Origin of the sequence: Dermabacter sp., from assembly GCF_032550575.1 — a bacterium.
In the GTDB taxonomy this organism is placed as follows: Bacteria; Actinomycetota; Actinomycetes; order Actinomycetales; family Dermabacteraceae; genus Dermabacter; species Dermabacter hominis.
Genome location: NZ_JAWFZC010000005.1, coordinates 114567 through 171633, shown reverse-complemented (window position 1 = coordinate 171633; position 57067 = coordinate 114567). Strand labels below are relative to the sequence as shown.

51 protein-coding genes, 3 tRNA genes and 2 pseudogenes (2 of these 56 only partly in view) are annotated in these 57067 nt (G+C 62.8%); 29 read left to right on the top strand and 27 right to left on the bottom strand.

From position 1 onward, the window contains the following. Positions 1-26, bottom strand: a tRNA-Pro gene (locus E6X30_RS07130); it reaches 48 nt to the left of the window's first position. Positions 27-226: 200 nt separating this feature from the next. On the opposite strand from E6X30_RS07130, the gene E6X30_RS07125 reads away from it, so the two are divergent. The 6 genes from E6X30_RS07125 (at position 227) to trmB (ending at position 6045) form a co-directional block, all read left to right on the top strand. Further along, a tRNA-Gly gene (locus E6X30_RS07125) sits at positions 227-300 on the top strand. A gap of 361 nt (positions 301-661) precedes the next feature. Further along, complete coding sequence (locus tag E6X30_RS07120; protein ID WP_316335963.1) at positions 662-1345, top strand: NAD(P)H-binding protein; 684 nt, start codon at positions 662-664, stop codon at positions 1343-1345. An 80-nt stretch (positions 1346-1425) separates the two neighbouring features. Beyond that, positions 1426-2184 carry a beta-phosphoglucomutase family hydrolase gene (locus E6X30_RS07115; RefSeq protein ID WP_316335962.1) on the top strand — a complete coding sequence of 253 codons (759 nt, stop codon included), beginning with the start codon at positions 1426-1428 and terminating at the stop codon, positions 2182-2184. Continuing rightward, positions 2181-4703 carry a glycoside hydrolase family 65 protein gene (locus tag E6X30_RS07110; protein ID WP_016663098.1) on the top strand — a complete coding sequence of 841 codons (2523 nt, stop codon included), beginning with the start codon at positions 2181-2183 and terminating at the stop codon, positions 4701-4703. The genes E6X30_RS07115 and E6X30_RS07110 overlap by 4 nt, the downstream gene beginning before the upstream one ends. A gap of 75 nt (positions 4704-4778) precedes the next feature. Then, positions 4779-5249 carry a ubiquinol-cytochrome c reductase iron-sulfur subunit gene (locus E6X30_RS07105; protein ID WP_016663099.1) on the top strand — a complete coding sequence of 157 codons (471 nt, stop codon included), beginning with the start codon at positions 4779-4781 and terminating at the stop codon, positions 5247-5249. Further along, complete coding sequence (gene trmB, locus E6X30_RS07100) at positions 5242-6045, top strand: tRNA (guanosine(46)-N7)-methyltransferase TrmB (protein ID WP_034370337.1); 804 nt, start codon at positions 5242-5244, stop codon at positions 6043-6045. Before E6X30_RS07105 ends, trmB begins: the two co-directional genes overlap by 8 nt. A gap of 13 nt (positions 6046-6058) precedes the next feature. Here trmB and E6X30_RS07095 read toward each other — a convergent pair whose 3' ends face one another. After that, positions 6059-6769 (bottom strand): response regulator transcription factor, encoded by a 711-nt coding sequence (locus E6X30_RS07095; protein ID WP_016663101.1) that lies wholly within the window; start codon positions 6767-6769, stop codon positions 6059-6061. 5 nt (positions 6770-6774) lie between these two features. Next, a complete protein-coding gene (locus tag E6X30_RS07090; protein ID WP_016663102.1) occupies positions 6775-8046 on the bottom strand; it encodes a cell wall metabolism sensor histidine kinase WalK in 1272 nt (423 codons plus the stop codon). Positions 8047-8105: 59 nt separating this feature from the next. Here E6X30_RS07090 and phoU point away from each other — a divergent pair, with 59 nt between their 5' ends. Further along, positions 8106-8783 (top strand): phosphate signaling complex protein PhoU, encoded by a 678-nt coding sequence (gene phoU, locus E6X30_RS07085; RefSeq protein ID WP_016663103.1) that lies wholly within the window; start codon positions 8106-8108, stop codon positions 8781-8783. A 135-nt stretch (positions 8784-8918) separates the two neighbouring features. On the opposite strand, the gene E6X30_RS07080 is transcribed toward phoU, so the two are convergent. Continuing rightward, entirely contained in the window at positions 8919-9122 is a 204-nt protein-coding gene (locus tag E6X30_RS07080) for a hypothetical protein (RefSeq protein ID WP_147594859.1), read from the bottom strand. Between the two features lie 127 nt (positions 9123-9249). Here E6X30_RS07080 and E6X30_RS07075 point away from each other — a divergent pair, with 127 nt between their 5' ends. Then, positions 9250-9627, top strand: coding sequence for a DUF4235 domain-containing protein (locus E6X30_RS07075; protein ID WP_016663104.1), 378 nt, complete (start codon positions 9250-9252; stop codon positions 9625-9627). Positions 9628-10143: 516 nt separating this feature from the next. Here E6X30_RS07075 and E6X30_RS07070 read toward each other — a convergent pair. Continuing rightward, positions 10144-10617, bottom strand: coding sequence for a hypothetical protein (locus tag E6X30_RS07070; RefSeq protein WP_016663105.1), 474 nt, complete (start codon positions 10615-10617; stop codon positions 10144-10146). 231 nt (positions 10618-10848) lie between these two features. Here E6X30_RS07070 and E6X30_RS07065 point away from each other — a divergent pair, with 231 nt between their 5' ends. Then, the gene (locus tag E6X30_RS07065; protein WP_016663106.1) at positions 10849-11331 is read left to right on the top strand and encodes a CarD family transcriptional regulator; all 483 of its coding nucleotides are present in this window, start codon (positions 10849-10851) and stop codon (positions 11329-11331) included. After that, positions 11331-11636, top strand: a complete 306-nt coding sequence (locus E6X30_RS07060) for a PTS sugar transporter subunit IIB (RefSeq protein ID WP_016663107.1) — start codon at positions 11331-11333, stop codon at positions 11634-11636. The genes E6X30_RS07065 and E6X30_RS07060 overlap by 1 nt, the downstream gene beginning before the upstream one ends. 204 nt (positions 11637-11840) lie before the next feature. On the opposite strand, the gene galE is transcribed toward E6X30_RS07060, so the two are convergent. After that, a complete protein-coding gene (gene galE, locus E6X30_RS07055) occupies positions 11841-12806 on the bottom strand; it encodes a UDP-glucose 4-epimerase GalE (protein WP_016663109.1) in 966 nt (321 codons plus the stop codon). Between the two features lie 104 nt (positions 12807-12910). Between galE and E6X30_RS07050 the strand changes: the two genes are divergently transcribed. Further along, positions 12911-14875 (top strand): LCP family protein, encoded by a 1965-nt coding sequence (locus E6X30_RS07050; protein ID WP_051120589.1) that lies wholly within the window; start codon positions 12911-12913, stop codon positions 14873-14875. A gap of 35 nt (positions 14876-14910) precedes the next feature. Here E6X30_RS07050 and E6X30_RS07045 read toward each other — a convergent pair whose 3' ends face one another. Next, complete coding sequence (locus E6X30_RS07045) at positions 14911-16371, bottom strand: mycothione reductase (RefSeq protein ID WP_016663111.1); 1461 nt, start codon at positions 16369-16371, stop codon at positions 14911-14913. A gap of 58 nt (positions 16372-16429) precedes the next feature. On the opposite strand from E6X30_RS07045, the gene E6X30_RS07040 reads away from it, so the two are divergent. Continuing rightward, complete coding sequence (locus tag E6X30_RS07040) at positions 16430-17128, top strand: YigZ family protein (protein WP_246816542.1); 699 nt, start codon at positions 16430-16432, stop codon at positions 17126-17128. Positions 17129-17226: 98 nt separating this feature from the next. After that, a complete protein-coding gene (locus E6X30_RS07035) occupies positions 17227-18471 on the top strand; it encodes a dicarboxylate/amino acid:cation symporter (RefSeq protein WP_016663113.1) in 1245 nt (414 codons plus the stop codon). A 381-nt stretch (positions 18472-18852) separates the two neighbouring features. Here E6X30_RS07035 and pabB read toward each other — a convergent pair whose 3' ends face one another. From pabB to E6X30_RS07020, 3 genes are all read right to left on the bottom strand, one after another. Continuing rightward, on the bottom strand, positions 18853-21057 hold the full coding sequence (gene pabB / locus E6X30_RS07030; RefSeq protein WP_016663114.1) for an aminodeoxychorismate synthase component I: 2205 nt from the start codon (positions 21055-21057) through the stop codon (positions 18853-18855). Further along, on the bottom strand, positions 21054-21893 hold the full coding sequence (locus E6X30_RS07025) for an aminotransferase class IV (protein WP_016663115.1): 840 nt from the start codon (positions 21891-21893) through the stop codon (positions 21054-21056). The genes pabB and E6X30_RS07025 overlap by 4 nt, the downstream gene beginning before the upstream one ends. A 326-nt stretch (positions 21894-22219) precedes the next feature. Beyond that, positions 22220-22292: transfer RNA gene (locus E6X30_RS07020), tRNA-Lys, on the bottom strand. A 381-nt stretch (positions 22293-22673) separates the two neighbouring features. On the opposite strand from E6X30_RS07020, the gene E6X30_RS07015 reads away from it, so the two are divergent. The 6 genes from E6X30_RS07015 (at position 22674) to E6X30_RS06990 (ending at position 30410) form a co-directional block, all read left to right on the top strand. Then, complete coding sequence (locus E6X30_RS07015) at positions 22674-22766, top strand: potassium-transporting ATPase subunit F (RefSeq protein ID WP_161970209.1); 93 nt, start codon at positions 22674-22676, stop codon at positions 22764-22766. Positions 22767-22768: 2 nt separating this feature from the next. Continuing rightward, positions 22769-24406, top strand: coding sequence for a potassium-transporting ATPase subunit KdpA (gene kdpA, locus E6X30_RS07010; protein ID WP_016663116.1), 1638 nt, complete (start codon positions 22769-22771; stop codon positions 24404-24406). Beyond that, the gene (gene kdpB / locus E6X30_RS07005) at positions 24403-26490 is read left to right on the top strand and encodes a potassium-transporting ATPase subunit KdpB (RefSeq protein WP_316335961.1); all 2088 of its coding nucleotides are present in this window, start codon (positions 24403-24405) and stop codon (positions 26488-26490) included. The genes kdpA and kdpB overlap by 4 nt, the downstream gene beginning before the upstream one ends. A gap of 92 nt (positions 26491-26582) precedes the next feature. Next, a complete protein-coding gene (locus tag E6X30_RS07000) occupies positions 26583-27170 on the top strand; it encodes a potassium-transporting ATPase subunit C (protein ID WP_016663118.1) in 588 nt (195 codons plus the stop codon). A gap of 1 nt (position 27171) precedes the next feature. Next, on the top strand, positions 27172-29733 hold the full coding sequence (locus tag E6X30_RS06995) for a DUF4118 domain-containing protein (RefSeq protein ID WP_316335960.1): 2562 nt from the start codon (positions 27172-27174) through the stop codon (positions 29731-29733). Continuing rightward, positions 29730-30410 (top strand): response regulator transcription factor, encoded by a 681-nt coding sequence (locus E6X30_RS06990; RefSeq protein ID WP_316335959.1) that lies wholly within the window; start codon positions 29730-29732, stop codon positions 30408-30410. The genes E6X30_RS06995 and E6X30_RS06990 overlap by 4 nt, the downstream gene beginning before the upstream one ends. A gap of 36 nt (positions 30411-30446) precedes the next feature. Here the strand turns inward: E6X30_RS06990 and E6X30_RS06985 are convergent, their stop codons facing one another. The 5 genes and pseudogenes from E6X30_RS06985 to E6X30_RS06970 all read right to left on the bottom strand — a co-directional run bounded on the left by E6X30_RS06985 (position 30447) and on the right by E6X30_RS06970 (position 34433). Continuing rightward, positions 30447-32693, bottom strand: coding sequence for a hypothetical protein (locus E6X30_RS06985; protein ID WP_316335958.1), 2247 nt, complete (start codon positions 32691-32693; stop codon positions 30447-30449). Between the two features lie 14 nt (positions 32694-32707). Next, positions 32708-32866, bottom strand: a pseudogene (locus E6X30_RS10350) (hypothetical protein); the annotation flags it as partial. A gap of 15 nt (positions 32867-32881) precedes the next feature. Continuing rightward, entirely contained in the window at positions 32882-33025 is a 144-nt protein-coding gene (locus E6X30_RS06980; RefSeq protein WP_316335957.1) for a hypothetical protein, read from the bottom strand. Beyond that, positions 33025-33345 carry a hypothetical protein gene (locus E6X30_RS06975; protein ID WP_316335956.1) on the bottom strand — a complete coding sequence of 107 codons (321 nt, stop codon included), beginning with the start codon at positions 33343-33345 and terminating at the stop codon, positions 33025-33027. The genes E6X30_RS06980 and E6X30_RS06975 overlap by 1 nt, the downstream gene beginning before the upstream one ends. Continuing rightward, on the bottom strand, positions 33345-34433 hold the full coding sequence (locus tag E6X30_RS06970) for a DNA methyltransferase (protein ID WP_316335994.1): 1089 nt from the start codon (positions 34431-34433) through the stop codon (positions 33345-33347). Before E6X30_RS06970 ends, E6X30_RS06975 begins: the two co-directional genes overlap by 1 nt. A gap of 169 nt (positions 34434-34602) precedes the next feature. On the opposite strand from E6X30_RS06970, the gene E6X30_RS06965 reads away from it, so the two are divergent. Continuing rightward, a complete protein-coding gene (locus E6X30_RS06965; protein ID WP_316335955.1) occupies positions 34603-34824 on the top strand; it encodes a hypothetical protein in 222 nt (73 codons plus the stop codon). Here the strand turns inward: E6X30_RS06965 and E6X30_RS10345 are convergent. The 10 genes and pseudogenes from E6X30_RS10345 to E6X30_RS06920 all read right to left on the bottom strand — a co-directional run bounded on the left by E6X30_RS10345 (position 34771) and on the right by E6X30_RS06920 (position 45660). After that, positions 34771-34944 carry an HNH endonuclease gene (locus E6X30_RS10345; RefSeq protein WP_396334971.1) on the bottom strand — a complete coding sequence of 58 codons (174 nt, stop codon included), beginning with the start codon at positions 34942-34944 and terminating at the stop codon, positions 34771-34773. The two genes, E6X30_RS06965 and E6X30_RS10345, sit on opposite strands and share 54 nt — an antisense overlap. Positions 34945-35037: 93 nt before the next feature. After that, complete coding sequence (locus E6X30_RS10340; protein ID WP_396334970.1) at positions 35038-35172, bottom strand: hypothetical protein; 135 nt, start codon at positions 35170-35172, stop codon at positions 35038-35040. 422 nt (positions 35173-35594) lie between these two features. Next, positions 35595-36167, bottom strand: a pseudogene (locus E6X30_RS06955) (IS3 family transposase); the annotation flags it as partial. A 249-nt stretch (positions 36168-36416) separates the two neighbouring features. Next, a complete protein-coding gene (locus E6X30_RS06950; protein WP_316335954.1) occupies positions 36417-38954 on the bottom strand; it encodes a TIM-barrel domain-containing protein in 2538 nt (845 codons plus the stop codon). 179 nt (positions 38955-39133) lie between these two features. Then, the gene (locus E6X30_RS06945) at positions 39134-39451 is read right to left on the bottom strand and encodes a type II toxin-antitoxin system PemK/MazF family toxin (RefSeq protein ID WP_316335953.1); all 318 of its coding nucleotides are present in this window, start codon (positions 39449-39451) and stop codon (positions 39134-39136) included. Beyond that, positions 39444-39686, bottom strand: coding sequence for a ribbon-helix-helix domain-containing protein (locus E6X30_RS06940; protein WP_316335952.1), 243 nt, complete (start codon positions 39684-39686; stop codon positions 39444-39446). Before E6X30_RS06940 ends, E6X30_RS06945 begins: the two co-directional genes overlap by 8 nt. Before the next feature lie 282 nt (positions 39687-39968). Then, positions 39969-42407, bottom strand: a complete 2439-nt coding sequence (locus tag E6X30_RS06935; RefSeq protein WP_316335951.1) for a glycoside hydrolase family 3 C-terminal domain-containing protein — start codon at positions 42405-42407, stop codon at positions 39969-39971. 95 nt (positions 42408-42502) lie between these two features. Continuing rightward, entirely contained in the window at positions 42503-43441 is a 939-nt protein-coding gene (locus tag E6X30_RS06930) for a carbohydrate ABC transporter permease (RefSeq protein WP_316335950.1), read from the bottom strand. A 2-nt stretch (positions 43442-43443) separates the two neighbouring features. Further along, on the bottom strand, positions 43444-44325 hold the full coding sequence (locus E6X30_RS06925; RefSeq protein ID WP_316335949.1) for a sugar ABC transporter permease: 882 nt from the start codon (positions 44323-44325) through the stop codon (positions 43444-43446). A 12-nt stretch (positions 44326-44337) separates the two neighbouring features. After that, positions 44338-45660 carry an extracellular solute-binding protein gene (locus E6X30_RS06920; RefSeq protein WP_316335948.1) on the bottom strand — a complete coding sequence of 441 codons (1323 nt, stop codon included), beginning with the start codon at positions 45658-45660 and terminating at the stop codon, positions 44338-44340. A 204-nt stretch (positions 45661-45864) separates the two neighbouring features. Between E6X30_RS06920 and E6X30_RS06915 the strand changes: the two genes are divergently transcribed. Together E6X30_RS06915 and E6X30_RS06910 are read left to right on the top strand one after the other, a co-directional pair. Then, positions 45865-46938 (top strand): LacI family DNA-binding transcriptional regulator, encoded by a 1074-nt coding sequence (locus E6X30_RS06915; protein WP_316335947.1) that lies wholly within the window; start codon positions 45865-45867, stop codon positions 46936-46938. A gap of 87 nt (positions 46939-47025) precedes the next feature. Next, the gene (locus E6X30_RS06910) at positions 47026-48981 is read left to right on the top strand and encodes a sugar-binding domain-containing protein (protein WP_316335946.1); all 1956 of its coding nucleotides are present in this window, start codon (positions 47026-47028) and stop codon (positions 48979-48981) included. Between the two features lie 493 nt (positions 48982-49474). Here E6X30_RS06910 and E6X30_RS06905 read toward each other — a convergent pair whose 3' ends face one another. After that, positions 49475-49759, bottom strand: a complete 285-nt coding sequence (locus E6X30_RS06905) for a GlsB/YeaQ/YmgE family stress response membrane protein (protein WP_096882564.1) — start codon at positions 49757-49759, stop codon at positions 49475-49477. 307 nt (positions 49760-50066) lie between these two features. Next, positions 50067-51038 carry a class 1b ribonucleoside-diphosphate reductase subunit beta gene (gene nrdF / locus E6X30_RS06900; RefSeq protein ID WP_016663133.1) on the bottom strand — a complete coding sequence of 324 codons (972 nt, stop codon included), beginning with the start codon at positions 51036-51038 and terminating at the stop codon, positions 50067-50069. Between the two features lie 229 nt (positions 51039-51267). On the opposite strand from nrdF, the gene E6X30_RS06895 reads away from it, so the two are divergent. The 7 genes from E6X30_RS06895 to E6X30_RS06865 form a co-directional block, all read left to right on the top strand. After that, the gene (locus E6X30_RS06895) at positions 51268-51489 is read left to right on the top strand and encodes a DUF6199 family natural product biosynthesis protein (protein ID WP_316335945.1); all 222 of its coding nucleotides are present in this window, start codon (positions 51268-51270) and stop codon (positions 51487-51489) included. A gap of 147 nt (positions 51490-51636) precedes the next feature. Continuing rightward, positions 51637-51939 (top strand): DUF6199 family natural product biosynthesis protein, encoded by a 303-nt coding sequence (locus E6X30_RS06890; RefSeq protein ID WP_259893527.1) that lies wholly within the window; start codon positions 51637-51639, stop codon positions 51937-51939. Between the two features lie 202 nt (positions 51940-52141). Further along, positions 52142-53119, top strand: coding sequence for a LacI family DNA-binding transcriptional regulator (locus E6X30_RS06885; RefSeq protein WP_168161695.1), 978 nt, complete (start codon positions 52142-52144; stop codon positions 53117-53119). A gap of 35 nt (positions 53120-53154) precedes the next feature. Continuing rightward, entirely contained in the window at positions 53155-54459 is a 1305-nt protein-coding gene (locus E6X30_RS06880) for an ABC transporter substrate-binding protein (RefSeq protein WP_316335944.1), read from the top strand. 34 nt (positions 54460-54493) lie between these two features. Beyond that, the gene (locus E6X30_RS06875) at positions 54494-55384 is read left to right on the top strand and encodes a carbohydrate ABC transporter permease (protein WP_257876771.1); all 891 of its coding nucleotides are present in this window, start codon (positions 54494-54496) and stop codon (positions 55382-55384) included. Between the two features lies 1 nt (position 55385). After that, the gene (locus E6X30_RS06870) at positions 55386-56255 is read left to right on the top strand and encodes a carbohydrate ABC transporter permease (RefSeq protein WP_101687104.1); all 870 of its coding nucleotides are present in this window, start codon (positions 55386-55388) and stop codon (positions 56253-56255) included. A gap of 32 nt (positions 56256-56287) precedes the next feature. Beyond that, positions 56288-57067, top strand: the 5' end (the start) of a protein-coding gene (locus tag E6X30_RS06865; RefSeq protein ID WP_316335943.1) for a glycoside hydrolase family 2 TIM barrel-domain containing protein. 2397 nt of this gene lie beyond the right edge of the window; the window shows 780 of its 3177 coding nt (coding positions 1-780); the start codon lies at positions 56288-56290; the stop codon falls past the right edge of the window.

Genomic DNA, 57067 nt, shown 5'->3' with positions numbered 1-57067 from the left:
GCTCTACCAAGCTGAGCTACATCCCGGTCCACCACACCAGCCAACGTTCCTTCGAACCGCAAAAGCCGTTATGGCAACCCAGCCAAGTTTACCCGCCGCCACCTGAGGGCGCTGCGACATCACTCGCGCGATGTGACGAGATACATTCCTCACGCCGCACGTCCACGCCTTGGGCAAGGGCGCGGCATGTGGCAATATAGATCCCTGAAGCGCTCGGGCGCTTCTCGCGGGTGTAGCTCAATGGTAGAGCCTCAGTCTTCCAAACTGATTACGCGGGTTCGATTCCCGTCACCCGCTCCATCTCCCCCTTCCCCCTCGGATTGCATAGACCTTGTGGGGGTTTCGACCCCGCTCAGCGCGCGCACGGCTCTCGCCCGACAGCTAACCTCGAATGCAACGCGGGACTCATCGCGAATGCCGCCCCACGATTCTCTGCGCTCTCACGCAGACCCCTCCTTAGTGCATTAGCGCTATGACAGCATCGCTCACTCTCCATGAGTAGGCTGATGATGTCGCTTAACTATCTCGATATGGGGAAGTGATGCGGCTCCAAGAAGGGGGTCGGGCGCCAAAGAGATCCATGGGCTCGCCGCGGGACAACCCCCGCTCCCGCATTCCGGCGCCTCCCCTCGCGCCTCTACCGCGAAGAAAGGTTCCGCCCATGAGCACACCCCAGCCCCGCGAAGCACTCGCGATCGTTGACGCCGCGAGCCCCCTCGGCGACGCTCTCGTGAGCGAGGCCTACCTCGCCCTTCGAAACGGCGGCGATGTAGTGGCGCTGAGCGCCCAGCCCGAACGCCTCACGCATTTTTCGCGCGCGATCACCTACGCGGCGATCCCGGACGACCTCGAGGAGTACGCCGCTCGACTCCACGGCGCAACAGCGGTCTTCCTCGTTCTCGAGGCCCACGAGGATGCCGAAAAGCTCGCCGCCAGCACTGTTCGCGCGATGCGGCGCGCTGGAATTCGCCGGCTCATCGCAACGGCGCCACTCGATGCCCTCCGCTGCACCGTGCACGGCACGCGCGAGGCCGAAGCTCCGCGCCGCGAACGCTCCTTCGCCGAAAGAGCAACGCGAGCGTGGGCAACCGTCGGAACACCAGACCCATCCCTGCTGGCTGCCCGCCGTGCCCTCGAGCTCGTGCGGCTCTCGGGTCTGGACACGACGCTTCTCCTGCACCCGCCGATACTCGTGGCACCCGGGCCCGCGTCCGTCCAGCGCACGCCCGCCGCGTACGCGCCGAACGCGAGCGCCGACATCACTGCCGCCAACGCTGCCCGCGCCATCCTCGCCTCCCGCTACGAGGATGGAATCGGCCGAGAAGACGTGCTCAGCGAGGGGTAGCGGGAGAGAAAACTCAAAAACCCCACACCACTCGACGAAACTGTGCGACACCGTTCAGCCCCGCCACCTACAGTTATTCCGTGACTGAGAACGCGACGAACGCTCCCCAAGATCCCACGCCCGCCGCTTCCTTCAACGCGGCTAGCTTTGACGCCTACCTTTTCGACCTCGACGGGGTCGTCACCCCCACCGCCGACGTCCACATGCGAGCCTGGAGTCGTATGTTCAACCAGGTGCTCGTGGACTACGAGGGGCAGGCCAAATACACCGACATGGACTACTTCACGTACGTGGATGGCAAGCCGCGCTACGACGGCGTGAGGAGTTTCCTCGCCTCCCGCGGGATTAACCTGCCCGAAGGAAATCCCGACGACGCCCCCGCCGCCATGACCGTCTGCGGCCTCGGTAACCGCAAGAACGCCCTCGTGCTCGACATCCTCGAGCAGGAAGGGGTCGAGCCGTATCCCGGCACGCTCGCGTTCCTTGACTCGCTGCCCGAAACTGCGAAAATCGCGATCGTCTCGAGCTCGAAGAATGCCCGCACCGTGCTGAAGGCCACTGGACTGCTCGAACGCTTCGAGGTGATCGTGGACGGCAACGTCGCAGCCGAACACTCGATCCAGGGCAAACCCGCCCCCGACACCTACCTTTATGGCGCGAAGCTCGTGGGCGTGCCCGCCGAGAAAGCCGTCGTGCTTGAAGACGCTACGAGCGGCGTGCAGGCCGGGGCCGCGGGCAACTTCGGTGCCGTCATCGGCGTTAACCGCGGCGTGGGCCAAGAGGCGCTCGCCGAAGCCGGCGCCACCATCGTTGTTGACGACCTCAAGGAGCTGGCATGAGCATCCATAAAGTCTCCGCCGACCCCATGGACAGGGTCCACCTGCCCGTGGATGAATGGCAGCTCGTCGAGTCGCGCCCCGGCGCACAGCTCGGTTTCCTCGAAACGATTTTCGCGACCGCCAACGGCTATCTCGGCATGCGCGGCACGCCCGAGGAGGGCCGCGACGTCGCAAGTCACGGCACGTTCCTCAACGGGTTCCACGAAACCTGGCCCATCAAGCATGCCGAGAACGCGTTCGGCTTCGCGAAGACCGGGCAGACCATCGTGAACGCACCCGATTCGACCGTCATCAAGCTTTACGTCGACGATGAACCGCTCAACGTCTCCACGAGCGACCTCCTCGAATACAAGCGCTGGATCGACTTCCGCGAAGGCGTTCTGCGCCGCGATCTTCTGTGGCGCACCCCGAGCGGTGCCCAGGTGCGCGTGCGCTCTAGCCGCATGGTGAGCTTCACCGACCGCCACCTCGCGCTCATGTCCCTCGAGGTCGAAATGGTCAAGGGAAGCGCCCCGATCGCGATCTCTTCCCAAATCATCAACCGCCAGGACCTCAACGTCGATGCCGCGCCCGCGACGGCCCCGCGTGCCGGCGAGAACAAGTACGATCCGCGGCAAACCACGTCGTTTGACACGCGCGTGCTGATCCCGGAAGACAATCACGCCTCCGGCGACCGCGTGCTCATGGGCTATCGCACCGCCCACTCTGGAATCGGCGTTGGCGTTGCCGCCGACCACACAGTCGAGACGGAAATCGACTTCCAGAGCCTCGTCAAAATCGACGACGACATGGGTCGATTCATCATGCGTGGCGAACTGCCCGAGGGCGAGAAATTCCTCGTCAAGAAGGCCGTTGCCTACCACTTTGCACCGGGTGTGCCGGTGCGCGAGCTCCAGGATCGATGCCGCCGCACGCTCGACCGCGTACACAAGCACAAGCTTGAGAACTACCACGACGCACAGCGGGAATTCCTCAAACGCTTCTGGGAACGCTCGGACATCCGCATCGAGGGCCAAAGTGCCGTGCAGCAGGCGGCCCGCTGGTGCATCTACCAGCTCGCACAAGCCGCCGCTCGTGCCGACCAAGCGGGAGTCCCCGCGAAAGGCATGACAGGCTCCGGCTACGAAGGCCACTACTTCTGGGATACCGACATCTATGTCGTCCCGTTCCTCACCTTCACCTCGCCGGAATGGGCACGCAATGCCCTGCGCTTCCGCGTGAACCTTCTCGATGCGGCCCGCGAGAGAGCCCGTGAGCTCAACCAGCGGGGCGCCCTCTTCCCGTGGCGCACCATTAACGGCGACGAGGCGAGTGCCTACTACGCGGCCGGAACCGCGCAGTACCACATCGACGCGGACATCGCGTGGGCGTTCGCCACCTACAACGACATCACGGGCGATACGAGCTTCCTCGACCTCCAAGGCGCCGAAGTCCTCGCGGAGACCGCGCGCATGTGGGCCGATCTTGGCTTCTGGCGTACCAATGGCGAGCGGACGTTCCATATTCACGGCGTGACCGGGCCCGACGAATACACGACGGTCGTGAACAACAACCTGTTCACGAACGTCATGGCGAAATACAACCTCGAGCGGGCCGCTCGCACACTGCTCGATCTGCGCGAACGCCTCCCCGAGGCCTACCGCGCGCTCGTGCAAAAAATTGACCTCGACGAGCGCGAGATCGACGAGTGGCAGGCCTGCGCCGAAGGCATGTACATCGAGTTCGACGAAACGATGGGCATCCATCCCCAGGACGACCGCTTCCTCGATCGCGAGGTGTGGGACATCAAGTCCACCCCGGCCGACCGTTTCCCGCTTTTGCTCAACTACCACCCGCTCGTGATCTACCGCTTCCAAGTCATCAAGCAGGCGGACGTCGTCCTCGCGACCTACCTGCGCGGTGCCGAATTCACGACCGAGCACAAGAAGGCGAACTTCGAGTACTACGACCCGATCACGACCGGCGACTCGACCCTGTCCGCAGTCGTCCAGTCGATCATGGCTGCAGAGGTGGGCCACCAGGATCTCGCCCTCGATTACTTCCTCACGGGCCTCTACGTTGACCTCGCCGACCTGCACAAAAACACGAAGGATGGCGTTCATATCGCCTCCGCGGGCGGCGTGTGGAACGGCCTCGTCGCAGGCTTTGGCGGCATGCGCTTCAACGACGGCGACATCAGCTTCGACCCGCGCCTGCCCGATGAATGGCCCGCCCTTGAGTTCCCTCTCACCGTGCGCGGCAGCCGCTTCACCGTGCGGATCACGAAGGGCGACATCACCTTCACGCTCGACGAGGGCGAGGAGCTCGAGGTCAGCGTGCGCGGCGAAACGGTCCGCATCACGAACGAGAGCGTGAGGGTTCCTCTCCATGGCCAGGGCCCCATCCTCCAGGACGGCGACATCGAGGCGCACTACGTTGGCGATTCACGCGCCGACGGCACCCTCATCACCTCGACCGTGCCCGACCCGAACTCGCCGTGGGAGTACCCGGAGGCGGCGTGTGAGGAGCACGAAGGCTAGGGTCCGGGGGATAAAATTGGGGTCCGACGCTTGCCCGGCAGGCGTCGGACCCTGTTTTTTCATCGAAAGAGAGCCATGAAACCGCGCATCGTCCGTGCTGATCTTCCCGCCGAGCCCACCAGTGAGCTGCCACCGTGCGTGAAGCGACGTGATCTCGGCGCGCTCGGTCTGACCGGTGCTGCCGCGCTTGCCCTCGCCGGCTGTGGCCCGGATCGCGGTGGCCTCAAGGCAAAGGAAGTCCAGGTCGATGACTCGGGCGCCGTTTCCCTCGAGGACCTTCCCGAAAACCAGACGACCATCGTGAACTTCGGCGGGCAAAAGGCATTCGTCGCCGTCGTCCGTGGAAGCGGCGATGACCTCCACGGCTTCGAGGCATACTGCACGCACCAGGGCTGCGCCCTCAACCCCGAGGGGCCCGTGCTTCACTGCCCGTGCCACGATTCGACGTTTGATTCTCAAACGGGAGACGTCAAGGGCGGTCCCGCCGAGAAGCCCCTAACCGAAGTGGCCCTTAAGGTCGCCGACGGCAAGGTTACCCGTGCCTGAGGCCTCGAATCTCACGAGCGACGGGCGAGTTCGGCGCGAGGTCGTCAGCTTCGTGCGTCGCGGCTCCCGTCTGAACGCCGCCCAGGAGCGCGCGTGGCAGGCGCATGCCGCTCAGTACGTCGTGGACGTTCCGCGCGGGGCCCGCTCGACTCTCGCCGACCCTTCCGTGCGACTGTCCGTTTCGGAACTGTACGGGAATGCGAACCCGCTCATCGTGGAGATCGGCTCCGGGCAGGGCGATTGCATCGCCGCCGCGGCGGCCTCGCGCCCGAGCGAAAACTTCCTCGCCCTCGAGGTGTACAAGCCGGGCCTTGCCCAAACGATGCTCCACCTCGAGCGCCTGTGCCTGCCCCGCAACGTGAAAATGCTCGAGGTCGACGCCGAGAACTCCCTGCCCACGCTTCTCGGGCCCGAATCGATCCGTGAAGTGTGGATCTTCTTTGCAGACCCGTGGCACAAAACAAAACACCACAAGCGTCGGCTGGTCTCTCCCGAGTTCCTGCGGGCCCTCACGACGCTCCTCGAGCCGGGCGGAATTATTCGCACCGCGACCGACTGGGCTGACTACGCCGAGCACCAGCACGCCGCTTTCGAGACCGTCGCGGCCGAGGGGCTGCTCGTGAACCTCCACCCGTCAGGGCCGAGGCCCGAGGGCACCGCGTCTGACTCGGTGAGCGACGCAATGCCGAACGAGGGGTTTGCGCCGCGGTTCGACGGGCGCGTGCGCACAGCCTTCGAGAAGAAGGCAACGGCGGCTGGGCGCCTCGTGTGGGAATTCGCCTACCAAAAAGCGTAAGCGCTCCGACGGGTTAGGCCTCGGCGGGCGACTCGAACTTGTAGCCGAGGCCGCGCACCGTCACGATGAGCTCCGGGCTCTTCGGATTGACCTCGATCTTCGCGCGCAAGCGCTTGATGTGCACGTCGAGGGTCTTCGTGTCGCCCACGTAGTTTGAGCCCCACACGCGATCGATGAGCTGGCCGCGCGTGAGAACACGATCGGCGTTGCGCAGCAGAATCTCGAGAAGCTCGAACTCCTTGAGCGGAAGCGGCGTGTCCACGCCACGCACCCGCACCACGTGCCGATCGACGTTCATCTCGATTCCGCCGGCCGTCAGCACGGCCTCGTCTTCAACGCTGTCCTGGCCGGGTGCCTTCTGCTGCTCTCCGCGGCGAAGAACGGCTTTGATGCGAGCGAGAAGTTCGCGCGACGAATACGGCTTCGTCACGTAGTCGTCGGCACCAAGCTCGAGACCGAGAACCTTATCGAACTCGTCATCTTTCGCAGTGAGCATGATGACGGGCACGCTCGACGTCTTGCGGATCTCGCGGCACACATCAGTGCCGCTCATACCGGGAAGCATGAGGTCGAGAAGCACGAGGTCAGCCCCATGCACCTGGAACACCGCGAGCCCTCGGTCGCCGGTATTTGCCACCGCGACCTCATATCCCTCCTTGCGCAGCGAGTAGCTGAGCGCGTCCGAGAAACTCTCCTCGTCTTCAACAATGAGGATGCGTGCCATGTTTCCTATTCTCCTGTGTGAATGGGCAGATCCCGTGGTGAATCGTCGGCGAGCTCGGGGATTCGAAGCGTGAACGTCGAACCTGAGCCCTCCTTCGACCATACTGTGACTTCGCCCCCGTGGTTGCTCGCAATGTGCTTCACGATCGACAGGCCAAGGCCGGTGCCGCCGGTCGCACGGGAGCGTGCCTTATCCACGCGGTAGAAACGCTCAAAAATGCGTTCCATATTTTCGGGCGAGATGCCGATCCCCTCGTCCTTCACGGAGATTTCGACCATGCCGTTATGGCGGCGGGTCGATACGCCGATGAGGGTGTTCGGCGGTGAATACGTAATCGCGTTCATGATTAGGTTCGACAGTGCCGTGGTCAGCATCGTCGAGCTTCCGAAAACCTCAAGGTTTTGCGTGCCACCGGACTGGATCGTCATGCCGTGGCCCGAGGCGAGGTTCTGGTTGAGGGCAACAGCTTCGGCAACCACGGAGTCGACGTCGACCGTGGAGGCGTCGGCAAAAGATTGCGCCCCCTGCACGCGCGACAGCTCGATGATTTCCTGGACGAGGAGCGAGAGGCGCCGCGATTCAGTTTGCATGCGGCTCGCGAAGCGGCGCACGGCTTCGGGGTCATCTGCGGCGTCCTCCATCGTTTCCGCGAGGAGCGTTAAGGCGCCGACGGGGGTTTTCAGTTCGTGCGAGACGTTCGCGACGAAGTCACGACGCGTTTCTTCGACGCGGGACTGCTTCGTGAGGTCATCGGCAAGCACGAGGATTCGCCGTGAGCTGCTGAGCGCGCCCACGCGCACGCTCACAACAGTGGGCGTGTTGAGATCTGAGCGGGTGGTTTTCTCGTTCGTCAGCATCTGCTCGCGGAAGCCACCTTGGCGCGAGACCTGGGTGACGATGTCGATGAGATCACGGTGCGCGAGCCGCGGGTAGTCTCCGCCGGTGGTGCGCACGAGGCCATAGCTATAGGCAAGGGGTGAGGCGCGCAGGACGTCGCCGCTCGAATCGAGCAGTACGTACGCGCTCGAGAGGATCGACAGCACTTCGGAGGTGGGCTCCGGGATAACCGGCTTCGCCGGTTCCGGCACAGGCCGGCTCCCACGCAGCGCCGCGTAGGTCGCCACAACTCCCGCCACAAGGCCGCACGCGGCAGCGACAAAGAGGAGAGCAACGGAATTCACCCCACCAGGGTACTCGGTCTCGGGGTCCGACGGCTCCCCGCGCCCCATCGAACCCAATTTCGTTTCCTGGTTATTCACCTTGGGGTTTGCCAACATTCACTTCCCACCGGGAAAATGGGAGGTGCATTACTGCCCCTAGAGAAAAGGACGATCCGATGCGTGCAGCATTCCAGAATGAACTTCAGGTCCTGCGCGATGGCCTGATGGAGATGAACTCCCTCGTCGCCACCGCACTCGAGGACGCCTCGAAGGCGCTGCTCACCGGCGACCTCGCGCTCGCCGAGAAGGTCATCGTCCGCGACCAGGAGATCGACGATCTCCAGGCGGAGCTCGACGAGAAGGCCATTGACGTCCTCGCGACGCAGTCCCCCGTCGCTACGGACCTCCGCACGGTCGTTGCCACACTCCGCATGAGCGCGTCGCTTGAGCGCATGGGCGATCTCGCCGCTCACATCGCGCTCGTGCTGCGCCGCCGCCACCCGAACGAGGTCATCCCGGCTGATCTCAAGCCGACCGTCGAGACGCTCGCCGATCTCAGCCTCAACGCCGTCCACGATGCCGGGAAGGTCCTCGAGAGCTACGACATAGCCCTCGCCGCCGTCATCGAGGAGCGCGACAACAACGTGGATCGCGCCATGGACGAGGTTTACGCCGCGCTCTCCGCCGACGACGCCTCCTACTCCGTCAAGGAGTCCGTTGACCTTGCGCTGCTCGCTCGCTTCTACGAGCGCCTTGGCGACCACGCCGTATCGATTGCGCGCCGCGTGGTGTTCCTCGTGACAGGCGATTCGCTCGACTCGCACAACCCACACACGGACGTCGACGAGTTCTGATCCGCTAGGCGATTCCTTAGCAGCGCCGCACTCCTGGGCGCTCAGTCTTTCAGTAAAAAGCGGGGTTCCGGCTTCTGGCCGGGGCCCCGCTTTTGCTACCCGCTTACTCCACACCCCCACCAGCCGCGCCCCCACTCACCGTTTTTCCTTCTCATGCCTCCCCCTCTTCCCCTCTTCCCCTCTTCCCCACCCGCTGTCTTTCCTCCTCACCCGCCCCTCCTCCCCCGCTCTCCTTCCTCCTCCCCTGCTTTCCTTCCTCCTCACCTCTTCTTTTTCAAAGTGGTGAAAAACGGTGTTTATCCCCTCGATATCGCACGTGAGGTGGCTAAAAATCACCACTTGGAAACTTGCGAGGGGTACAAAGCGAGAATTGACCGGGGGCTGGGCAACCGTCGGAACCCTAACTCGTTCCAGATTCTCCCGGTAACCTGTGGCGGTACCCGCATCAACAGCGACAGGAGTTCCTATGCCCTCGAAGCCCAGCAATCCCCTGGTCGGCGCTATCGTGACGGTTGCCGGGATTGGAACGTCGATCCTCGCGAAGAAGGCGCTCGAGGCCGGCTGGCATCGCGCTTTCGACGAGGAAGTTCCTGACTCGAAGTTCGAGAAGCAGGCAAAGAAAGACCTCAAGGCTCGCCAGAAGCAGGCAAAGAAGGATGGCGCCTCGAAGGCCGAGATCAAGGCCATGACGAGCGAGTACGACGACGTCGATGCTTGGAAGGTCGCCCTTTTCACGATCCTGTCCGGCGTTGTCATCTCGGGTCTGCAGCAGGTGGCGAAGAAGGGCGCACAGTCGGGGGCGGAGCGTCTCGTGGCGCGTCGCCCGCGCGCGAACCGCGGCTAAATAGCGACTACTCAAATGGAAGCCCGGCCTCATGGGGGCCGGGCTTTTGCCATCTTCACTCCCCAGCTGCTTCCTTGCCCTCCTGATTCGTCGCTGCTTGCCTGATTCGTCGCCGGTCCTGGCCTGATTCCTCGCTGCTTCCAGCGCTCACCTCCATTTTTGACTCTCGGCACCTGTTGCCTCAGCCTCTGCCTCTTTTCTTCGCCTCTGCCTTTTCCGTTCCCGCCACTCGCGCACAGATCCAAAGTGGTGAAAAACAGCCACTTGAAGCCAAAAAAGAGGGCAGTTGACGCCGTTTTTCACCACTTTCAAAAAGAACGCGAGGCATACAGTGCCAGCGCGGAGTCAAAAACACAGGGCCAGGATGCACCCAAAGCAAAAACGCAGGGCAAGCGGGCACCCAAGGCAAAAACGCGGGGCCAGTAGGAACCTAGGTCAAACCGCGGGACCAGGATGCACTCGAATTAAAAGTGAGCGGCCCCGCGATGCGGGGCCGCCACATGAATTCAGCGTCGACTACTTTTCAGGCGCGAGGTATTCGAGGGATTCGTCGAGCAGCTGCACGGTGAGGCGCTGCGTCTCGTTGCCAACGGTGATATCGACGAAAAGGTTGTCACCCGGCTTCTTCGAGGTCGTGACCTGGATGGGGTCGACGCCCTCGCCGCCAATCTTGATGGTTTCGCCGGCGGGCACGTTGATGCTCGCGCCGCCGTTAGCACCCTCGACGAAGGCGAGGCTGACGGTGAAATCCTCGGTCGATTGATTCACGATTGCGCCGGTGACCTGTACGCCGTTCGCCCCTTTGACAGCGAGGAGATTGCGGACGCCGACGGGCTTCGAGGCACCTTCGGGCGTGAAGTTGAGGAGGGCGCCCTCTGCCGGCTGGTAGAAGTGGTGGGTTTGCGTCGGGTTGAAATAGGCACAACCGCTGAGGCTGAAGGCGGCGATGCCCATGAGCGCGGCAGCGCGGGAGAGGGGACGAAGTTTCACTCTGACTCCTGCGATTTTGAGGTCACGTAGTTGTCGATGACGTAATGGTTTGCGTCGCGAAGCGGGACTTCCCGGCCGGGACTAAGAGCCCACCCGGAGGGGGAACCGCCGCGCTAGCAGCACCCTCACAGACTACCCCACACTCGGGCGTCACCGCCCAATGATGTGGCGGCGAAATATAGCACACACGTGGATGTTAGAATGGATGCTGGACGAAAGGGACCTGAACTCATGAATTTTAATGTCGGCGAAACAGTCGTCTACCCGCACCACGGTGCGGCGCTCATCGAAGAAGTCAACGAGCGCACCATCAAGGGCAAGGTCAAGAAGTACCTGAAGCTCAAGGTTGCGCAGGGTGATCTCACCATTGAGGTGCCCGCGGAGAATGTTGACATGGTGGGCGTGCGCGATGTCGTCGACCAAAAGGGCCTCGAAGAGGTTTTCGAGGTGCTTCGCCAGCCTTATGTTGAGGAGCCCACGAACTGGTCGCGCCGTTATAAGGCGAATGTGGAGAAGCTTGCCTCGGGTGACATCAAGAAGGTTGCCGAGGTCGTTCGTGACCTGTGGCGCCGCGATCAGGACCGCGGTTTGAGCGCGGGTGAGAAGCGAATGCTCTCGAAGGCTCGCCAGATTCTCACCTCCGAGCTTGCGCTTGCAGAGGATTGCTCGCCTGAGCGAGCCGAGGAAATTCTCGACGAGGTTCTCGCGTCCTGATGAAACATGTCGCGGTTGTGTGCGGCGCCGGGGTGGCGACCTCCTCGGTGATCCGCAAGCGCATCGAGGCGCATTACGACGTTCGCAAGATTGACGTGAACGTTACGCAGGCAACCGTGATGGATTTGCTGTCGCCGCAGTTTTCCGCCGATGCGATTGTCACGACGGTCACGATTCCCACGTCAATTGGGATCCCTCAGTTGAGTGGGATGCCGCTTCTACTCGGCACAGATTCGAGAGTGACATTCGAGGCGCTCGACCAATTGCTCGGCTTCACCTCGCGCCGCGAGGATCCGCAGGCCTAGCTCCGTGCCGCGCGGGCCGGTGGCCGCGCGCTTTTCAGCGCTCTCCCCGCTTCTTGAACCCCGAACTGCACCGCGAGGCCGGGCGGTTCCGGTGGGTTCAAGTGCGCGCCTTGGCAAAGGCTTCGCGGTCCGACGGCTGCTCCGCCGTCATCGTGTCGCGTTCGGTAAACACTCGCCGCCCTCAACAATCAGCAATCAGCCGGCTCAGTGGCAGGTCGTCGCCTCGACCGCCGAACGCACAATGTCGTCGAGGTCCTTCGAGCTCTTCCAGCCAAGTGCCTTCTCGATGCGCTCGGTCGAACACACGAGTCGGGCCGGGTCGCCAGCGCGGCGCGGGGCAATCTCGGGCGTGATCTCGATGCCCTTGGCGCGGCCGATAGCGTCAATTACTTCGAGAACGCTCGAGCCCTTTCCGGTGCCGACGTTGAATACGCGGTATTCGCGCTCGTCGTTTTCGAGGTAGCCGAGGGCGGCGACGTGCGCGTCGGCGAGATCCTCGACGTGGACGTAGTCGCGGATGCAGGTGCCGTCGGGGGTGTCGTAATCGTTACCAAAAACCTTCGGGTTCTTCCCGCATTCGAGGGTGTCGAGCACGATCGGCACGAGGTTCATGACGAGACTGTCAGCGAGCTCTGGGGAACCGGCGCCGGCTACGTTGAAGTAGCGCAGGGCGACGGTGCGCATGCCGTGAGCGCGCTCGGCGTCGGCAAGCATCCATTCGCCCACGTACTTGGTCGCGCCGTAGGGGTTGATGGGTCGGCACTCGAGTTCCTCATCGACGAGGTCAACATCGGGCGTGCCGTACACGGCCGCGGAGGAGCTAAAAACGAAGTCGCGGACGCCTGCACGCGCCGCTGCTTCGAGCACGTTGGCGAGGCCGCCGATGTTGTCGTGCCAGTACATTTCGGGCTTTTCGACGGATTCGCCCACCTGCTTGTGGGCAGCGAAATGGATCACGGCCTTCACCCCGCGCTCGCGCATCTCGCGCTCGAGAACCTCAACGGCGCCATCGGCGGTGACGTCCTGCTCAATGAGCGGAGCATCGCCGATGCGGTTGCGAAAGCCAGTCGAGAGATCATCGACAACGGCGACGGACTCGCCGCGCTCGAGAAGAAGCTGCACAACGTGTGCGCCAATGTAACCTGCACCACCAATAACCAAAGTTGTCATGGCCTCAGTCTAAACGCCCCACCCTCTGGAACCTCCCCGGAATCTCCACGCAAATCACACGCCGCAACCACGAAATAGATATTTCGCGCCGTAAACTGACGGGCATGACCGTGCCAGAATCGTCCGAACCCACACTGCCCAAGCGCAGCGCGGGTCGACATCGATACGTGAGGCCCACCAAGGCCGATTCGATCGCACAAAAAAACGCCCGGGAACGCCATGAGGCGGCGCAGCGGGAGCATGGTTTCGACCTCTCCCGCAGGCAAGCTTCTCAATTCCCGAAGCCCGGCAGCACGAGGGCTGAGGCAGCCGTCGGAACCGCCACCGAAACGGAGAAGCCTGGGACTGTTGCCCGCCTCGCCGAGGGCGCGGCCGTGACTCCACTTCCCGAGGGCGTGATGCGCACCGAGCCGCTTCCGAACGTGCGCCCACGCGGCCACGAGGGCGCTGCTGCGCGCGACGATGACGATTCGATTCCCACGGGCGCACCCACGAGCATCGGCATTGGCCGTCGAACGAGTCTTGAGGAAGGCTCGCTCGCGCGAGCGTCGGTGTGGACGACAAGCGGCAGCGTGTTCCCCGGATTCGGCCTCATTCCCACAATGTGGCGCAAGCTCGGTATCGCGCTCATGGTGCTCGCCGTGCTCATCGTGGGGGCCGGCGCCGCGCTCCTTGCGTTTGGTGATCCAGCCACCCTCGTGTTCCACTACGGCACGCGCCGCCCCGTTGTGATCGCCGCACTCATCGCCGTGATCGTGGGCACTCTCGCGTGGGTCTCGACGATTTTCTTCACGAACCAGCTACACAACGTGCGCGAGAAGCTGCGCGGGCCCGCCCGCACTGCGTCGCGGTCCCTCGCCTACATGCTTGCACTCGTCGTAGCAATTCCGGGTGTGTACACCGCCCATAGCCTCTACGCCACCCAAGCGCTGCTTGGTAACTCGAAGGTTTTTGCGGGCTCGGACAAACACAAGCTCGCCCCCGGCGTCGATCCGTGGGCGAACCGCGAACGCGTCAACATCATGCTGCTCGGCCAGGATGCCGGTCCCGACCGCACGGGCACTCGCCCCGACACCATCATGGTCGCCTCGATCGACACGAAGACGGGCCGCACGGCGCTCTTCTCGATCCCTCGCAACCTTCAGTACGTGCGCTTCCCGAAGGGTTCGGCTCCTGCGGAAGAGTTCCCGGACGGCTTCACGTATTTCGGCAAGGACCAGAACCTCATTAACGCGGTCTGGTCGTGGGCCGAGGGCGTGCGGCCCGATCTATTCCCGGGCGACAACAACCCGGGTCTGACTGCGACCACAATGGCCGTCGAGGAAACGCTTGGCCTCAAGGTCGACTACTACGCGATGGTGAACCTCCAGGGCTTCGCCGACCTCGTCGATGCGATCGGCGGCGTCGATATCGAAGTGGAGCGTGACATCCCGATCGGCGGCGGCGCGTCGAAGGTCGAGGGTTACGTCAAGAAGGGCTGGCAGCACCTCGATGGCTTCCACGCCCTGTGGTACGCCCGCTCGCGCCACGGCTCGAGCGACTTCGACCGCAACTGCCGCCAGCAGCGCATCGTGCGTACCGTCGCGGAAGAAGCGAACGTGTCCTCGCTCGCGCTCAATATCCCGAAGCTGATCGGTGCGACCGAACGCAATATCGAGACGGACATCCCGCGCAGCCAGGTCGAGGCGTTTGCGGACCTTGCGCAGCGCATCCAAAAGGGTGGCTTCAAGTCGTACCCGATCAACCCGACCGTGACGCATTCGGGCAACCCCGACTACCCGTACATCAAGAAGTGGGTGCAGGCGTCGATTGCCGATTCGATGGTCGGCTACGGCGAGGTGCCCGTGAGCGGCAAGCCCTCAAGCGGCGCCGCGGGTGGCACGCCCTCGGGTGCTGGTGCTCGCAATTCGGCGCCGCAGCGGATCCGGATCGTTCTTCCGCTTGAGCCGACCACCGATGGCGACTCGAACGACGGTGACTCGACAGACTCGGGCGAGACCAAGACCCCGACGGTCAATCAGGACCCGCTCGCACCGTGCATGCCGGGCAACGAAGACCCGATGGGCTAACCCCTCACCGCGAATAGCGCCCTGGTGCGGCTCGCTTAGGCGAGCTGCAGCAGGGCGTTTTCGATAACTTCGGGCATGGCGGGGTGAATCCAGTACTGCTTGGTCGCGACGTCGCGCGCGTTCAGGCCGAAGCTCATCGCCTGGATAGGCACTTGAATGAGCGTCGCAGCCTCGGGGCCGATGATGTGCGCACCGAGGATCCTCCCGGTCTCAGCCTCGGCGACGATCTTCACGAAGTCACCCGGTGCCTCGAGCTCCATCGCCCACCCGTAGGCGACGTCGGCAAATTCCTGGCGTGCCACCCGGATCTCCCGCCCGGTCGTTTCTGCCCACTCGCGCGCCTCGCGCTCGGTCATGCCCACCTGCGCAATGTGCGGGTCGGTAAAGACAGCGGCGGGGATCGGCATGTCGTCGCTTCGGCGCAAATCGTGCGGGTGGAGGATGTTGTGGCGCGCAACCTTCAGCTCGTAGTTCGCGACGTGCTTGAGTTGCGCCGGCGAACTGAGGTCGCCGATCGAGTAGACCCCGTCGAGCACCTGGCCGCTCGGGTCGAGGGCTCGCTGGTAGGCATCGACCATGACACGGCCGCCATCATCGACGCCGATGCCCCCGGCCGCGGCTTCCAGGAGGTCACTGTTGGGCGTGCGGCCGGTCGCCACGAGAATGTCGGCGACGGTGAGGGTTCGGGCCACCTCGCCTGTGGGGTCCGACGGTTCCAGGTCAATCTCGACCCCGTTTGCTGTGCGCCGCACCCGAGTGGTCGAGGCATTGAGGTGCACGTGATAACGCGCGGAAGCGACCTCGGTGATGCGGTGCGCGATGTCCTCATCGAAGGCGCGAAGAAGAGTTCCGGAACGAGCGATGAGGTGCACGTCCACGCCGAAAGCGTCGAGAATGTGCGCAAACTCGAGGGCGATCACGCCCGAGCCGAGGATCGCGATTGACTCGGGAAGCTCCTCAAGCCGCATGATCGTGTCGCTCGTGAGCGGTTTCGCCTCTTTGAGCCCGGGAATACCGGGAATCGCGGGACGCGAGCCGGCGGCAAGAAGGACAGTATCGGCGGTAATGTCGCGCGTTCCGCCGTCGGTCTCGACCGCGAGGCGTTTAGGGCCCGTAAACCGCGCCGTACCGCGAATGAGCGTGAGGTTAGCGTTGTCCGGGTGGGAGGCGCGGTACTCCTCACCCCCGTGGGAGATCGGGTCAATCCGGTTGAAAATCCGCTCGCGCACCGCCGGGAATCCGACGCCGCCCAGCCTCGAGTCGACCCCGAACTTCTCCGCGTGCTCCTCTTTCGCGTTTTCAGCGACGGTGGCCGTGTGGACGAACATCTTCGTGGGAATGCACCCGACGTTGAGGCAGGTCCCGCCGAAGATGTGCGCGGGTCCCACGCCACGATCGATATAGACGATGGATTTGTCGGCGAATTCGGGGCCCGGGAAGGAGTTGCCTGAACCGGAGCCGATGAGGGCGATATCGAAATGTTCTGGGGCGCTCATGGTCTCAAGGATACGGGCCGCCCGCCGCGAGCTTCGAGACCGTGAAACAATGTCCACCATGCGCGAAATTCTCGACACTATGCCAGAAGCCAGCGAGCGAATGCTGCTGCTCACGGCCCCTATCGAGAATGAACTCGTGATCACGAAATCCCGATTCCTCGCCTACCTCGCGCCCGTCGAAACCGTCGAGGAAGCCGACCATCTGATCCGCGAACGCCGCGCGCTCCACCCGAACGCGCGTCACCACTGCACGGCCCTCACGCTCGGCACACCGGTACACCTACAGCGCTCCAACGACGACGGCGAGCCAAGCTCCACGGCCGGGATGCCCATGGCGCAGGCCCTTAGAGGGCGGCACATGACGAACATCCTCGCCGTTGTCACGCGCTATTTCGGCGGGATCAAGCTCGGCGCAGGCGGCCTCGTACGTGCCTACGGCAGCGCCGTGACCGACGCCCTCGATGCCGCAAGCGCAAAGAAGCTCGTGCGCGAGCGCGTCGTTCGCCAGGTCACGGACCTGAGCGTCGGCTACGACCTCGCGGGGACATTCGAGGCATCGATCCGCGCATGGGCAGACAGCGCCGAAGGCGTGAGCATCGGCGGAGCCGATTACACCGCGCACGGGCTCACCCTGCGCCTCATCCACCGCGTGGACGCTGCTCCTGACCTGGAGCGGGCTACGGCGGAACTATCGAGCGGCGCTGTGAACGCGGCAACCGTCGGATATACCTACGCCGATGTGCCCGCCGGATTTTAACCCCCGCGAAACACCGCGAGTGTGCGAAAAGTCCCGCAGAGGCCTATAGTGCTTGGAGGCCGCGGAACCGCGCGCCTAACGCTGACAATGGAGTCTTGATGAAAAAGATCCTGAATTCACTGCTGACGAAGATCGTCATCGCGATTGTGCTTGGCATTCTCGTGGGGCTTGTTGCGCCGGACTGGCTGTCGCGGGGGACGGCAACGTTTTCGAAGCTTTTCGGCAACTTCCTGAGCTTCATCATTCCGCTCATCATCATCGGCCTGATTACGCCCGCCATTTCCGAATTCGGTAAAGGCGCTGGCAAGTGGCTCGGGGTGACTGCTGCGCTCGCGTACGCCTCGACGCTCGTCGCTGGCACCTACGCAATCGCCGCCGGCTACCTCACCTTCCCCACGCTCCTCGGGGAGAGCACGAAACTCGGCGGGGTAAGCGAGCCAGAAACGAGCTTCGAGCCATTCTTCGAGATCGCCATGGATCCCATCTTTGGCGTGATGACGGCACTCATTACGAGCTTCGTGATCGGCCTTGGCATCGTGGCTGTGCGCGCCGCCACCATTCACGAGGGTTTCCTCGAGCTGCGCAAGATCGTGAACACCACGATTTCGAAGATCATCGTGCCGCTTCTGCCGCTCTACATTTTCGCCATTTTCGAAAACATGACGGCGAAGAAAGAAGTGTGGGACATCATCATGAAGATGCTCCCGATCGTGGTGCTCGCCTTCGTGCTCACGGCGATCATGCTCGTTCTTCAATTCACTGCGGCCGGTGTTGCCAAGGGCAGGAACCCGTTGGTCATGCTCGGCAAGATGCTTCCCGCCTACGCCACCGCGCTTGGCACAAGCTCGAGTGCCGCGACGATTCCCGTGACGACTCGCTGCGCTGAGGATGCCGGCGTGTCGAAGCCCGTAGCCAACTTCGTGATTCCGCTGTGCGCCACGATCCACCTCGCCGGCTCGACCGTGAAGATCACCCTGTTCGCCTTCGCGATCCTGTGGACCACCCACGGCGACTACAGTTTCGCGAGCCTACTCGGCTTCGTGGCAATGCTCGGCGTGTCGATGATCGCTGCTCCCGGCGTGCCCGGCGGCGCGATCGTGACGGCTTCGGCGCTTCTCGCGGAGCAGCTCGCGTTCAATGAATCGCAGGTGGGCCTCATGGTGGCCCTCTACGTGGCGCTCGACTCGTTCGGCACCGCCACGAACGTCACGGGCGACGGTGCGATCGCGGCGATCGTGGATCGCCTCTCGGGCGGCAAGGTCAGCGACGATGACGACGAGGAAGTCGCCACCGCCGAGAACGCTGCTTCGCCGACCACTGCTGAGGGACCTGCTGCGGCCTAAGCGCTGCACACTGCATCACCGCTGAACATAGCAGCATCGCTGCACCGCACAGCACCACTGCAGTGAGCAATTGGAAAGGCGTGGCTTCGGCCGCGCCTTTCCTTCGCCTCGGGCCCACCCCAGATTCCCGTAGCTAGCCCCATTGCCGTCGCTCTCCATAAAGAAACTGGCCTCCACACCCCCACCCAAGCCAGCAACCCCGCACTTTCTTCACCATCCGCGACGGAAAAGCTTCAGATCGCGACGCGAGACACCGGCACAGCCTTAGATCGCGACGGCTCAGCCTTGGACCGCGGCGCAGCCCCCACCCGCAACACCTCAGCCGGCGCGCCCGAAGCCACGTCTCCTAGGTCGCAGCGCTCAGCCGATAGGTCGCAGCGCTCAGCCGAGGGCAGCCCTCACCGTGCGGGCCTTCGTGAATGTTTCCTCGATCTCGGCGCCGGCATCGCTCAGGCGCGTGATCGCACCGCCAACGCCGAAGCGAGCGCCGGCCTCATCGAGCACCGCCGTGCGGATCACAATGCTGAGCGATGCCGCCCCGTTCGGCGAGATCCACCCGATCGCGCCGGAGTAGACGCCACGCGGCCCTCCCTCCAAGTCGCGAAGAAGCTGCACCGTGCGAAGTTTCGGCGCACCTGTCATCGAGCCGCCGGGGAAGGCCGCCTCGATGGCGTCGAGGGCGGTGCGGCCGGGCGCGAGCCTGCCGGTAATGGTGGAGATCATCTGGTGCACCGTTGGGAAGGACTCCACCTGGTAGATGTGCGGCACCTTCACGCTGCCAGCCTCGCACACGCGCGAGAGGTCGTGCCGCACGAGGTCGACGATCATGAGGTTTTCGGCTCGGTCTTTGCGGCTTGCGGCGAGCTCGGCGCGCAGTCTCGCATCCTCCTCCGGATCTGCGGAGCGCGGTGCCGTTCCCTTGATCGGGCGCGATTCAACCTCACCTGCGGCGCTCACCTCGAGAAACCTCTCGGGCGACGCGCTCGCGACGCTCCACTTTCCACACTGAAGAAACGCTCCGTAGGGAACGCGCGCCACGCGGCGCAGCTGCGCGTACACGTCGAGGGGGTCGTACTTCCCCGGCACCTGCGCCTCGTTCGTGAGGCACAGCTCGTAGCTTTCGCCTTCGTTAATGAGTTCCTGGCAGCGGTCAATCAATTTCGCGTATTCCGCCACGGTGTGCCGGTAGGTGGACGCGGGTGAGGGTCCGACGCCAGCTTCCGCCTCACCGCCCTGATCTTCCCCGTGCGCTTCTCCCGCCCCCGTGAGCACGCTGACCAGATTCCGAGTCGTTTCAACGATCCACGAATGCTGTTCCCCCATCGTTCCGGGATGATCCGCATCGGCGTCGAGCTCCGCGAGCGCCACGGCCCTCGCCGTGCCGCGATCATGGTCGATCACGAGTGCGCGCGTGAGAAACACCAGGTGAGCATCGGGTTCCATGTCCTCGCGAGACTCTCGCTCGAGCCCGAGGGTTTCGGCACCGAGCCCGTAGCCGAGGTAGCCCACGTATCCGAGGGCGAAGCCGCCAAGGGCCTGCGACGCGCGCCGCCCCTCTTCATCGAGCCGCACCGCGTTCAGCCTCATCCGCATCGCGCTGAAGAACCCGTCCTTTGCGGGAACGCCCTCGACGCGTTCGTCCTCCGGAACTCGATACTCGAAAAGGTGCGCCCCTGGGCCATCGCACGCGCCCATGATCGAGAAGCGCGAACGGTGATCCTCGCTTGCCGAGTCGAGCCACACCGCCCGTTCGTGCGCTGAAAAAAGGTTGCGGTAAAGCGCTTCAGCCTCTGTGAAAACATTCGTCAACGTCACCTCGCTGCCGAGCAGCAACGTGTGGGTCGCGGGCGCTGAATCGGGTGCGGAGGCGAGCGTCGGCGCTGAAAACTCTGGGCCGACGCTCGCCGCGCCAACGTCGGAGCCCACCGCCGAGGGCCGGGCCGAGCCCGCCCCTGCACTGTTTTCACACTGCGCGGTCGTGGGGCGAGGACATGGTGCGGCCCCGCCGCCGACGGCGAGAAAGGCGCGCATGAGGTCGAATCCGCCTTCGGTGCGAATCGACTCAGGGTGGAATTGCACGCCCCACGCGTTGCGCCCGCGCAAGCGTGCTGCTTGGATGACGCCGTCGGCGGTAGTACCAAGAACTTCCAGTTCAGGCGGGCAATCGTCGATCGCGAGAGAGTGGTAGCGCACGACCCGCAGCACTTTCGGCAGGCGCGCGAACACCGGATCGTTTGCCACTGTGTCGGCGAAATGCACCTCATCCTCGAGACCGTGCATGGGGGTGGGCGCACGGTCCACGCGCCCGCCGTGGGCGACGGCCATGAGCTGCAGGCCAAGGCAAATACCGAGCACGGGGATGCCCCGTTCGAGTGCTTCTCGATAAACGTCCGGGGAGCAACCGAGGTCACCGGGGTTGTGCGGTGTTCCGGGGCCCGGGCCGATGATCACGTGGCTAATGCCATCGAGGCTCGGGCGTGGCCCGCTCGCGAGCACCACCTGCGGCATCTCGCCCGAGGCTTCGGCGACGAGGTGCGCGATGTTGAACGTGAACGAGTCGTGGTTGTCGATGATCAGCACGCTCATGCGGCAAGCTCCCCGATCGGTTCGGCGCGCTCCCACAGCGCGGCCTGGAAGTCCCGCGCAGCGGGAGCGAAGGGGCCGCGGGGAGGGGCGTAGGTGTCGGCAATGTGCGGGGCGGGCAGGTCCGTGAGTCCGACGGTTGCCTCGCGCACCCCGTGCAGAGAACTGAGCAGCCATACGGCGTCGGCCTCGAGAAGGCGCTGCTTGGTGAGGGGCGCCGCGAGGGTTTCGTGGCCGCGCTCGCACGCGATCTTCACGATCAGGCGTTCGGTGACGCTCGGCAGGCGGTCGGTATCGATGCTCGTGACGAGCACGCCGTTCGTCCACAGGACGACGCTCCCGTATGCGGTTTCGCTGTAGTGGATTTGAGGGGCGAGGGGGTGCGAGGTGCCGTCGGGCTTTCCGGCGCTGCTCACCTCCGCTGAGCGTGTGCGCAGAAGGGCGTCGCTCGCGCCGTTGTTCACGGCCCACGCGCGCACCCGTTCCTGCCAGGCGAAATCGGGGCCCTTGAGGCGCGGGTGGGTGCGCTCATCGCTGCCGGGATAGGCGATCAGGTGCGCGTTGGTCTCCAGGCGCTCCTCCGCGATGGAACGCGGATCAAAGGTGTAGCTGAGCTCGCCGCCAACATGCTCGAGGGTGAGTTTTGGGAAGAACAGGTCTGACTCTCCCCCGAGTGCGTGCGCGGCTTGTTCGTAGAGCGCCGTGACGGCGTCGTCGATCGCGCCCGGGGCCACCTCGGCGCCCCATAACTCGTGCGCCGACTCGCACATACGCTCCCGGTGTGCGCTCGGGGCTACCGCGCGGCCGTCTCGCACGAGGAAGGAATCAACGAGTGGCACGGCAGGGCTCCTTCACAGTGATCGCGCGGGCAGGTGGGCGGGGCGTTGCAGGCGACATTGTTGCTGGCTGCAGTGATAAAGGTACACCGGCTTGAGCTTGCGCAGCGAGGGGCAAGAAGAACTACAGCAGCCCAGGCCCGGTTGCTCTTTATGAAGAAACCAGCCAACCCAAGCAGCGGCAGGGCCGGGATGAGACAGATTCTTCATAAACAGAGACAGGAAGAGCGGGGCGCGGACGACGGCTCAAAACGGGCGACCACGACCTGGCGGGCACAGAAAACGGGCGGCCCGGTCATGATGACCAAGCCGCCCGTTCACATGTCGAGTGGGCCCTGCGGGGATCGAACCCGCGACCCGCGGATTAAAAGTCCGATGCTCTGCCAACTGAGCTAAAGGCCCCTGTTACTCGAACTACAACAGCATAGCGGGCCCGCGCCCCGCCTCCAAGTTCGCGGGGCGCACCTCACGCATGCGCACGGCGAGAAACAGGTCAAAAATGTGAGCCCTGACCAGGCGGTGTCAAGAATGTGTCAGGAAAAATCGGCGCCGCGTCAAGAACGCGTCAGTTTTCATTCGGGCCTGGGCGACCTCGACGTTCGATAGCAGTGCCGCTCAACCGAGCGACTTCGCACACCGGGTACCCCGGTTGCGGATCCGCCACGCCGGAGGGTTTCCGGCAGCACCATTCAGGAGCCATACCGTGCTCGACATTGTGTTTGTCGTATTGACGACCGTGTTCTTCGGAGGATGCCTGGGCCTCGCATCGGCGGTGAGCCTGCTGTGACCATCCTCGATATCGCCTGGCTGCTCATCTGCGCAGCCGCAATCGTGTACGTGACCTATGCACTCATTCGACCGGAAAGGTTCGGGTAGTCATGGCGTTCGTTCAAATCCTCGTTCTCATCGCGGCACTCGTCGCGGTGCATCGACCGCTCGGCGCGTACATGGCGCGCACCTTTACCTCTGAGCGCCACCTGTGGCCGGAGCGGCTCGTGTACCGCTTCGCGGGGATCCGAACAGACCGCGAGCACTCGTGGCGAATTTACCTTCGCAACATTCTCGCCGTCTCCCTCCTGAGTGTGCTCGGCCTCTACATCCTGCAGCGTGTTCAGCAGTGGCTGCCCATGGCACACGGCCTCGGCCCTGTCGAAGAGACGCAGGCGTGGAACACGGCAACCTCGTTCGTGACCAACACGAACTGGCAGTCGTACGGCGGTGAAACGACGATGTCCCATCTCACGCAGATGTTGGGCATGTCGTTCCAGAACTTCATTTCGGCCGCCGTCGGAATCTGCGTGGCTATCGTGATCATTCGCGGTATTGCCCGCCATGACACGGATAAGCTCGGCAACTTCTGGGTTGACCTCGTGCGCTGTAACTTCCGCATCCTTCTGCCGATCGCGTTCATCGGCGCGATCCTCCTGATCGCCGGCGGCGCCATCCAGAACTTCAACGCGGCCCAGCACGTGCACACTCTCACCGGTGGAACACAGATCATTCCCGGCGGGCCCGTCGCGAGCCAGGAAGCGATCAAGGAGCTCGGCACGAACGGTGGCGGTTTCTTCAACGCGAACTCCGCGCACCCGTTCGAGAATCCGAACGGTCTCACGAACCTCATCGAGATCTTCCTGATCCTGCTTATCCCGTTCGCCCTCCCCCGCACCTACGGAATCATGGTGGGCGACAAGCGTCAGGGCTGGGCTGTTCTCGGCGCGATGGCTGTTCTCGCGATCGGTTCGCTGGCCGCCACGACCGCCCTCCAGCTTCACTTCGCGGGCGATCACCTCGCCGCGATGGAAGGCAAGGAGGCGCGCTTCGGGATCGTCGGTTCGAGCTTGTTTGCGACCGCGACGACGCTCACCTCAACGGGCGCCGTGGACTCGATGCATTCGTCTTACGAACCGATCTCCGGCAGTTTGTTGATCTTCAACATGCTTCTCGGTGAAATTGCGCCGGGCGGCGTCGGTTCCGGCCTGTACGGCATGCTCGTCATCGCGATCATGAGCGTGTTCATCAGCGGGCTCATGGTGGGCCGCACGCCCGTCTACATGGGCAAACGTATCGGCCCGACCGAGGTCAAGCTTCTGAGCCTGTACATCCTCGTCGTGCCCGTGCTCGTGCTCGTGGGCTCGGCGGTCGCCATCGCCCTGCCGTCGACGGCGGCGTCGCTCGCCAACGGCGGCCCCCACGGCTTCAGCGAGGTGCTGTACGCGTTCACGTCGGCGTCCAACAACAACGGTTCCGCCTTCGCGGGCCTCAATGCGAACACGCCGTTCTTCAACGTGGCGCTCGGCCTCGCCATGCTGCTTGGCCGCTTCCTGCCGATGCTGTTCGTGGTGGCGCTCGCGGGCAAGCTCGCCGCCAAGGAGGTTGTCGCGACTAACCGCGGCACCCTGCGCACTCACACACCTCTCTTTGCAGGCGTCATGGCCGGCATCGCGCTCATCGTGACCGGCTTGTCCTTCCTTCCGACGCTCGCTCTTGGACCACTTGCTGAAGGACTCATGAAATGACTCAGGTACAGGTGACCGACCGCGTTTCTTCGCAGCCTCACGAGGAGAAGACCGCGAATTCCGGATCAGGCTTCACGCCGCGCTCTCTTACCAAGGCGCTCCCGCAGGCGCTGCGCAAGTTGAACCCTGCGCACATGGTGCGCACGCCCGTCATGTTTATCGTCGAGATGGGCGCGCTCATCACGATCATCGTGGGCTTTTTCAAGCCGAGCGTGTTCGTGTTCTCGCTCGCGATCTGGCTGTTCCTCACGGTCGTGTTCGCGAACCTCGCCGAGGCTGTGGCCGAGGGTCGAGGTAAGGCGCAGGCCGATGCGCTCCGTTCCGCGAAGACAGCGGCCGTGGGCCGCGTGCGCCGCGAGGATGGAAGCATCGAGGAGGTGCCCGCTGCGGATCTTCGCCCCGGCGACATCGTCGTGGTGTGTGCCGGCGAGACGATCCCGGGCGATGGCGACGTCGTCAAGGGTGCCGCGACGGTCGATGAGTCTGCGATTACGGGCGAATCCGCTCCCGTGATCCGTGAAAGCGGCGGCGACCGTTCGGCGGTCACGGGCGGCACGCGCGTCCTTTCGGACGAGATCGAGGTGCGCATCACCTCGGAGCCGGGCAACACGTTCGTGGACCGCATGATCGACCTCGTCGAGGGCGCGCAGCGGCAGAAGACCCCGAACGAGATCGCCCTTTCGGCGTTCCTTTCGGTGCTCACGCTCATCTTCCTGTTCGTCGTCGCGACTCTCGTCCCCATGGCCAATTACGCGGGTGCGAAGCAGCCGATCGAGGTCCTCATTGCTCTGCTCGTGTGCCTGATCCCCACGACGATCGGCGCGCTCCTTTCGGCGATCGGTATCGCCGGCATGGATAGGCTCATGCGCCGCAACATCATGGCGACGTCGGGCCGCGCGGTCGAGGCCGCTGGCGACGTGACGACTCTGCTGTTGGACAAGACCGGCACGATCACGGTGGGTGATCGCCAGGCGAGCGCGTTCATTCCCGCGAGCGGCGTGAGCGATGACGAAATCGCGTACGGCGCGCTCCTGTCTTCACTTGCGGACGAGACCCCCGAGGGTCGCTCGATCGTGGAGTTCGCGACGACGACCATGGGCGTTGGCCCGATTCCCGAAAGCGAATATCGAAACGCTGAGTTCATTCCGTTCAGCGCGGAAACGCGCATGAGTGGCGTGCAGCGCACTCCCGAGCACTGCATCGTCAAGGGCGCGGCCTCCGAGATCCTCAAGTGGGTCGCTGCGAAGGGCGGGGCCGTCACGGAGGATGTCAATGAGGCCGTACGGGCGATTTCTTCCGACGGTGGCACCGCCCTCGTCGTCGCCGAAGAAAAGGCCGGCGAGCGCCGCGTTCTGGGGAGCCTGCACCTCAAGGACGTCATCAAAGAGGGGATGACGGAGCGGTTCGCGCACCTTCGCAAGATGGGCATCCGCACCGTCATGATCACCGGTGACAACGAGCTGACCGCTCGCGCGATCGCGAAGGAAGCCGGGGTTGATGACTATCTCGCGGGGGCGAAGCCCGAGGACAAGCTCGCGCTCATTCGCAGTGAGCAGCGCGGTGGGAACATGGTCGCGATGACGGGTGATGGCACGAACGATGCCCCTGCGCTTGCGCAGGCCGACGTCGGCGTGGCCATGAATACCGGCACGCAGGCCGCGAAGGAAGCCAGCAACATGGTGGACCTCGATTCGGATCCGACGAAGCTCATCGAGATTGTGGAGATCGGCAAGCAACTGCTCATTACGCGCGGTGCTCTCACGACCTTCTCGATTGCGAACGACGTGGCGAAGTACTTCGCGATCGTCCCCGCGATGTTCGTGAGTGTTTTCCCGGGTCTCGACGCGCTCAACGTCATGCGCCTGAGTTCACCCGAGTCGGCGATCCTTTCGGCCGTGATCTTCAACGCGCTCATCATCGTTGCGCTCATTCCTCTCGCACTCAAGGGCGTGAAGTATCGGCCGGGTTCTGCGAACCAGCTCCTCGGCCGCAACCTGCTCATCTATGGCCTTGGCGGATTCATCGTTCCGTTCATCGGGATCAAGCTCATCGACCTTGTCGTGAGCATCATTCCCGGGCTCTAACCATGAGGGCCGAGCCGCGAGGGCGCCGCTTCTCGTGACCTCTCCGGCTCGGCCCCACCACCACTGTCGTTTTTCTCTCGATTGGAAAACTCATGAACTCGACACTCTCGGGCCTCGTCTCCGCCGTGTGGCGCTCCACGCGCGTTCTTCTTGCCCTTCTCGTTGTGCTTGGCCTGTTTTATCCGGCGGCCGTGTGGGTCGCGGGCCGGGCGTTCGCTCACAATGCCGACGGTTCCATGATGAGCCTCGATGGCCGCACCGTTGGATCGTCCCTGATCGCTCAGGACACGTCGAAGGACCCCGCTCTGTTCCACCCCCGGATGTCGGCGGGCAACTACGACGGTTTGGCTTCGGGCGGCTCGAACTTGAGCCCCGTAGGTGAGGAGATCACCGCGCAGGTCGCTGAGCAGCGCGCCCTTATCGCCCGCGAGAACGGCGTGGATGAGGCCGTTGTCCCCGCGGATGCGGTGACCGCGAGCAGTTCCGGTCTCGATCCACACATCAGCCCGGAGTATGCTCGCATCCAGATCGAACGAGTGGCGAAGAACTCGGGGCTTTCGCGGTCAGCTGTTGCACAGCTCGTCAAGAAGCACACCCAGGGGCGAACCCTCGGCTTTGCAGGCGAAGAGGTCGTCAACGTCAATGACCTGAACCTCGACCTGCTTGCGGCGAAGGACTGACATGAACACGGTGCGCGGTGTACTCAAGGTGTATCTGGGGGCTGCCCCCGGCGTAGGTAAAACCTGCGCGATGCTCGAGGAGGCCCATGACCGCCTGAAGGGCGGGGAGGACGTCGTCGTGGGCGTCGTTGAAACCCACGGGCGTTCGGGGACCGCCGCGAGGCTTGAGGGGCTGCCGGTGATTCCGCCTCGGCGGGTGAGCTATCGCGGCTCGACGTATGACGAACTTGATGTTCCGGCGATTATCGAGCGTAAGCCCGACGTCGTTCTCGTGGACGAGCTCGCTCATACCGTGCACGGTGAGGATACGACGGCGAAGCGCTGGCAGGATGTTCACCGTTTGCTCGATGCAGGCATCAACGTCATCTCGACCGTGAACATTCAGCACCTTGAGTCCCTCAACGACGTGGTCACGAACATTACGGGCCACGTGCAAAACGAGACGATTCCCGATCCGGTCCTGCGCGAAGCGGAAGAGGTCGAGCTGATCGACTTGAGCCCCGATGCGCTGCGCGTGCGGCTGCGGCAGGGGCAGGTGTACGGGCCCGCCACCGTGGATGCGGCGCTCAGCAAGTTCTTCCGCAAGGGGAACCTCACGGCGCTTCGCGAGCTCGCGCTTTTGTGGCTCGCCGATCAGGTCGACGATGGTCTCGAGAAGTACCGCAGCGAGGAGGGCATCAAGGAGCCGTGGGCGGCGCGCGAGAGGATCCTCGTGGCCGTGGGCGGCGGCCCGAAGACTGCCGCGCTCATTCGACGTGGCCGCCGCATCGCCGGGCGCATCGCCGGGCGCGAGCTCCTCGTCGTTCACGTCCTCGCGGCGGATGGCCCACCGCGCATGTCGCCCGAGCAGATGAGCGAGGCGCGCTCCCTCACCGAATCTCTCGGCGGCTCATGGCACGTGCTTTCGGGCGATGATGTCCCGCGCACGCTCCTCGATTTCGCCTCGACCGTGAACGCGAGCCAACTCGTCGTGGGCGCGTCGCGTCAGGGCTTCGCGCAACGGCTGCTCATGAGGTCCACGAGCGCCGCGATCATCGACGGTGCCGGCGACATCGACGTGCACATCGTCGCCGTGGACCCGCCCGCCACGCACTGGTCGGCTCCCGCGCCGCCCACGAGCCTCTCCCCCGCGCGGCTCGCGACGGGCTGGGCACTCGCGACCGTCCTCACGATCGTCGTCACCCTCGCGAACCTCGCGCTCGGCGATCCCACGGCGCACCTGTCCACGGCGATTATGAGCTTCGTGCTCGCGTCCGTCGTCGTCGCCCTCGTGGGGGGCCTGTGGCCGGCCCTCGCGACCGCCATCGGCGGCGCGCTCTTGCTCAACTGGTTTTTCACCGCGCCCACGCACACGCTGTCCATCACGGAACCGAAGAACATCTTCCTGCTCATCGTGTTCGTGCTCGTCGCGGTCCTCGTCGCCCAGGTTGTCGATGGCGCTGTGCGTCGCCAGCGCGAGTCCCAGGAGGCCCGTCGGCACGCGCAGCTCATGACAGAGCTTGCCCGCTCCGTCATCCGCGACGGGATCGGCATTCAGGAGATCCTTGAACAGATCGCCACGACGTTCGGCCAGGATGGCGTCGCCCTCGCCACCGTCGAGGGCACGGCGCTCGTGCCCGAGTACAAAGTAGGCATCCCGATCGAATCGGTCACGCTCGCCGACGAAGCCTTTTCGCTCGACGACCAGCATGTTCTCGCCCTCGTTGGCCGTCCGCTCACGTCGAGCGAGCAGCAGCTCCTCGAGGCCTATTCGGGCCGGCTCGTGAGTCTCATGACGCAGGCGCAGCTCAACCGGGCCCGCACGCAAGCCCGGCAGCTCGAGGCCGCGAACTCCGTGCGCACAGCGCTTTTGACGGCCGTCTCGCACGACCTGCGCACCCCGCTCGCGACGATTAAAACGGCCGTCTCGGGTCTCCTCCTCGACGACGTTGACCTTCCCCGCGAAGCACAGGTGGAGCTTCTGCGCACGATCGAATCGTCCTCGGACAGGCTGGATCGGATCGTCGCGGACCTCCTGGACATGTCGCGCATCCACACGAATAAGCTCGAGGTTAAGGCAGTCACCGTCGGACCCGCCGAGCTGGTTGCCCAAACCCTCCACCACATGGACCCCTCCCTCGTGCCGCCTTCGCTCGAGGTGCGCGTTTCGCGCGAACTGCCGGCGATCACGACGGATGCGGCGCTCATGGAGCGCGTGCTCGAGAACCTCATCAGCAACGCCGCCAAACACACCGACTCGGGGGTCACGATCGACGCGACACAGGATGGCGAGCGTATCCTCATTCGCGTGATCGATTACGGACCCGGCCTCACCGAGGAGAGCAAGGCGCGCCTGTTCACGCCCTTCACGCGCTTCGGTGACACGACGAACAGCCACGGGCTTGGCCTCGGCGCCGCGGTCGCGCGCGGGCTCGCGGAAGGCGTGGGCGGCACGCTCACCGCCGACGACACTCCGGGAGGTGGGCTCACAATGGTGCTGTCACTGCCGCTCACGATCGCTCCAGCCACTGCCGACAGTGCGCCCACCCCCGCACACGAAACCACCGTTGGGAGCGCGTCATGATTCTCATCGTCGAGGACGATCCGGCACTGGCGAGGGCCATGACCGTGAACCTCACGGCCCGCAAATACCAGGTGCTCACGGCAACGACCGGGGAGCAGGCGCTCGTCATGGCCGCCGACAACCCGATCGAGGCCGTTCTCCTCGACCTCGGGCTACCCCACATGAGCGGTCTCGACGTGATCGACGGGATCCGCGGCTGGTCAGACGTCCCGATCATCGTCGTCACCGCTCGCCATGAGACTCAATCGAAGATCGAGGCGCTCGATCGCGGCGCCGATGACTACGTGACGAAGCCCTTCGCGCTCGGGGAGCTCCTTGCGCGTTTGCGCGCTAACCTCCGGCGGCGAACGTCGGGCTCCCCCTCCCCCGTCGTAACCACCGCCGACGGGCGCCTCACGATCGACCTCGCCGCGAAAACGGTGACCGTCAGCGGTACCCCCGCGCGCCTCACTCCGCACGAGTGGGGCATCGTGAGTTACCTCGTGAGCCACCCGAACCAGCTCGTGCGCAAAGACGAGCTGCTCACGAACGTGTGGGGCCCCGAGTACACGAACGAGGCCGGCTACGTGCGCGTGTACATGTCGCAGATCCGCCAGAAACTCGAGGAGGATTCCTCCGCCCCGCGTTACTTCCTCACCGAGCCGGGCCTCGGGCATCGGTTCGTGCTTGGGGACTAGCGGCAGCACAGCAGGTCGCTACTCGAAAAGGCACGCCTACAAAGCGTTGCTCACAGGTTGACTTCGAGCCTTGAGGTCTTCCCACGAGTCGGATTGTGCAATGTCATCCTCGTAGGCGATGAGATAGCCCCATTGCTGCCCTGCGTAGGCCTCCTCGGCAACCAATCGACGGACGAGCGATTCCGCAGCCTTGCGCTTGGCCTGCACAACCGCATCTTCTCGCCCCTTCGCAGACTTGCCCTCGATGATCCAGTGGACACCATTAACGTCGAGGGCGACGAAGTCAGGGAAGTAGCGGTCCTTCGCGTTGTAGTACACGAATGCACCTGCGTTTGGGTGCAGGCGATGCCACCACTCGATACTTGGTGAGGTGTTCGAAAGCTTCGCCAGCACGTACTCCCCGCTGTAAGAGTCGAATGATTCAGACTCCATCAGGGACTTGAACCAGCCACCGTAGGTGCGGCGCACCACGAAATCGTCGCGGCCCTCAACCTGATCGTGGATTGTTTCTCCGATCGGCAGGCTGTGGTCCTCGATCCGCATCATCTTTGGATAGACCTTAGGCACCTCGCGAGTAGACCGCAGAACCTGGTGCACGTACCCCTGAATGAGCTGTTGAAGTTGGCTTTGTGCCGAGTCCAATGACTTCACGGTCCAGCCTGTGAAGGTGACCTTCGACATGAATTTCGGTACGAGAAAAGTCTCGACGTAGCGTGCCGTGCCGTCGGTTTTCGGTACCAAGCTCATGTTCATTACGAGCCGCACCAGGGTGTCCTTGGCATCGACATCGTCTACGTATACCGAGTCGACCTCGGCGCTCTCACGGTCTTCCGTTCGGAGCTTCTTACCCAGGGCCGCGATGATCTCCTTGCGGAACAGCACGTCACCGGTTGAGGTGACCTTGCGGGCTGCATTCTCCAGTTCAAAGTCATCGATCTCAGACAGGTCAATGGGTGGTTGCTCAGTCTCGATCACGCTGGTTGGAAAAGCGTACTCGACGTCCGAAAAAGCCGGGTTACGCTTCGCGATCACAATCTCGAATGCTGGTGCCTCACCTTCCGTTGGAAGCTCGCTATCGATCGCGCGGACGCCAACCCCGGCCAAGGTCGAAGCATCTAGAGCGTCGCCTTGATCAGTCGGCGAGCCTGGCGAAAGTTCACCGTTGCTCAGGCTGGGCTGAATAGCGGGGTTTTGTTCGCTTGGTATTACAGGAGTAGTGATGGAGCCTGCGACAGTGGAAGTGTGCTCTGCGGCGGCGCGAATGGCAGCTTCCACCTGCTTCTTGTCCGCGCCTTTGGCGGCTTCCTCAAGACCGAACTGCTGGAGCACGTTTTCGGCTGCAAGCAACTCGGTGAAGGACTGGTGGGCAATGATATCGAGCTGATCAATCTGCCCAATCCCGGTGTACTTCCCGAACGGCAAACGAAGACCACGGCCCATCGTCTGCTGTGTGAGAACCTCGGAAGCCATAGCTCGCAGTGTCACGACGACTGCGATGTTCTTGACGTCCCAGCCTTCCTTGAGCTTGTTCACACTCACCACAGCAAGCATGGGTGAATCAGGTTGGTCGAGGTGTTCAAGTAGCTTCTGTGTTGCATCGTCCTCATGCTTGGAGTCCACTTGCAGCACTGCGGAATCTCGACCGAAGAACTCCGGCGTCCGTAGGAGCGCGGTTACCTGGGTCGCGTGGTCGACGTCAGAGCAGACCACGAACAACACGGCGTTTACGCGGGTACGGTTATTGGTTGCAGCAAAAGAGTCGTAGTACGCCTGTTTGTTCTCCCGCAGCCGCAACGCGTCTCGTAGCTGCTGCTCTTCAGGGGCCGTGTCGGTCCCGTAGCCACCCTTACGAAACGCCAGCACTGGAGCCTTCACGAATTTGTCTTGAATTGCGCGATAAAGCGGGTACTCGTAGATCACATGATCGGTCTTCTTATCAACAGACGCCGTTAGACCGACTGTCGCCGCTGGATCAAGTTCTCGAAGTGCCGCATTGAACGCCACGGCGCTGGAGCCATATAGGTGGGACTCATCAGCAATCACCACTAGGTCATCCAACTCCTTGAGGTAGTCGAACAGCACCCCGGCGTTCTCATCAAAACGACGCGGCTTACGACGAATCGCATCCTGGGTAGCGCCGTGGGTGTCTCCCTCATCAGACTTTGGGGCAATCAGCTGTTGGATGTTGAAAATGAACGCCAGCATCGGGGTTTCCCGCCCAACTGCGAGCTGGGCCGGGCCATTCTGGCGGGCGATCCATGCCGAGTAGTCCTGTGGAGTCACCACCTCCGGTGGCACTATCGAACCGGCGATGTAGCGTGGCGAGCCAGGCGTGAAGTTTTGAACCGTTTTCCCTGCACTGTCTTACCCGGGGTCACGATCACAACGTTGCCCACGCCTTGGCGGCGCAGATACTCCACAAAAGCTGCCATCAGGTAGGTCTTGCCTACACCGGTAGCGAGGTTGAGAACCTACTGCACCTGCGGGTCGTAATCGCCATCGAGCGTGAAGACGAGCTGACGGAGTGCTTCTTTGTTGGGGGCTCGCAGGTCGAAATCAGAGCTGATCGCCTCTAGCAAGTCCGAATCGAAGCTGATGCTCAAACGCTTGGCCATCAGAGTTCACCACCTTGCGAGTAGCGGAAAATATCGTCCGGGATCGCTACCACCCGTGACCCCTTGCGAGCTCGACGCAAATGCTCTCGCACCCCATCCAGTACCACGGTTACCGCCAGCACGATCGTTTCACCTGGCTGAATCTGCTCCACCAGTCGATCGACCTCTTCAATGGTTGCAACGCCTTCAACGACCTTGAGCAGGGAGTTGCCACGGCGCCCGTCAAACACCATGTCATCGTCGGGGTGCAGCAGCGAGAACTCGAGGTTCGCAGCCACCGAGGCGACAAGCACCTCACCAGTGGCTTCCGGAGTCAGCATCACCCGATCCAGCGCTGATCGTAGTCAAAGCATGCTGGCGACAAGTGAGCGACGTGGAAACCACCACCGCCGCGCCAGTTCACGACTTCCTTGGTGCGCTTCGTTTTCGCTGCAGCCTTGAGTGCCTTCACTCGAGGATCCTTCTTCGCCTCGGGATCATCCGCTATCAGCTTGTTCAGCACCGAGGTGAACTTCGCGGCGTCCTCCGGGGAGACTCCCGCTGGCAGCTCGATATCTTCAGCCGCGACCCGCTCACCCTTGGGCCGGGTAATTCCACCCGGATCCTGGTTATTAACAACCTTCTCGAGACGTGGCCGGGTGAACCGGTCGAATGTATCCTCAACCAACTCACACGTCACCCACCGCCGCCCCATTTTCTGCGCAACTGCCGCTGTCGTTCCCGACCCAGCGAAAACGTCGAGGACGATATCGCCCGGGTTAGAACCGATGTGGATTATGCGTTCGAGAAGGCGCTCAGGCTTAGGAGTAGAGAACGGCTGCTGCCCTGTAAAGAGAGTCTGGATCTCTTTCTTCCCCAAGTCGTTGTGGCCAACCTCTGCATGAGTCCAAAGTGTCTTGGGAACGAGTCCATCCTGAAGTTCTGAAAGGAAACGCTTGAGCCGAGGGATGTTGTTCCCTTCCTCGCCAAACCAAACACGATTATCAGCAACCAACTCCTCGTAGCGGTCCTTGGTGTGCAGCCAGCACCGCCCCGGAGGGGGATCAAAACTTCTGCCTTCTGGCGTTATCAAAGTGTAGCGCTGGGAGTCCCGCGGATTCTCGGCAGGGTTGAATTGCGCGGTGAAGTCTCCCGAAGTCCACGGCCCTCTGGTATCTCCATCAGGATTCGCATAGGCGGACGCAGTCGCCACAGCATCACGAGGAAGTAGGTTACGTGAATTCTTGAACCTGAGCGACGAACTAGAGTAGACCAGAACAAAATCGCAGGTCTTAGACATCACCGAACGGATATCTCGACCTGCAACTTTCTCCCAGGCGAGCATCGAGACAAAATTTCTAGCCCCGAAGACCTCATCCAGAAGGACGCGCATCCGATGCCTTTCCATGTCGTCAAGGTGAACCCAAATGGAAACCCTTCGTCAGACAACAGCTTCTTCAGATGCAGCAGTCGGTCGTGCACCATAGTGAGCCACACCGAGTGCTCGAGGTTGTCCTCGTAGTTGGCAAAGGTTTGTGCAGTGTTGAAGGACGGGTCGCGTTACACTGTTGTCGTGGTGAAAAAAGAAAAGAGTACCCATGGCAACGATCTACACCACCAATGAGTGGAAGGGCTACGGCAAGCAAAACTACTACTGGAACGAATATCGGCTCGAGGGCGGCACTGTCTACAAGTACAAGTGCAACCGATTCAAGTTCTTCGACGGGCATGAGAACAACTGGGAACACGACGAAGAACTTATCGAGTCATGGGACGTTGACGATCCGAGCATGCCCGAGTGGCTCAAGGGCTACCTGTAACGATATGTTCCCCGATCCCGCCAGATCCCCATCGAGAGCAGAGATTCGTGAGTGGCGGGGCTTGCACAAGGCCATGAGGTTGGTGAAATCATGGCTTCCTCCGCGTGAGAGTGGGAGCACGTGGTGGACTTTCTGGGTCGGGGTGAGCCGTCCTTCTTTCTGACACTGCTCGCATACTGGATGGAGTGCTACGTAGCGGGCACGTATCTTGCGTCACTGACGTCCATAGCGGCGGTTGATTTTCAGGTCGCGCTGGTACTTGCGGTAGCGGGTGTCCTCGGCACGGGCGTGCTCGGGACAGAACCTGGCGTCAGTCAGCCGGGACAGCCGGGCGAAGAGCAGGGACATTTTCGTTTGCTTGACACCAGCCTCACCGTCCCTTGCTAGGCAAGACGAAACCCTCCGGGAAGTGATAACTGTCTGCCGGAGGACTCGTTCCTATATTTTCAACCACTTACAGTATTTCAGGGTTAAATAACGATTTCCATAGCAGGGCTCGAATACTTGCTAACGCATGGGTGCAAGTTAGCGTCTGCCATATAGAGCTACTGCCAGGCGATCTAATGCTCGGTTCTTTCGCCGGTAGACACTGTCTCGTTCAATATAGAAGTGGTCACCGATCATTTGGACTCGTTCGTCGTGATTGCCTTGGCCGAGGAAGAAGTTTCCCAACACGAACTGGTCATCTGCGTTGAGTGCTTGCCAGGCTGGCAGGAACCAGTCTAGGTACTCTTGGTGAACTAGCCCCCGAAAGTTGGACTGGTTTAACTCTAGGCGGTTAGGAGTTCAAGGGTCTGATTCCGATATTGCATCGGGGTTAGGCCCTTGAGTCGCTGTTGGGTGCGTTCATGGTTGTACCAGTGAATGTAGTCATCGATCGCTTGGTAGAACGCCTCCAGACTGGTGAATGTTTCGCCGTGGTGCATCTCCGTTTTCAGGTGCCCGAAGAAGTTTTCCATGACGGCATTGTCGTAGCAATTGCCTTTCCTGGAAATTGACTGCACACCACCGATGCTTTTGATCAGGTCACGCCAGCTGGAATGCTGGTATTGGATCCCTTGATCCGTGTGTACAAGCAAGCCTTGACCTGGTGATTGTTGCTCAATGGCATTTCGCAACGACTGCGAGGTCAACGCCATGCTCGGTGAAGTAGACACGCTGTACGACACGACCGAACGATCATAGAGATCCATCATCGGCGACAAGTAGACCTTGGTGCCAGCAATCCGAAACTCCGTCACATCACTTACCCACACCCTGTTGTGTGCCTCCGGGGGGAAACATCGGTCGAGCACGTTGGTTGCGATGTGGCTGACAGTGCCTTTGTACGAGTTGTACTTCTTCACCCTGACCACGAGGTTCACCGCGAAACTCACACCCGAGGGCGCCAGCCTCGTTGGCCCCGACCCGAATCCCGCGGTGGTGCTCCCCGAGCTGCTCGAGCTGTACCGCGCGCACGGCCTTCAAAGTTCTCTGTAAACAGGTTCGCCGAAACTCGTTTCACGGCACGTAAGAGCCCTCCCCGCACCACCTCGTGGCGGCGCGGAAGGGAGGGCTCGTTATGTTTCGGGAGTGGTGCAACCGGGTGCGGTTTAGCCCCAGATCTCCGCGACAGCCGCGATGAGCTCGGGGCTCGCCTGCTCGTAATCGAAGGTGCGCGGCAAGTGGCCCGACGGCGCCTTGCCAAACGCCGAAATCTCACGCATGAGCGACTCAGGGCGCTTCGCGGCAACGCCGGCGATGGCCTGCTTGAGCGTGAAGCCAATCTCGGCGTCGTTCACGAGGGAACGCAGGCGCGCGTAACGCACCTCGCGGCCCTTCTCGGTGTCGTCGAGAACGGTGCCGAATCCAGCGCTCGTGAGCGTTGCCTCCTCGCCGACCTTGAGGCCGGTGACGGTGATCGTCGCGGCATGCGGCGCGGGCCGGTCAGCCGGGCTGAGCTTGCGAATGCGGAGCTCATCAGCAAGTTTTTCAGCGCCGGGGGCGAAGGTGGCGTCGGAGCTTTGCGCCTCCAGATCCCCAAAGGCAGCCGGGTCATGCCCGAGCAGCCGCACGCGCCACTCGCGCTGCTCAAGCGCCTCGCGCGCCACCTCGGGGGTGTCGGCGGGGATCGTGATGCTGAGCGTGTTTTCCGACGCCTGCACGGCCACGCGCACGTGGCTCCACACGAGGTCGTCGCCCGACTTCCACTCTTCGTGAAGCGTGAACTCGCCATCGCCGCCCGCGGCAACGATCAGCTCGAGCACCTCGGGGTTGTCCTCGATTTTCTCGGGAACCTCACCTGCCGGCGTGAGCGGGAGGATGCCGCCGGCGCGCACGAGAACGGGAATCGAGCCGAGTGGGCGGAACATTTCCTGCGTGAACGCACCAGAATCGGGTGTGCCGTAACGCTGCTCGGTGAATAGATCGAACCACATGCCACCGGGCAGGATCGGCTCAACACTGCCGCGGCCCACATCCTTCGCGGCGGGGCGCGTAATCGGCGCGACGAGAAGCTCGGAGCCGAACAGGTATCCCTGGTCGTTGCGATACGTGGGATATTGCGGCGCCTCGAAATACACGGGCTCGACGATCGAACGACCTTCGTGGTGGGCGCGGTAATTCATCGAGTGCAGGTACGGCACGAGGCGGAGACGAAGGCGCAAATGCGCCGCCTGAATCTCGCCGTGCGGGGCCGGGAAATTCCACGGCTCCTTCACGGCGAACGGAGAATTCGAGGAGTGCAGGCGGTTGATCGGCGAGAACACGCCGAACTGCACCCAGCGGGTCGCGAGCTCGTTATCGCGAAAGCCTTCCATGTGCCCGCCGATGTCGTGGCTCCACCAGCCGTAGCCGATGTTCGCCGCAGCCGCCGTGAAGCCAGGCTGGAACGCGAGCGACTCCCACGTCACGATCGCATCGCCCGAAAAACCCACGGGGTAACGGTGCGAGCCGGGGCCCGCAAACCGCGAGAACGTGAGCGGGCGCTCGATCGACCGCACACTGCGGGTGAAATGCTCGTGATTGAGCACCCACAGCGGGTCCACGCCCTCGACGCTCGAATACGGGCCCGACTGCCAATCGATCCACCAAAAATCCGTGCCCTCATCCTCGAGGCGCTTGTGCAACACATCGAAATAGGCGTCCATGAACTCATCGTTGTTCACGTCGAACGGGATGGCGGTGCCATCGGCGGGCTTGCCGAGCGCCTCGCACATCGCCTCATACGCATCCTCGAAAGCGCGCACACCATCGGCCGGGTGAATGTTGAGGGTCACGCGAAGGCCGCGCTTGTGCAGCTCTTCGAGGAACCGCTCCGGATCCGGGAACAGGTCACGATTCCACGTGTACCCCGTCCAGCCCGAACCGTACTTCGGGTCCACGTCGGTGAGGTGCCAATCCATGTCGATCACCGACACCGAGAACGGAATATCCTCCGCCCGGAACGCATCCATAAGCTCGAGGTAGCTCTCCTCGCTATAGCGGTGATAGCGCGACCACCAATTGCCAAGCGCGAACTTCGGCACGATCGGCTGAGGGCCACTAATCGCGAAATAATCCCTCACCGCGGCGACGTGGTCGCGACCCGCCGCAAACACGAAGAGGTCGATGCTGCCTTCCTCGGCAGCGCGGGCACGCAGGCGACCGTCGGCATCAAACACCATCGAGCTCGAATCATCGATCACCGCATACCCCACCGCCGAGTTCACGCCCGGCTCGAGCGGGATCTTGCCGTCGGCGACATCGAGCGTACGGGCCGCGCCACCGAGGTTCCCGTCAAGCGCGCGCTGCGTCTCCCCGTTCAACGCAAGCTGACGATCCGCGGGAAGCGACAGATCCTGCCCGTACCGCCACACCGAGTGATACGCCGAAACCCCACCCTTGACCTCGACCTTCAGGCCATTCGCTGAAAACGGGCCGCGATCATACTCGAGGTAAAAGTTCTCCGTCTCAACCGTGAGGCGGCCCTGGTACTCGCCAATCGAGTACTCGGAAGGATCAAGCACTACGTCGCGGTTGATCGCGAAGGTTGAGGGACGATCCTCAAACGTGCCGCTCGGCGAATACTCGAGACGCACCACGCGCGGCGTGACCGGCGTGATCCGGAAATGCTCGCCGACGAGCTCAGCGGGAAGGGCAATATCAGTCATGAAGTCTCCTCATCTCGCGCGGGCCCCGCGTGGGCCCACACACTCAGCCTACGTGCGGGACTTGAGCCGAGGCCGTGCGAGTTTATGAAAAAACCAGAGCGTGCAGCCCCTAAGAGGGGGCCGCAGCCCTGGAATTTTCATCGAGGGTGACGCAAGGAGTGTGCCACCGGCGCTTCTGCTTAGCTCTCGAGGGGCCTCGCGTCGAGGTCGAAAGCCATGATCGCGGCAATCGCTAACGCATGCTCCTGATCGGGCTGAAGGAAGCCAATCGTTCGACCGAGGAGCGAGGAAGGAATCGTGACCGTGTTGTCGAGAGAGGCGGCAGAGCGGTGGTCGAGGCCATTACGCTCCCCTAGCTCCACTTCGCTCGAGAGCCCTTTGACCGTCGAGGTTATGGGCGCGACTGTCACCTTGGTCATCGCACTTCGAGCGGCCTCTCGCGTCAGCACAAGAACCGGTCGGGTCTTGTCGAGCTTTGCAAGGCAGATTTCACGCACGCCAGTCCTCTAATGCGGCGTGGTGCGCGGTCCACTCCACGAGAGAGTCGAGATCATCCTGCGGGCCTTTCGCTTTCACGAGTGCAGCGTCCACAAGAGCCGCTTGCCGCCTTTTCTCACGTTCGAGAGCGACGCTCACGAGATCAGCTCGGCTACCGGCAGCCCCTGCAGACACGCTCTGGTCAAGGAACTCCACGAGGTCGTCGGGAAGACGCAACGAAATTTGCACCGTCATGCCTTCAGCCTACCAAGGCGAATCCCAATGTGGGATTCACTGTCAACCTCGACGTGACGGCAACAAAATAGGCCCAGCACGCCGGTGAAATGCTGGGTTGGAGCCAAAGTAGTGCCGGGCTTGCGTCGTTCTAGAACCAGGTCGGCGGCATTACCGTGCGAGTTCATGAAAAAACCAGAGCGTGCGGCCCCGAAACAGGAGCTACAGCCCTGGAATTTTCATGAAGAGTGACGCCCCGGCGCCAAGACGCTGCGACACCCCGGCTCCGCGACGCTCCGGCGCCTACATCAAGTTGCGGCGGCCTTTCTCGGCGCTCGTCGCATGACCCTGCGGGTTGGCCTCGAGGATGAATCGCAGCACGTGAAGCGCCGTGCGCTGAAGCTCGCCGAGGGTGAGGCCACCGTCGGACCCAAGTGAATCCCGTACCCCGGTATCGCACGTATCGCCGCCGTGAACCTTGCTCCCGGGCATGAGCACGTCAATGCCGCCGCGCACGCGATACGCGCTATCGCGAAGGGCCGGGAAGTGGGGATCGTCGACCATGCGCATCCACCAGTCGGTCATCACGAGGCCGTCGAAGCCGAACTCGCCGCGCAGGATCGTGGTCACGAGGTCGTAGCTGTAGTGGCCCCACACCCCGTTGATCTTGTTGTACGAGGTCATGATGGTGCGCGGCTTCGATTCTTCGACCATGATCTGGAAACCGCGCAGGTAGATCTCGCGAAGGGCGCGTTCGCTTACGCGCGAATCGGAGTAGATGCGGTTGTGCTCCTGATTGTTCGCGGCGTAGTGCTTGGGGCACGCGGCAACGCCCTTCGACTGCACGCCGCTCACGACGGCTGCGCCCATGAGGCCCGTGAGCAGCGGATCCTCCGAGAAATACTCGAAGTTGCGGCCACACAGCGGGTCGCGCTGAATGTTCATGCCGGGGCTGAGAAGAATGTCGGAGCCCTTGGCGAGCATCTCCTCCGCGTGAAGCTCGGCAAGCTCGCGCACCCCCTCGGGGTTCCACGTGGAAGCGAGCGCGGTGCCGCACGGCAGAAGCGACGCAAACGCGGAAATGCGCAGGCCAGAGGGGCCGTCGGTCGTGATCGCGGGCGCCACGCCACGCGCGCGCAAAGACTCGGTCACGCCGCCGAGCGCTCCCGCGTTGCCACGCACGCCCAGCGGGCTATCCATGGTGGTATCGCCGTAGGCGAGGGCAATGAGATCTTCCGTTCCGACGGTTGCCACGAACTCCTCGAGGCTCACCTTTCCGGCTCGCACGTCGTCAAAGGAGGACGAGCTGCCGCCTTCAGCCGGCGCGGGAAGCTCCTCGGGGAGTCGCTCGAGAATGCGACTTGCAAGATCTCGCTGCTCCTCGGGCGCCTTCTCATATCCGACGGTTGCCCGGCCCTCACCGTCGCGCTTAAGAATCATGCGGTCGAAGCCGCAGCCCTTCTGGATCGAGGAGGCCTCTTCAACCTCGCGCACGACGATGAGCTCGTCGATCTCGATGCCACCCGCGACCTCGGTGTCCTTGACGCTCTGCCCCACGTGGAGGCGGTAGGTTCCGGGCTCGAGCACGTAGGCGCTGCGGTGGCCGGTCGCGCCGGAGTCGTCGTAGGAAGCGAAATCGCGAAGGTCCACCTCGAGCCTCACCGCGGCGCTTTCGCCTGCCGCAACGCGGCCCGTGCGGGAGAAGGCCGCGAGGCGACGCGCGGGCTGGGAAAGCTTCCCGTCTGGGGTTTCGATGTAGGCCTGCACAACCGTATCGCCGTCGCGCTCGCCCGTGTTTTTTGCCGTGACGTCGATGCGGGCGCGGGTGGCGTCGGAACTGAACTCTCCGAAGCCGAACGAGAACGACGTGTAGCCGAGACCCTCGCCGAAGTGGAATTGGGCGGCCTCGGGAGCGAAGGTTTCGTAGTAGCGGTAGCCCACGAAGACGTCCTCGACATAGGTGGTGACGTCGGGGTCCCCGAAGTTCTTCGCAGTGGGGGCATCCTCGTAGCGGCGGGCGATCGAAGCGGTGAGGCGACCACCCGGCTCGCGCACGCCCGTGAGAACGTCGGCGAGGACGTTACCGGATTCCATGCCGCCCGCCCATGCGATGAGGAGCGCCGAAATGCTGTAGCGCTCGGCCCACGAGAGGTCCATGACGTTGCCCGCGTCGACCACGACGACCGTACGGTCGAACGCCTTCGTGACTCGCGCGAGCAGGGATTCTTCTTGCTCGGTGAGGTAGTAGGAGCCGGGTACGAGCTCAGCATCGCGGTCTTCGCCAGCGGCGCGGCCGATCACGAGGATGGCCAGGTCGTTGCGCTTCGCCGCTTCGGTGATCTGTTCATCCGCAAGCTCGAGCTCGGGATAATGCGTGGGCCACTTGCCCCACACCGTGCCCGGGTCCGCGGGCTGCTCCTCGCTGAAGCGGTCGTAGGCCGCAGCGAGTTCTTCGTCGACGTCAACGGCTTCCGACTCGCGCAGCGCGTCCGTGAGGTTCGTGATGTAGGGCGGGTTCACGTCGCCGCCCGAACCGTAGCCAACGGCGAGCCAGTCCTTCGCCGTGCGGCCAAAGAGTGCGATGCGGCTTTGCGGGGCGAGAGGCAGCACGCCGTCATTGCGCAAGAGCACCGTGCCCTGCGCGGCGAGCTCGCGGGCCTTGTGCGCGAGCCGCGGGTCGAGGTGGCGATCCGCCGAATCGTCGGCGGCGGTCGAATGCTGGGACATCGTTTCGTGACTCATCGTGCTCCTCGTTGATGCTCGAGTCGAGGCGCCGAGTGGCCCCGGCGCCTCGCGGTTGTTCCAGTCTACTGGCCACCCATGCCGGTCATCGGAAATTACTGACCGCCCATTCCCGTCGTGGCGAAGCCCCGCACGATGTGACGCTGGAAGAGCACGAACACGATGAGCAGGGGCAACGCACCGATCACGGCGCTCGCCATCCCCTGCGCGTACTGCACGCCGTAGGCGTTCTTAACGGTGCCGAGGCCCACGGGGATCGTCATGAGCTCGGGCGAGTTCGTGATGATGAACGGCCACAGGAAGTTGTTCCATGAACCGATGAACACGAAGATGCCCACGGCAACGATGATCGAGCGCGAAAGCGGAAGGATCACCGACGTGAGGGTGCGCAGCATCGATGCACCATCGAGCTTCGCAGCTTCTTCGAGTTCGATCGGGAGCTGATCAAAGAAGTTCTTGAGCACGATCACCATGAGAGGTGCGACGACCTGCGGGAGAATCACGCCCCCGAGGGTGTCCGACAGCCGCATGAATTTCATCTGCTCAAACAGCGGAACGATGAGGATCTGCGGTGGCACCATGATCGCGGCGATCGTGAGCGCGAAACACAGCTTCTTGAAACGGAAGTTGTAGCGCGAGAACACGTACGCGGCGGGTACGGAGGTCACGAGGGTGATGATCGTGACGATCGCAGAAACGAGGATAGAATTCCAGATCCACAGCGGGATGTCGCCCGCGGCGATCACGTTTGCGTAGTTCTCGAAAGTCCACCCCTCGGATGGCCAGAACGTGAGTGGCGCAGCGGAGGCATCGCTTTCCGTTTTCAACGAAAGTTGAAGGGCGAACAGGATGGGAATCGCCCAGCACAGAGCGAGGAACGCGAGCGCAACGAACGCGATCACGCGTGACGCTTTTGAGGAGCCTAGGGTCAGGGAGCGCTGGCGCGCGTTCTCGTCACGCTTCTGGCTCACACGCGTCTTCAGGCTGCGCCTGTCCCCGGCCGGGGTTTCGAGGGTGGTTGCTGCGGTACTCATGTCTAACGCTCCTTTGCGTTACGGTTCGTGATCGCTACCTGGATGAGTGAGACGACAACGATCATCGCGAAGAAGATGTAGGACACGGCCGAGGCGTATCCGACGCGGTAGCCGGAGAAGCCCTGGTCGTAGATGTACTGAATGATTGAGCGAGTGGCGCCGTCGGGGCCGCCCGCCGTCATGAGGAAGATCTGGTCGAAGACCTTGAGCGAGGCGAGGATCTGCAGAAGAACGATCAGCACGGTCGTGGGCCGCATCATCGGCAGCGTCACTGACCTCAGGCGGCGCCACGCGTCTGCACCATCCACCTGCGCGGCTTCGTACACCGTGTCGGGGATGTTCTGGAGGGCCGAGAGATACAGCAGGAAGTTGAAGCCAATCGTCCACCACACGGTCGTGATGGCAATCGCCCACATCGCGATCTGTTTGTCGCTCAGCCACCCGATCTGGTCGAACCCCAAGTGCACGAGAAGACCGTTGATGAGACCGAAGTCGTTCGAGAACATCATTCCCCACATCGCAGTCACGACCGAGACGGGGAGCAAATACGGGGCGAAAAACGTGAGGCGCCAGAGCCACTGACCCGGAAGGCCCGTCACAACGAGGTAGGCGAGCACGAACGAGAGGATGACGAGCGGAACTGACGAAATCAGCGTAAAGAACAGTGTGTTCAAGAGGCTCGAGTACATATCGGGGCTCGTGAAAGCCTCGAGGTAGTTATCGATCCCCACGAAACCACTGTTCGTCGACGCAAGCGACTGGTCGGTGAAACTCATCCACAGGCCCCACACGATGGGGACGATGAGGAAGAGGATGAAAAGGATCATGTAGGGAAGGGCGAACCATCCCGCACCGCGGGAGGTGAAGCGTGCGCGTTCATTCATGGCATGACCTCCTTATTCGGTGGGGTTGGGTTGCATAGCGATGCCGCTGATGACGTCGAGCATTCCCTCGATCGCCCGCTGCGGTTCAACGCTTCCGCGAAAGCCCTCGATAAGCCGCTGGCACACGCGGTTTTGGAAATCGGAACCAGCACCCGCGAACCACACCTTCGGGTCCACGACGACGGTCTCGGCAGCATCCTTGTACTGGTTTTGAATCTCGAGCTTGCGGTAGGCGGGCTCCCCCTGTGACGGGAGGTAACCGGGAATGTGCCCGGCGGCGCCCCACTGGTCACCTTTCTTGAGCATCGACGACACGAAAAGGTAAGTGCTGCGCCTGAGCTCGTCGGTCATGCGGCGGTTCTTTGGAAACACGTAGGTGTGGGAGTCGGCGTAGTTCGCGGGAGTGCCGAACATCGTCGGCATCGGTGCACCCGCAAGCGACTTGACGCTTTCCTTGAAACCGTTGAGCTCCCATACGCCGGAGAAGATCATGGCGTTACGCCCTCCGTTGAAGGCGGAAAGCGCGCCCGGGTAGTCCTGCGAGGACGCCATGCACTTGTCGTCCATCCACGAGTTGACCGCAGCGACCACGCGCGCGGCCGCGTCGATATCCATATCGGCCTTTTCGCCGGGCTCGAAGCTGTACTCGCCACCGGTCTGGTGGAACAGGCCCCAAAAGAGGCGCCAGGCTTGCGCGGTATCGAGCTGATAGCCGAACGCGATTCCAGGCCCGCCAGTCACTTCGCCGAGCTTGGTGCCGACTTCCTGGAGCGCTTCGGGCGAGTCGATCGCGAGGGTGCCGTCGGACTCGAGTACCCCGGCTTTTTCCGCAACGTCCCGATCAAAGAAGCTGATGAAGGGGTGTGTGTCGAGCGGCACTGCGTACTGTTTGCCGTCGTACTGGCACGCCTCCAAAAGGGCCTTGGTGAACGTGTCGGTCGAGACGTCAAATTCTTCGAACAGGCTCATGTCCCACGGCTCGATGAGGCCGCCCGGCGCGAAGCCGGCGACGCGACTCACGTGCATAATCGCCGTGCTCGGCGGTGCACTCGATGCAGCAGCCATCGCGAGCTTCGTGTAGTACGGGTTGCCCCAGCTGAGGGTCGTGGGCTCGACATTCAGGCCCGGGTTTTCCTCGACGACCTCGGCGATCATCCCGCGAGTTTTTTCACCGTCGGCACCGCTGAAGAGATCCCACACGGCAACCTTCGACGGGTCCGCTTGCGCGGCTCCACACCCGGCAAGCCCAAGCCCGAGTGCGCCGGCGCCAAAACCCGCAAGGAGCGACCGGCGACTGAGCCCCGGCGGGGTGTGATTGTTGTACGCGCTTGGCATGGCGCTTCACCTTCCTCGTCATCGTTGACAGGTGTGCGGTGTAACTCACCTTTGATTCTCACGTGAGATTCTGCCACCGCGATCGAGTTCACGTCAACTCCCGAACGCGGGCCCCTCGCACTGCACGGGAGGGCCACACACGCGGTCCGACGCCTACTGGCCCTAGACTGAAACCACTTCTCACGTCCAGAAAGGGGGCGCACCATGAACGAGCCTGAGCCGTACAAACGCGCAAGCATCAAGGACGTCGCCGCTCGCGCTGGCGTGTCGTGGAAGACCGTTTCCAACGTCGTCAACAACCGCCCCGTTGTGAAGCCCGCGACGCGCGACAAGGTTCTCGCGGCGATCGACGAACTCGGCTACGTGCCAAACGAGTCGGCGCGAGAGATCCGCGGTAAGGCCACCCGCACGGTAGCGCTCGTGATCCCCCACCTGCTCAATCCGTATTTTGCGCGCCTCGCGGAGACGTTCCACAACGTCGCGGCACGTGCTGGCTACAGCGTGAGCATCGAGCTCACGGGCGAGCACGCCGACATTGAACGCCGATACGCGCGCGGCCTCGCTAAACGTTCTTTCGGTGCGCTCATCATGGCCCCACTTCTTCCCGAGACTGTTCGCGAACTCGCCGAGCATTCGCCGCTTCCCACGGTCGTCCTGGGAGAAGCGGTTGCCGACCACGGCAGCATTCACCACGTGAGCATCGACAACACCGCGAGCGCGGTCGACGTCGTGCGACACATAACCGAGCGTGGCGCCACGCGCCCCCTGTTTCTCGGCGCCCAGGAAGGCGTTGCTTCCACGGGAACAGAGCGCCTCACGGGCTTTCGTGCAGCTTGCCGGTTCGCGGGAATCTCCCCCGGCGATCAGCTTTTGATCCACACCACCGAATGGACGCGGCGCGAAGGGTATGCGCAGGTAAAGTCCCTCATTTCAGGTTCAGGTAGCGCGAAGACCCTTCCGTTCGACGCCATCGTGGGCGGGAACGATCTGCTTGCCCTCGGTGCGTGCGAAGCTCTTCGAGAGGCCGGTTTCTCTATTGGCACCGATGTCCTCGTGACCGGTTGGGACGACATTCCGGAATCGGCACACGCCACTCCCCCGCTCACCTCGGTCGCACCGGACCTCGAGTGCCTCGTATCGGCGGCGCTGTTCGCGGCTCTCGGCGATGATTCTTTCGCGAAAGGCGCGGAAGCTGCAGAGGTGACCGCACTCGGATCGGGCTCGACATTCCTCGTGCCGCACACGCTCGCGATCCGCACCTCCACCCTCGGCGACTAAGCCAGCGTTTTTCTCACGTTGCAATTTTGCGTGTTGCCGTGATTGACTGGGCCCCATCAGAACACACGACGACGTGAGGAATCCAGAATGCCACTCCTTCCCGAATTCGCCGCAGTCCCCGAGCTGAAGGCACTCGCTGAACGAGCCGAGCACCTCGCGAGCCTCCTCGACGCTCCCCTCTCCGCCGCGACCGACGTCCCCAAGCCCGAACACCCGCGCCCCCAGTGCCACCGCCCCACGTGGCTCAACCTCAACGGCACGTGGGAATTCGAGATCGACGCCGGCGACACGGGCCGCGAGCGCGGTCTTCTCGACCGCCCCCTTGAAGGCTCGATCCTCGTCCCATTCGCGCCCGAATCGGAAGCTTCCGGCATCGAGCACACCGACTTCATGGAAGCCGTCTGGTACCGCCGCGAGATAGAAATCCCAGCCGAGTGGGCCGACGGTCCCGCCGGCGAACCTCTCGTCCCCGTCCTCCACTTCGGTGCCGTCGACCACGATGCGACGGTGTGGGTCAACGGCGTTGAAGTTGCTCGCCACCGCGGCGGCTTCACCCCCTTCCACGCAAACCTCCGCGGCGTCGTGCGTCCCGGCGACACGGCAACGATCGTCGTGCGCGCTCGCGACTCCCGCTGGGATGCCCAGGCCCGAGGCAAACAAGCCACGTGGCACGACTCCACGCACTGCCAATACACGCGCACAACCGGCATCTGGCAAACGGTGTGGCTCGAGGGAGTGCCCGCGCACGCCATCCGGGCCGTTCGCACCACGCCATCACTCGCCGACCGCTCCTTCGACATCACGCTGCCGCTCACCCACAACACGAAGGGCACACGAGTCGAAGTCACCGTCGGAACCCCCGAAGGTGCCCCCCTGGCCACCGCAAGCGCCCGCGCAGACCTTGACCTCGCGCCACGCGTGCGCGTCACCGTACCGGACGAGCACGTGCGCGTGTGGGCGGCGGGCAAGCCCGAGCTGTACCGCCTCACGGCCCGGCTCCTTGATTCCGACGGCGGTCTGATCGACGAAGTACACTCCTACGCTGGCCTGCGCTCAACCGCCCTCGAGGGCACCGAATTCCGCATCAACGGTGAGCGCGTGTTCCAGCGCCTCGTGCTCGACCAGGGATACTGGGCAGAAACCCTCATGACCGCGCCCTCCGACGAGGCGATGCTCGCCGACATCCAGATTGCCCTCGCTGCTGGCTTTAACGGCGCTCGCTTACATCAAAAGGTGTTTGAGGAACGCATGCTGTTCTTTTCCGACCTCTATGGCTACCTCGTTTGGGGCGAATTCGGTGACTGGGGCGTATCCGGGCGAGGCCCCCTCGGCTACAACCAGGAGCCCACGTCGAGCTTTGTTGCGCAGTGGATCGAGGCACTCGAACGCGACTTCTCCCACCCGAGCATCGTCGGCTGGTGCCCCCTCAATGAAACGCACCAGGTGCTGCACGACCGCATCACCGTGCTCGACGACGTCACCCACGCGATGTACAACGCCACAAAACTCGCGGATCCATCGCGCCCGGTCATCGACGCTTCGGGCTACAGCCACCGCGTGCGCGGCGCCGATATTTATGACTCGCACTCCTACGAGCAGGATCCGGAAGTTTTCGCTCGCGAACAGGCACCACTCGCCGAAGGAAATCCGCAGGTCAACAGGCGTGAGCTCGCCCCGAACGAGATGCCGTTCGCTGACGGTCACTTCTCCGTCCCCTACGGGGGCCAGCCGTTCTTCGTCTCCGAATACGGCGGCATCTGGTGGAACGAGCAAGAGGCCCGCGCCGCCGAATTTACCGGTCAAGACCAGGCCGAGTCGTGGGGGTACGGCAACCGGGTGCGCAGCGAAGAAGAGTTGTACGAGCGTTTCGAGGCCCTGACGAACGTTCTTCTGACCAACCCGCTCATGTTCGGCTACTGCTACACGCAGCTCACCGACGTGTTCCAGGAAAAGAACGGCGTCGTCGATTTTGATCGCGGCTCGAAGCTCGATCTCGCGCGTCTACGAGCCGTACAAACCGCGAAGGCAGCCTACGAGGAGTAGGCACTGGCTGCCCGGCCTCTCGGGCCGGGCAGTTCCGCGTCCTTGTCTCGCGCCTGGCCCATCTCTTTTGCTATCTCCTTGGTCGACTCACTTCATGAAAAAACCGCCGCACTCCAAGCCTCACACCTCGCCCCGAGCCCAGATTCTTCATAATCCGCGACGGTGCCAGCCCAAAACCGCAGCGAGACCAACCAAACCTCGCGCAGGGGCCGCCAAATCTCCCCGCCCCTCAACACCGTGCCACTTCATGAAGAAACCGCCGCACTCCAAGCCTCACACCTCGCCCCGAGCCCAGATTCTTCATAATCCGTGACGGGGAGGCCCGGGGCTCGGGAACAGGCCGAGGGCTGCGCCGGGAACAAGCCGGCGCTGCGCCGGCAAAACTGGGACCGCCGCACAAATCCGGGCTGCTTTGCCTATGAAAATCGCCCACCCCCGGAGATCCGGAGGTGGGCGCTTGCGCTATGCGCGTGTTCCTATTGATGCGTCACGATCAGTTGTCGGACTTCGTGAGCAGTCCGTAGACGAACATGACCACGAGCGCACCGATCACTGAAAGCAGGATCGTCCACAGCGACCACGGGTTGTCAAGGAGCGAGCTCCAGCCACCGTCGCCGAAGAGACCACCGATGAGGCCACCGACGATTGCGCCGATGACACCAAGGATGATGGTCATCCCCATGCCCATCGACTGCTTGCCCGGCATGACTGCGCGAGCAATAAGGCCGATGAGGCCACCAATGATGATCCAGGAAATGATTGCCCAAATAAGAGACATTGGAATGACTACTTTCTGTTGAAGTGAACCAGGTTCACAAATGTCCCGGGCGGTGTTGGCGAACCTGGGTTTGCTAACGGTGCCCGGGCGGTTGAAAGATCGTCAACCAACCTCAATCCTACCTGGGAAAAAACTTAGCAAAGCTGCACGTCACTCGAAATTTCACTCTTCTTTACCGAACATGCAGTACACCTTTGCTGAAATGCTTCCGCCACGCCACTAACGAAGGACCGGCATCGAGAAAAGTGGGCGGCACGTCGTCAAACGTGCCGCCCACCGCGTTAACGGTTGCGAAGAACCGCTTAGATCAGAAGTCCCAGTCGTCGTCCTCGGTCTCGACGGCCTTGCCCATGACGTAGCTCGAGCCGGAGCCGGAGAAGAAGTCGTGGTTCTCGTCGGCGTTCGGCGAGAGCGAGGCGAGGATCGCGGGGTTGACCTCGGTCGACTCCTGCGGGAACAGCGCCTCGTAGCCGAGGTTCATGAGGGCCTTGTTGGCGTTGTAGCGGAGGAACATCTTGACGTCCTCGGTCCAGCCGACCGGGTCGTAGAGGTCTTCGGTGTATTCCTCTTCGTTGTCGTAGAGGTCCATGAGCAGGCTCATCGTGTAGTCCTTGAGCTCTGCCTGGCGCTCGGGCGACTGCTTCTCCACGGCCTTTTGGTACTTGTAGCCGATGTAGTAGCCGTGAACGGCCTCGTCGCGGATGATGAGGCGGATGATGTCTGCGGTGTTCGTGAGTTCGCCGCGGCTCGAGTAGTACATCGGCAAATAGAAGCCCGAGTAGAACAGGAAGCTCTCGAGGAGGGTCGAGGCGACCTTGCGCTTTTCGGGATCGTCACCGGTGTAGTACTCGAGAACGATCTTCGCCTTCTTCTGGAGGGCCTCGTTGTGCTCGCTCCAGCGGAATGCTTCATCGATTTGCTTGGTGTTGGAGAGCGTCGAGAAGATCTGCGAGTAGCTCTTTGCGTGCACGGATTCCATGAACGCGATGTTGGTGTACACGGCTTCTTCGTGGGGGGTCACCGCGTCGGGGATCAGCGAAATGGCGCCGACGGTTCCCTGCACGGTATCGAGCAGCGTCAGCCCGGTGAAGACGCGCATCACGAGCTCTTGCTCCTGCTCATTGAGCTTCGACCAGCTCTGGATGTCGTTCGAGAGCGGCACCTTTTCGGGAAGCCAGAAGTTGCCCGTGAGGCGATCCCACACTTCCTGGTCTTTCGGGTCTTGGATGCGGTTCCAGTTGATGGCCTGCACGCTGTGTTTGATGTGATCGGTGTTCACGCTCGTCCTTTCGCAACGATGGTCCCAGCAGACGTCGGACTCCAGGCCGGCTCAGCCGGCTGCCCCATCCCTGCCAGCGTAAGCTCGGGGGTTCCGACGCTTGCCCACGCGGCATACCTTGCCCATCCTAGCGAGTCGAGTCGACGACTCGATGGGTTCGCGTGACTTGCTCTCAGCGGCGCGTCTTAGGGTGAGCCGTAGATCACGCCCGCAGTAGTCAGGAGACCTCATGCCGTTCATGTCGCTCGTGTTTATCCTGCTCATCGTCTACGGAGCAGCGATGGCTGTTTCCCCTTTCCAGACATGGGAAATCACCATGGGGTGGGCATATAAGGATCGTGAAGCAAACGAACCAAGCTCGGCGCGTCTCGCGCTCATGAGGGTAGGCGGTGCCATCATCGTCATGGGGGCGATCGCAATGTTTGGTTATTACCTTCAGGCCGCGAGGTAGGGGTAGGGCTCGTGCCACTGCCGTCCATGATCCTCGCGTTCATTTTCTTTGGCGCCTGCATTCTCGTGTGTCTGTGGGCGGTATGGTCACGAACGCAATCAAGAATGGTTAAGAACGTCAGCAGACGGGAGCTCAATTATGGTGGTCTTGGCGATCCTCGCGCTTGCACTGTGTCTCTTTTTCGCGCTGTGGTACGCGATTTCGCCACAGCACGTGTGGCGCACTTTTTATGCGTGGCGCTATCGGGACCGCGACGCGAACGAGCCGAGCGAGACGACGTATTTTCTTCAGCGCATCGGCGGCATCGTGGGCTCAATTTTTGCGATCATCGGCATCATCGTGATCATTGCCCTCGCGCTCGACGGCCAGGCAAAAGAGTACGAGCGGAGGAAGCAGCTCGAAGGCCAGCAGCTACAGGTCCAAACGGTGGGCCACTTCCCAGAAGCGTGACCATCACCCCCGCTTACACCGCGAGCACGTAAAACGCGCTTTCTAGCCCGCTGAGTGGTGGATTTGACATTCTTCTGGTGGCCCACGCTACAGTGACTGGGAGCGCTCCCACCGGGTGTGCGTCAGGTGGCTCTTCGGCCGCGAGGCGCGCAAAACTCCGCAATGCATGGGGGTGCGCAACTCAGCGAAGAGGAGGACACGCGTGGCCACGATCAACGATGTCGCACGCGCCGCGGGCGTGTCCCGCAGCACGGTCTCACGCGTGCTCAACGGTCAGATCTCCTCCCCCGAAGCGCGTGCCAGAGTGGAAAAGGCCATCGCTGAAACCGGGTATCGCGCCAACGCGCACGCACGCTCCCTCGCCTCGGGCAAGAGCAACGTCTATGCCGCGATCCTCACCGAACCCTACGGCGAGCTTTTCGACGACCCGACTTTCGGGCGGATGCTCCAGGGCATCAACTCCGCGCTCGTGGGCGGAGACATCGCGCTCAATCTTCTTTTTGCCACAACCGATGAGGAGCGAGAGCGAACGCTGCGCCAGCTCGCCCCGAACCGGGTCGACGGCGCGCTCGTGCTCTCGCCCCACATCGACGATCCGCTGCTCGAAGCAATGAGCACCGCGATCCCCACGATCGTGCTCGGCCCCCTCGTTGACGGCCGAGAGAATACATGGACCGTGACGATCGATGACCGCCAGGGCGGCGAGCTCGGCGCGCGCCACCTGGTTGAGCGCGGCGCCCGTCGCATCGCGATCATCGCGGGTCCGGAATCGGCGCAGGGTGCCCACGATCGCGTCGCGGGCCAGCTCTCGGCACTCGACACCGCCCCGCTCGAGGTCATCCACGCACCTTATTCAACCGGCGGCGGCACCTCGGCCACGCGCAAGCTGCTCGCGCGCCACACCGACATCGATGGGATCCTGTGCGGCTCGGACCGCCAAGCCCTCGGCGTTCTCGCCACGCTCCGCGAAGCAGGTCGAAGCATCCCCGACGACGTCAAGGTCGTGGGATTCGACGACCACGCCTTCGCCGCCGAAACGACCCCGGCGCTCACGACCATCGCGCAGCCGATCTTCGACGTCGGTGCGAGCGGGGCGCGTCTGCTCAACGCCATCGGCGAGGGCCAACCAATCCACTCGCTCACGCTTCCCACGACCCTCGTGGTGCGCGAAACGACCTAGCACTTCCACGAACGAAAGATTCAAAGGAGAACCACATGAACGACAGTTGGATCCACGAGATCCCCGCGTCGGTCCGCGCAATCCGCGAGGCCACCGCGAGCCGTCGCGCCGTGCTCGGTGCGGGAGCCAGCGTGAGTGCGCTCGCCCTGCTCGCAGGCTGCGGCGCCAACAACGACCCAAATACTGTCACCGTCGGATCCCATCAAAGCGATGCCATCCCGAAACAAGCCGTGCTGGACATGCTCGAGTCGTGGAAGGGCGGCAAGGTCGAGATCAACACGGTCGACCACGAGACCTTCAAGGAAAGCATCAACAACTACCTCCAGGGCAACCCGGACGACGTGTTCACGTGGTTCGCGGGCTACCGCGCGCGGTTCTTCGCCGAGCGCGGCCTCGTGAGCGACCTGAGCGACGTGTGGGAGAACATTGATGGCATGCCCGAGTCGATGAAGGTCGCCTCTTCCGCCGATGATGGGCGCCTCGTGTTCATCCCGTGGAACTATTACCCGTGGGCAGTGTTCTACAAGCCGAGCGTGTTCGAGAAACACGGCTGGAGCGAGCCGGCGACGTTCGACGAATGGCTCGCCCTCAACGAGGACATCAAAGCCGCAGGGCTCACGCCTATCGCGTTCAGCGATAAGGACGGCTGGGAGGCCATGGGCACGTTCGACATGCTCGACCTTCGCGTCAACGGCTACGACTTCCACGTCTCACTCATGGCCGGCAAGGAATCGTGGGAGAGCCAAGAAGTGAAGAACATCTTCGCGGCCTGGCGCGAGCTCCTCCCCTACCAGCAGGCCGACCCGCTCGGGCGCACGTGGCAGGAAGCCGCGCAGTCGATGCTCAAGGAAGAAACCGCGATGTACACGATAGGGATGTTCATCGACCAGCAGTGGGCCGACAGCGAAGACCCAGACGATCTCGACTTCTTCACCTTCCCGGAATTCGATCCGGCGATCGGTGCCGACGTCGTCGAAGCCCCGATTGACGGCTGGATGATGGCGACAAAGCCCCACAACGAAAAGAAGGCGAAGGAACTCCTTACCTACCTCGCGACGGCCGACGCCATCCAGTACAAGCTCGATGCCGATCCTTCCGTGATCTCGCCGAGAACTGACCAGGATCAAAGCAACTACTCGAAGCTCCAGAAGAAAGCCGTCGAGCTCATCACCAACGCGAGCGCGATCTCGCAGTTCCTCGACCGCGATACGCGCCCCGACTTCGCCTCGACGGTCATCAGCCCGTCGCTGCAGAACTTCCTGAAGAACCCCGACTCGATCGACTCGATCCTTCGCGACATCGAGAAGCAGAAGAAGTCCATCTTCCCTGCCGAGTCCTGACCCCTATTTTCGACCCCAATCCAAGGAGCGAGTCGTGTCCAAAAAGATCGGACCGCTAGCCAAGCTGCACGGCTGGGACAAATTCACCGTGATCGCGATGAGCATCATCCCGCTCGTGATCGTCGGCGTTTTCGTGTGGATTCCCGCCCTATGCACCGTGATCCTGTCCTTCAGCAACTGGGACGGCATCGGCGGCCTCGGCGACATTCATTTCGTTGGCATCCAGAACTACATCGACATGTTCACGATCTACCCGCCGTTCTGGCCGGCGCTGTGGCACAACGTCGTGTGGCTTCTCGTGCTGTTCTTCGTCTTCACCCCGCTCGGGATGTTCCTCGCGGTCCTCCTCGATAAAGAACTGAAGCTCACGAAGTTCTACCAGACTTCTCTCTATCTTCCAGTCGTGCTCTCGGCCGCGCTCATTGGCTTCATCTGGCAGCTCATGTACAGCCGCGATCAGGGCTTCATCAACGCCATTCTTGGCACGCAGATCGACTGGTACGGCGATCCGAACATCAACCTTTATGCCGCGATCATCGCGAACGGGTGGCGCCACGTTGGCTACATCATGCTGCTCTACTTAGCTGGCCTCAAGGGCGTTGACCCCGCTCTCAAGGAGGCGGCCGCACTTGACGGTGCAAGCCCCACCCGCACGTTCTTCCAGATCATTTTCCCCGTGCTGCGCCCCGTGAACATCCTGCTGCTCGTGATCACGTTCATCGAGGGACTTCGCGCGTTCGACATCGTGTGGATCATCAACAAGGGCCGCAACGGCCTCGAGCTCATCTCGACCCTCGTGACCTCGAACGTCGTGGGCGAGGCAAGCCGCATCGGCTTCGGTAGTGCGCTCGCCACGATCATGCTCATCATGAGCTCAATCTTCATCGTGATTCAGCTGCGCATCATGCTCAAGGGAGAGAACTGACATGACCCCGAAGAAAAAGAACCTTACCGTTTCAAGGGCGTTTCTCAACGTCTTCCTTTTGATCGTCGCCCTCGCGTGGCTGTTCCCCCTCCTGTGGGCGCTTTTCAACTCGTTCCGCGACTACAGCTACACGAGCCAGCACGGCTACTTCAGCTTCGGCGGCTTCACGCTCGACAACTTCGTGAATGCGTGGGAGCAGGGCGGCTTCACCCAGTCGTTCCTCAACTCCCTCATCATTACCTTCTTCGCGGTCGTGTTCACCCTTGCGTTGAGCTCGTGCATGGCGTTCGTTCTCGCGCGCTTCTCGTTCAAGTTCAACCTCGCGATGCTCGCCTTCTTCGTGGCCGCGAACCTGCTCCCGCCGCAGTCGCTTCTCGTGCCGGTCTACCGCATGTTCATGTGGACCCCGATCCCCGAGTTTCTCTCGGCCTCCGGTTCGCTCCTCGACACGCACCTTGGCGTCATCATCGTCAACACGGCGTTCCAAACGGGCTTTTGCACGTTCGTGCTCGCGAACTACATGAAGGCCATCCCGGCGGAAATCTACGAAGCGGCCGACGTGGACGGCGCCTCGGTGTGGTCGCAGTTCTGGACCCTCACGATTCCGCTGTGCCGCACCCCGCTCGCCGCCCTCGCGACGCTGCAAACGGCCTGGATCTACAACGAATTCTTCTGGGCTACAGTGCTGTTGCAAAAGGGCGACAAGTTCCCCGTGACGAGCTCCCTGAATAACCTCAAAGGTTCGTTCTTCACCGACTACAACCTTCTCTCGGCGGGCTCGATCCTCGCAGCTCTACCCATCCTGATCCTGTTCTTCGTTCTGCAGCGTCAGTTCGTTTCGGGACTCACGATGGGTTCAACCAAAGGCTAAGACCACCCACTCAACCGGACAAGGAAGACCTCATGAGTACACTTCACGAAATCACCTCCTACTCCCCCGGCTCAGGTGCGCGGATCTCGCCCCGCAGCCACCTTTCTACGAATGCTGAAACGGTAAGCCTCGCGGGCACGTGGAAGTTCGCGTATTCCCGCAGCGCCGAGGGCGCGGGCGATTCGGCTCCGACAGTGGACTTTGACGACTCGGGCTGGGACGACATCACCGTTCCTTCGCACTGGGTTCTTACCGGTGGCGGCGAGTACGGCGACTTCGGAAAATACGGCGCCCCCGCGTACCAGAACGTCCAGTTCCCCTTCCCCGTGGATGCCCCGAACGTTCCCGACGACAACCCGACTGGCGACTACCGCACTCGCTTCACGCTGAGTGCTGAGAAGATCGCGGAGCTCGAGAACGGCGCGCGCGTGTATCTGCGCACCCTCGGCATCGAGTCCCTCGCGATCATCAGCCTCAACGGCGAGCAGGCGGGCGTCGTGCGCGGCTCGCGCCTCACGCAGGAGCTCGACGTCACGGACCTCGTCGTCGAGGGCGAGAACGTTCTGCACGTGCGCGTGCACCAGTGGTCCTCGAACACATACCTCGAGGACCAGGACCAGTGGTGGTTGCCCGGCATCTACCGCGACGTTGAGCTCCTGTTCCGCCCGGCCGCCGGCATCGAGGATGCCTGGCTGCGCGCCGATTTCGACCCGACGAACGGCCCTTCCGCTCCCGGGCCCGGCACGCTCATTCCGGAGATTCGCGCGGAGGAGGCAGCGTTCCCCGTCACGGTCGCAATCGACGAGCTTGGA

What these genes read in the sequence shown, in the direction of transcription:
- pabB (WP_016663114.1), bottom strand. Translation starts at nt 21,057, where the DNA reads ATGAGCGTGCTGATCATCGACAACCACGACTCGTTCACGTTCAACATC.
- E6X30_RS07065 (WP_016663106.1), top strand. Translation starts at nt 10,849, where the DNA reads ATGAATTTTAATGTCGGCGAAACAGTCGTCTACCCGCACCACGGTGCG.
- E6X30_RS06980 (WP_316335957.1), bottom strand. Translation starts at nt 33,025, where the DNA reads ATGGCCAAGCGTTTGAGCATCAGCTTCGATTCGGACTTGCTAGAGGCG.
- E6X30_RS06910 (WP_316335946.1), top strand. Translation starts at nt 47,026, where the DNA reads ATGCCACTCCTTCCCGAATTCGCCGCAGTCCCCGAGCTGAAGGCACTC.
- E6X30_RS07095 (WP_016663101.1), bottom strand. Translation starts at nt 6,769, where the DNA reads ATGGCACGCATCCTCATTGTTGAAGACGAGGAGAGTTTCTCGGACGCG.
- E6X30_RS07050 (WP_051120589.1), top strand. Translation starts at nt 12,911, where the DNA reads ATGACCGTGCCAGAATCGTCCGAACCCACACTGCCCAAGCGCAGCGCG.
- E6X30_RS06975 (WP_316335956.1), bottom strand. Translation starts at nt 33,345, where the DNA reads ATGCTGACTCCGGAAGCCACTGGTGAGGTGCTTGTCGCCTCGGTGGCT.
- E6X30_RS06990 (WP_316335959.1), top strand. Translation starts at nt 29,730, where the DNA reads ATGATTCTCATCGTCGAGGACGATCCGGCACTGGCGAGGGCCATGACC.
- E6X30_RS06965 (WP_316335955.1), top strand. Translation starts at nt 34,603, where the DNA reads ATGGCAACGATCTACACCACCAATGAGTGGAAGGGCTACGGCAAGCAA.
- kdpA (WP_016663116.1), top strand. Translation starts at nt 22,769, where the DNA reads ATGGCGTTCGTTCAAATCCTCGTTCTCATCGCGGCACTCGTCGCGGTG.
- E6X30_RS07090 (WP_016663102.1), bottom strand. Translation starts at nt 8,046, where the DNA reads ATGTTGGCAAACCCCAAGGTGAATAACCAGGAAACGAAATTGGGTTCG.
- E6X30_RS06920 (WP_316335948.1), bottom strand. Translation starts at nt 45,660, where the DNA reads ATGCCAAGCGCGTACAACAATCACACCCCGCCGGGGCTCAGTCGCCGG.
- E6X30_RS06880 (WP_316335944.1), top strand. Translation starts at nt 53,155, where the DNA reads ATGAACGACAGTTGGATCCACGAGATCCCCGCGTCGGTCCGCGCAATC.
- E6X30_RS06930 (WP_316335950.1), bottom strand. Translation starts at nt 43,441, where the DNA reads ATGAGTACCGCAGCAACCACCCTCGAAACCCCGGCCGGGGACAGGCGC.
- E6X30_RS07110 (WP_016663098.1), top strand. Translation starts at nt 2,181, where the DNA reads ATGAGCATCCATAAAGTCTCCGCCGACCCCATGGACAGGGTCCACCTG.
- E6X30_RS07000 (WP_016663118.1), top strand. Translation starts at nt 26,583, where the DNA reads ATGAACTCGACACTCTCGGGCCTCGTCTCCGCCGTGTGGCGCTCCACG.
- E6X30_RS07035 (WP_016663113.1), top strand. Translation starts at nt 17,227, where the DNA reads ATGAAAAAGATCCTGAATTCACTGCTGACGAAGATCGTCATCGCGATT.
- E6X30_RS06905 (WP_096882564.1), bottom strand. Translation starts at nt 49,759, where the DNA reads ATGTCTCTTATTTGGGCAATCATTTCCTGGATCATCATTGGTGGCCTC.
- E6X30_RS06950 (WP_316335954.1), bottom strand. Translation starts at nt 38,954, where the DNA reads ATGACTGATATTGCCCTTCCCGCTGAGCTCGTCGGCGAGCATTTCCGG.
- E6X30_RS07045 (WP_016663111.1), bottom strand. Translation starts at nt 16,371, where the DNA reads ATGAGCGCCCCAGAACATTTCGATATCGCCCTCATCGGCTCCGGTTCA.
- E6X30_RS10340 (WP_396334970.1), bottom strand. Translation starts at nt 35,172, where the DNA reads ATGTCCCTGCTCTTCGCCCGGCTGTCCCGGCTGACTGACGCCAGGTTC.
- E6X30_RS06915 (WP_316335947.1), top strand. Translation starts at nt 45,865, where the DNA reads ATGAACGAGCCTGAGCCGTACAAACGCGCAAGCATCAAGGACGTCGCC.
- E6X30_RS07075 (WP_016663104.1), top strand. Translation starts at nt 9,250, where the DNA reads ATGCCCTCGAAGCCCAGCAATCCCCTGGTCGGCGCTATCGTGACGGTT.
- E6X30_RS06895 (WP_316335945.1), top strand. Translation starts at nt 51,268, where the DNA reads ATGCCGTTCATGTCGCTCGTGTTTATCCTGCTCATCGTCTACGGAGCA.
- E6X30_RS07120 (WP_316335963.1), top strand. Translation starts at nt 662, where the DNA reads ATGAGCACACCCCAGCCCCGCGAAGCACTCGCGATCGTTGACGCCGCG.
- galE (WP_016663109.1), bottom strand. Translation starts at nt 12,806, where the DNA reads ATGACAACTTTGGTTATTGGTGGTGCAGGTTACATTGGCGCACACGTT.
- E6X30_RS06995 (WP_316335960.1), top strand. Translation starts at nt 27,172, where the DNA reads ATGAACACGGTGCGCGGTGTACTCAAGGTGTATCTGGGGGCTGCCCCC.
- E6X30_RS06870 (WP_101687104.1), top strand. Translation starts at nt 55,386, where the DNA reads ATGACCCCGAAGAAAAAGAACCTTACCGTTTCAAGGGCGTTTCTCAAC.
- E6X30_RS07060 (WP_016663107.1), top strand. Translation starts at nt 11,331, where the DNA reads ATGAAACATGTCGCGGTTGTGTGCGGCGCCGGGGTGGCGACCTCCTCG.
- E6X30_RS06940 (WP_316335952.1), bottom strand. Translation starts at nt 39,686, where the DNA reads ATGACGGTGCAAATTTCGTTGCGTCTTCCCGACGACCTCGTGGAGTTC.
- E6X30_RS07105 (WP_016663099.1), top strand. Translation starts at nt 4,779, where the DNA reads ATGAAACCGCGCATCGTCCGTGCTGATCTTCCCGCCGAGCCCACCAGT.
- kdpB (WP_316335961.1), top strand. Translation starts at nt 24,403, where the DNA reads ATGACTCAGGTACAGGTGACCGACCGCGTTTCTTCGCAGCCTCACGAG.
- E6X30_RS06935 (WP_316335951.1), bottom strand. Translation starts at nt 42,407, where the DNA reads ATGAGTCACGAAACGATGTCCCAGCATTCGACCGCCGCCGACGATTCG.
- E6X30_RS07040 (WP_246816542.1), top strand. Translation starts at nt 16,430, where the DNA reads ATGCGCGAAATTCTCGACACTATGCCAGAAGCCAGCGAGCGAATGCTG.
- E6X30_RS06925 (WP_316335949.1), bottom strand. Translation starts at nt 44,325, where the DNA reads ATGAATGAACGCGCACGCTTCACCTCCCGCGGTGCGGGATGGTTCGCC.
- phoU (WP_016663103.1), top strand. Translation starts at nt 8,106, where the DNA reads ATGCGTGCAGCATTCCAGAATGAACTTCAGGTCCTGCGCGATGGCCTG.